This window comes from Pseudomonas mercuritolerans (assembly GCF_025706525.1).
Taxonomy (GTDB): Bacteria; Pseudomonadota; Gammaproteobacteria; order Pseudomonadales; family Pseudomonadaceae; genus Aquipseudomonas; species Aquipseudomonas mercuritolerans.
In genome coordinates, this window is the sequence record NZ_JAMSHA010000007.1 from 230686 (window position 1) to 288356 (window position 57671).

General features: G+C 63.0%; 47 protein-coding genes (2 of these 47 only partly in view). 42 read left to right on the forward strand and 5 right to left on the reverse strand.

Features of this window, described 5'->3' with window-relative positions; translation table 11 throughout:
• The 5 genes from ND528_RS20725 to ND528_RS20745 all read left to right on the forward strand — a co-directional run.
• On the forward strand, positions 1-278 hold the end of the coding sequence (locus ND528_RS20725; protein WP_263471106.1) for an STY4528 family pathogenicity island replication protein. Its footprint begins 910 nt before the window's first position; only the last 278 of its 1188 coding nucleotides appear in the window; its start codon lies off the left edge, out of view; the stop codon is at positions 276-278.
• Positions 279-500: 222 nt separating this feature from the next.
• Complete coding sequence (locus ND528_RS20730) at positions 501-1256, forward strand: PFL_4669 family integrating conjugative element protein (protein ID WP_263471107.1); 756 nt, start codon at positions 501-503, stop codon at positions 1254-1256.
• Positions 1253-1771, forward strand: a complete 519-nt coding sequence (locus ND528_RS20735) for a DUF3158 family protein (protein WP_263471108.1) — start codon at positions 1253-1255, stop codon at positions 1769-1771. Before ND528_RS20730 ends, ND528_RS20735 begins: the two co-directional genes overlap by 4 nt.
• Positions 1768-2238 (forward strand): single-stranded DNA-binding protein, encoded by a 471-nt coding sequence (locus tag ND528_RS20740; RefSeq protein ID WP_263471109.1) that lies wholly within the window; start codon positions 1768-1770, stop codon positions 2236-2238. The genes ND528_RS20735 and ND528_RS20740 overlap by 4 nt, the downstream gene beginning before the upstream one ends.
• Before the next feature lie 218 nt (positions 2239-2456).
• Complete coding sequence (locus tag ND528_RS20745; RefSeq protein WP_263471110.1) at positions 2457-4424, forward strand: DNA topoisomerase III; 1968 nt, start codon at positions 2457-2459, stop codon at positions 4422-4424.
• Between the two features lie 42 nt (positions 4425-4466).
• On the opposite strand, the gene ND528_RS20750 is transcribed toward ND528_RS20745, so the two are convergent.
• On the reverse strand, positions 4467-4724 hold the full coding sequence (locus tag ND528_RS20750; protein WP_263471111.1) for a hypothetical protein: 258 nt from the start codon (positions 4722-4724) through the stop codon (positions 4467-4469).
• A 209-nt stretch (positions 4725-4933) separates the two neighbouring features.
• On the opposite strand from ND528_RS20750, the gene ND528_RS20755 reads away from it, so the two are divergent.
• From ND528_RS20755 to ND528_RS20810, 12 genes are all read left to right on the forward strand, one after another.
• Positions 4934-5275: a helix-turn-helix domain-containing protein gene (locus ND528_RS20755; RefSeq protein WP_039011292.1), complete on the forward strand. Its 342-nt coding sequence runs from the start codon at positions 4934-4936 to the stop codon at positions 5273-5275.
• Positions 5276-6144: 869 nt separating this feature from the next.
• Positions 6145-6726, forward strand: a complete 582-nt coding sequence (locus ND528_RS20760) for an STY4534 family ICE replication protein (protein WP_263471112.1) — start codon at positions 6145-6147, stop codon at positions 6724-6726.
• Positions 6727-6795: 69 nt separating this feature from the next.
• Complete coding sequence (locus ND528_RS20765; protein ID WP_263471113.1) at positions 6796-7053, forward strand: hypothetical protein; 258 nt, start codon at positions 6796-6798, stop codon at positions 7051-7053.
• A gap of 101 nt (positions 7054-7154) precedes the next feature.
• A complete protein-coding gene (gene radC, locus ND528_RS20770) occupies positions 7155-7649 on the forward strand; it encodes a RadC family protein (RefSeq protein ID WP_263471114.1) in 495 nt (164 codons plus the stop codon).
• A gap of 52 nt (positions 7650-7701) precedes the next feature.
• Positions 7702-8448 (forward strand): DUF5983 family protein, encoded by a 747-nt coding sequence (locus ND528_RS20775; RefSeq protein WP_099587611.1) that lies wholly within the window; start codon positions 7702-7704, stop codon positions 8446-8448.
• 106 nt (positions 8449-8554) lie between these two features.
• A complete protein-coding gene (gene pilL2 / locus ND528_RS20780; protein WP_263471115.1) occupies positions 8555-9094 on the forward strand; it encodes a PFGI-1 class ICE element type IV pilus protein PilL2 in 540 nt (179 codons plus the stop codon).
• Positions 9091-9762, forward strand: a complete 672-nt coding sequence (locus ND528_RS20785) for a chemotaxis protein (RefSeq protein WP_263471116.1) — start codon at positions 9091-9093, stop codon at positions 9760-9762. The genes pilL2 and ND528_RS20785 overlap by 4 nt, the downstream gene beginning before the upstream one ends.
• A gap of 9 nt (positions 9763-9771) precedes the next feature.
• Positions 9772-10491, forward strand: coding sequence for a TIGR03759 family integrating conjugative element protein (locus ND528_RS20790; RefSeq protein ID WP_099587614.1), 720 nt, complete (start codon positions 9772-9774; stop codon positions 10489-10491).
• Positions 10473-11021, forward strand: a complete 549-nt coding sequence (locus ND528_RS20795; RefSeq protein WP_263471117.1) for a lysozyme family protein — start codon at positions 10473-10475, stop codon at positions 11019-11021. Before ND528_RS20790 ends, ND528_RS20795 begins: the two co-directional genes overlap by 19 nt.
• Positions 11018-11533, forward strand: coding sequence for an integrating conjugative element protein (locus ND528_RS20800; RefSeq protein WP_263471118.1), 516 nt, complete (start codon positions 11018-11020; stop codon positions 11531-11533). Before ND528_RS20795 ends, ND528_RS20800 begins: the two co-directional genes overlap by 4 nt.
• Before the next feature lie 9 nt (positions 11534-11542).
• Positions 11543-13648 (forward strand): type IV conjugative transfer system coupling protein TraD, encoded by a 2106-nt coding sequence (traD, locus tag ND528_RS20805; protein ID WP_263471119.1) that lies wholly within the window; start codon positions 11543-11545, stop codon positions 13646-13648.
• A gap of 89 nt (positions 13649-13737) precedes the next feature.
• On the forward strand, positions 13738-14469 hold the full coding sequence (locus tag ND528_RS20810) for a TIGR03747 family integrating conjugative element membrane protein (protein ID WP_263471120.1): 732 nt from the start codon (positions 13738-13740) through the stop codon (positions 14467-14469).
• Between the two features lie 244 nt (positions 14470-14713).
• Here ND528_RS20810 and ND528_RS20815 read toward each other — a convergent pair whose 3' ends face one another.
• Positions 14714-15700, reverse strand: a complete 987-nt coding sequence (locus ND528_RS20815; protein WP_263471121.1) for a helix-turn-helix domain-containing protein — start codon at positions 15698-15700, stop codon at positions 14714-14716.
• Positions 15701-16040: 340 nt separating this feature from the next.
• Here ND528_RS20815 and ND528_RS20820 point away from each other — a divergent pair, with 340 nt between their 5' ends.
• Entirely contained in the window at positions 16041-17213 is a 1173-nt protein-coding gene (locus ND528_RS20820) for a TonB-dependent receptor (RefSeq protein WP_263471122.1), read from the forward strand.
• 155 nt (positions 17214-17368) lie between these two features.
• Positions 17369-17983 (forward strand): TonB-dependent receptor domain-containing protein, encoded by a 615-nt coding sequence (locus tag ND528_RS20825; protein WP_263471187.1) that lies wholly within the window; start codon positions 17369-17371, stop codon positions 17981-17983.
• Between the two features lie 84 nt (positions 17984-18067).
• Here ND528_RS20825 and ND528_RS20830 read toward each other — a convergent pair whose 3' ends face one another.
• Genes ND528_RS20830 through ND528_RS20840 form a run of 3 tightly spaced genes read right to left on the reverse strand, consistent with a single transcriptional unit; the run spans position 18068 to position 24183 of the window.
• Positions 18068-20215 (reverse strand): TonB-dependent receptor, encoded by a 2148-nt coding sequence (locus ND528_RS20830; RefSeq protein WP_263471123.1) that lies wholly within the window; start codon positions 20213-20215, stop codon positions 18068-18070.
• 33 nt (positions 20216-20248) lie between these two features.
• The gene (locus tag ND528_RS20835; RefSeq protein ID WP_263471124.1) at positions 20249-23302 is read right to left on the reverse strand and encodes a hypothetical protein; all 3054 of its coding nucleotides are present in this window, start codon (positions 23300-23302) and stop codon (positions 20249-20251) included.
• The gene (locus ND528_RS20840; RefSeq protein ID WP_028616083.1) at positions 23299-24183 is read right to left on the reverse strand and encodes an ABC transporter ATP-binding protein; all 885 of its coding nucleotides are present in this window, start codon (positions 24181-24183) and stop codon (positions 23299-23301) included. The genes ND528_RS20835 and ND528_RS20840 overlap by 4 nt, the downstream gene beginning before the upstream one ends.
• Before the next feature lie 295 nt (positions 24184-24478).
• Between ND528_RS20840 and ND528_RS20845 the strand changes: the two genes are divergently transcribed.
• From ND528_RS20845 to ND528_RS20955, 23 genes are all read left to right on the forward strand, one after another.
• On the forward strand, positions 24479-30898 hold the full coding sequence (locus tag ND528_RS20845; RefSeq protein WP_263471125.1) for a non-ribosomal peptide synthetase: 6420 nt from the start codon (positions 24479-24481) through the stop codon (positions 30896-30898).
• 38 nt (positions 30899-30936) lie between these two features.
• Positions 30937-36393: a non-ribosomal peptide synthetase gene (locus tag ND528_RS20850; RefSeq protein WP_263471126.1), complete on the forward strand. Its 5457-nt coding sequence runs from the start codon at positions 30937-30939 to the stop codon at positions 36391-36393.
• Positions 36390-38123, forward strand: coding sequence for an ABC transporter ATP-binding protein (locus ND528_RS20855; RefSeq protein WP_263471127.1), 1734 nt, complete (start codon positions 36390-36392; stop codon positions 38121-38123). The genes ND528_RS20850 and ND528_RS20855 overlap by 4 nt, the downstream gene beginning before the upstream one ends.
• Positions 38120-39865 carry an ABC transporter ATP-binding protein gene (locus tag ND528_RS20860; RefSeq protein ID WP_263471128.1) on the forward strand — a complete coding sequence of 582 codons (1746 nt, stop codon included), beginning with the start codon at positions 38120-38122 and terminating at the stop codon, positions 39863-39865. The genes ND528_RS20855 and ND528_RS20860 overlap by 4 nt, the downstream gene beginning before the upstream one ends.
• Positions 39859-40962: a saccharopine dehydrogenase NADP-binding domain-containing protein gene (locus tag ND528_RS20865; protein ID WP_263471129.1), complete on the forward strand. Its 1104-nt coding sequence runs from the start codon at positions 39859-39861 to the stop codon at positions 40960-40962. The genes ND528_RS20860 and ND528_RS20865 overlap by 7 nt, the downstream gene beginning before the upstream one ends.
• Positions 40959-41993, forward strand: coding sequence for a class I SAM-dependent methyltransferase (locus ND528_RS20870; protein WP_263471130.1), 1035 nt, complete (start codon positions 40959-40961; stop codon positions 41991-41993). Before ND528_RS20865 ends, ND528_RS20870 begins: the two co-directional genes overlap by 4 nt.
• On the forward strand, positions 41990-43660 hold the full coding sequence (locus ND528_RS20875; RefSeq protein WP_263471131.1) for a class I SAM-dependent methyltransferase: 1671 nt from the start codon (positions 41990-41992) through the stop codon (positions 43658-43660). The genes ND528_RS20870 and ND528_RS20875 overlap by 4 nt, the downstream gene beginning before the upstream one ends.
• Positions 43657-44835, forward strand: a complete 1179-nt coding sequence (locus tag ND528_RS20880) for a cytochrome P450 (RefSeq protein ID WP_263471132.1) — start codon at positions 43657-43659, stop codon at positions 44833-44835. Before ND528_RS20875 ends, ND528_RS20880 begins: the two co-directional genes overlap by 4 nt.
• Positions 44832-45977, forward strand: a complete 1146-nt coding sequence (locus tag ND528_RS20885) for a Gfo/Idh/MocA family oxidoreductase (RefSeq protein ID WP_263471133.1) — start codon at positions 44832-44834, stop codon at positions 45975-45977. Before ND528_RS20880 ends, ND528_RS20885 begins: the two co-directional genes overlap by 4 nt.
• Positions 45974-46693 (forward strand): VOC family protein, encoded by a 720-nt coding sequence (locus ND528_RS20890; RefSeq protein ID WP_263471134.1) that lies wholly within the window; start codon positions 45974-45976, stop codon positions 46691-46693. The genes ND528_RS20885 and ND528_RS20890 overlap by 4 nt, the downstream gene beginning before the upstream one ends.
• Positions 46686-48284 (forward strand): (2,3-dihydroxybenzoyl)adenylate synthase, encoded by a 1599-nt coding sequence (locus tag ND528_RS20895; RefSeq protein ID WP_263471135.1) that lies wholly within the window; start codon positions 46686-46688, stop codon positions 48282-48284. Before ND528_RS20890 ends, ND528_RS20895 begins: the two co-directional genes overlap by 8 nt.
• Positions 48281-49039, forward strand: coding sequence for a thioesterase II family protein (locus tag ND528_RS20900; RefSeq protein ID WP_263471136.1), 759 nt, complete (start codon positions 48281-48283; stop codon positions 49037-49039). Before ND528_RS20895 ends, ND528_RS20900 begins: the two co-directional genes overlap by 4 nt.
• Positions 49036-49344: an isochorismate lyase gene (locus ND528_RS20905; protein WP_076953687.1), complete on the forward strand. Its 309-nt coding sequence runs from the start codon at positions 49036-49038 to the stop codon at positions 49342-49344. The genes ND528_RS20900 and ND528_RS20905 overlap by 4 nt, the downstream gene beginning before the upstream one ends.
• Positions 49341-50726 (forward strand): isochorismate synthase, encoded by a 1386-nt coding sequence (locus tag ND528_RS20910; protein WP_263471137.1) that lies wholly within the window; start codon positions 49341-49343, stop codon positions 50724-50726. The genes ND528_RS20905 and ND528_RS20910 overlap by 4 nt, the downstream gene beginning before the upstream one ends.
• A 173-nt stretch (positions 50727-50899) precedes the next feature.
• On the forward strand, positions 50900-51235 hold the full coding sequence (locus tag ND528_RS20915) for an integrative conjugative element protein, RAQPRD family (protein WP_099587637.1): 336 nt from the start codon (positions 50900-50902) through the stop codon (positions 51233-51235).
• Positions 51232-51471, forward strand: a complete 240-nt coding sequence (locus tag ND528_RS20920) for a TIGR03758 family integrating conjugative element protein (RefSeq protein WP_099587638.1) — start codon at positions 51232-51234, stop codon at positions 51469-51471. Before ND528_RS20915 ends, ND528_RS20920 begins: the two co-directional genes overlap by 4 nt.
• A gap of 17 nt (positions 51472-51488) precedes the next feature.
• A complete protein-coding gene (locus ND528_RS20925) occupies positions 51489-51860 on the forward strand; it encodes a TIGR03745 family integrating conjugative element membrane protein (RefSeq protein ID WP_046509162.1) in 372 nt (123 codons plus the stop codon).
• A gap of 7 nt (positions 51861-51867) precedes the next feature.
• Complete coding sequence (locus ND528_RS20930) at positions 51868-52281, forward strand: TIGR03750 family conjugal transfer protein (RefSeq protein WP_263471138.1); 414 nt, start codon at positions 51868-51870, stop codon at positions 52279-52281.
• Positions 52278-52919, forward strand: coding sequence for a PFL_4703 family integrating conjugative element protein (locus tag ND528_RS20935; RefSeq protein WP_099587640.1), 642 nt, complete (start codon positions 52278-52280; stop codon positions 52917-52919). Before ND528_RS20930 ends, ND528_RS20935 begins: the two co-directional genes overlap by 4 nt.
• Entirely contained in the window at positions 52916-53728 is an 813-nt protein-coding gene (locus ND528_RS20940) for a TIGR03749 family integrating conjugative element protein (protein ID WP_263471139.1), read from the forward strand. Before ND528_RS20935 ends, ND528_RS20940 begins: the two co-directional genes overlap by 4 nt.
• Positions 53718-55235: a TIGR03752 family integrating conjugative element protein gene (locus ND528_RS20945; protein WP_263471140.1), complete on the forward strand. Its 1518-nt coding sequence runs from the start codon at positions 53718-53720 to the stop codon at positions 55233-55235. The genes ND528_RS20940 and ND528_RS20945 overlap by 11 nt, the downstream gene beginning before the upstream one ends.
• Complete coding sequence (locus ND528_RS20950; RefSeq protein ID WP_099587643.1) at positions 55198-55614, forward strand: TIGR03751 family conjugal transfer lipoprotein; 417 nt, start codon at positions 55198-55200, stop codon at positions 55612-55614. Before ND528_RS20945 ends, ND528_RS20950 begins: the two co-directional genes overlap by 38 nt.
• Positions 55614-57671, forward strand: the 5' portion of a protein-coding gene (locus ND528_RS20955; RefSeq protein ID WP_263471141.1) for a conjugative transfer ATPase. 690 nt of this gene lie beyond the right edge of the window; only the first 2058 of its 2748 coding nucleotides appear in the window; it begins with the start codon at positions 55614-55616; its stop codon lies beyond the right edge, outside the window. The genes ND528_RS20950 and ND528_RS20955 overlap by 1 nt, the downstream gene beginning before the upstream one ends.

A 57671-nucleotide genomic window follows, 5' to 3' on the forward strand; every position in this document is an offset into this window, starting at 1 on the left:
ACCCAGCGGATCAGCAGGCGGTGCTTAACGAAGCGGGGGCACGCTGTGCGGCCGGTGGTATACGCAAGCCGGCGGCATATCTGATGGGCCTGATCCAGCGTGCGCTGAAAGGCGACTTTCGTCCTTGGGCAAGTCAGGTCGAACCGTCCCCCGTCGCAGAGCCGCACCCAACCGACCCCTCGCGGCCTTCTCGAAAAAAGGGCGAACCTGCATCAGCCCTCGCCCAAGCGTGCCTAAATGAGCTGCGCCAACTGCGTGGAGGCAGTGGACGTCAGTAGATTTGATGCCAGTGGCATCAAATCCATAGAGATTCCAATCTACGAAAATATCGGACCGAACCATGGAGCGTTTAGGGAAACGCCTGGGCGTATTTCCAATAAACGTAGACGTCAGGCATTTGCCCTCTCTCACCAAACCGAACAGACCGCATTCAGCTTTTTGGCTGTCCTTGACCCTGATCTGTCGCAACGTCCCGTCCAAGCCTATGCGAGGACAACACCATGGCCGATCACTATCAACTCAATCTGGGTTCATTGCGCAGCAGCATCACCCTGACCCTGCATACCCACCATGCAGCCCGTATCTGGCAAGGTCGAGCCGCACGCGAAGGCGTCCACTCGATCATGGGTATGGCCGGTTACATCAGTGTCACCAACCTGATCAAACAAACTGCGGCCCAGGACGATCCCTATGCAGATTGGGCCATCGTGCAGCTCGAAGAAAAACTGATGCAAGCAAAGGCCGGGATGCTGGAACTGACTCAACAGTTAGACCGAATAAGACAGGATCTGCCGACACAGATTGATATGGGGGACAACCTCAACATCCACCCCGTCACCTTGCCATTGTACATCGGCAGCCAGCTGGGCTTCCTCGCAGTCTACCTGCTGACTGACTACGACACCTTGGTGCGCCATACCTTGTTGGCCCATCACACCGCCTTGATCGGCCGCCGAGACATGGAAGCCTGGATCGACGACGGCGCCCATCTGCTGCGCAGCCTGTTCGGCCAGGCCCAGCGCTATCGGCATGCTGGCGTCACCCGTGATGACATGGCGGCGAACAACGCTCGTGCTCTGGCGGCAATCGAGAGAATGGGTTTGCCCCCTACGGACATCCTTGAGGGGCATCGCCGCTCCCAGTTCGCGCCGCCCATCGTTCGTCGTGGTGCTGTGGCAGTGGATGAGGCTGACGCGTTGGCGGAGAACGCGGCAGCGCCATCTGCGACAGTAGATGAGTCGGAGGACGAAGCATGAAGTCCATTATCTCGACTCAGCCAACCCCCCTCGAAACACTCACGCCGGATGCCTATCGACACCTCGAACACGCTACTTCCCTAAAAGGCCTTTTAAAACCTTTTAAGGGTAAGGGGGAGCTGGAATACCTGGCGCAGGTGGCGAGGGAAACCGAGGCGCAGTTATGTCGCCTCATGGAGGCGGTGGCGCTGCGGGCCGGACAACCGCCTTTCTCGCTGCTGGATATTCGATTGGTGCTGCAGAACACCAGTGCGGGCAGCACCTTTTTGCGATGGCGCACCCGTGACTTCGCGCGTATGGGCGTTGCGGTCTGGGAGCGCCAAGCCTCCAACAAGGCCTTGCCGCAAACCGTACGCGAGGCATTGCACCGTTTCGAATGCGAGCGCATTGCACTGAACTTGCAGATGAGTGTGATGCATTCGCTCTACCGTCAGGCTTCAACCTGCGCAATCAAAATGGCCAGTGCCGAACGGCTGCTGCGCCAGTCCACACCAGCAGCGGAGATATCACGATGAGTACTTTTTTCGTCGGCGAAGGCAACATCGGCAGTGCGCCAGAGTTCCAGGAGTTCCCATCAGGCAATGACGAGCCACGGCGTTTGCTGCGGCTGAATGTGTACTTCGACAACCCCGTGCCACGCGATGGCAGCTACGAAGATCGAGGCGGCTATTGGGCGCCGGTCGAGCTCTGGCACCGCGAAGCTGAACATTGGAGCACGCTGTACCAGAAAGGCATGCGCATATTGGTAGAGGGCCGCACGGTGCGCGATGAGTGGGAGGACAGTGAAGACAATGCGCGGGTCACCTTCAAGATCGAGGCGCGTCGTATCGGCATCCTGCCTCATCGCGTGCAGAAAGTGGTCATGCGGGAGCGCTCAAGTGAATCAGCCTCGTCTGCGGATCCCGTCGGGCAGGCTACAGACCAGGCCAGCTCGCCAGCGTCGAAGTCCAAAAAGCGCAGAGGGCAGCTACCATCGGCATGACTAACTTGGAGGCATAAAAGTTGCGCCTTTGCGCGAAGTTCCTGGCCTGTCATTACTCGCTGCTCGTGAAGCACTGTCGTCCACGTGATGGTAGTAGCCTCACCCCCAATCAAAACTGCCCTCACCGACTAATATGAGGAACCTGCCATTCAGGTTTCTCATAGCTTGCCACTGCTGTTTCCAACAACGCTGCTCCGAACTCAACCCGGAGCAGTTCTATGCGTCTCTTTCTCTGCGAGAAACCCTCCCAAGGACGTGACATCGCCAAGGTTCTCGGAGCCAGCCGACGTGGCGATGGTTGCTTGATCGGACGCGAGACAACCGTCACCTGGTGTATCGGTCACCTGCTGGAAACGGCCCCACCTGAAGCCTATGGCGATCAGTACAAAACCTGGTCGTTGGATCATCTACCGATCATTCCCGCGCAGTGGAAGGTTGAGGTCAAACCCAAGACTGTCGCGCAGTTCAAAATCATCAAACACCTGCTCAGCGAAGCTACCATCGTCGTCATCGCCACCGACGCCGATCGCGAAGGTGAAATGATTGCCCGCGAATTATTAGAGCTCTGCAACTATCGTGGTTTTGTTGAGCGCCTCTGGTTATCAGCCCTCAACGAGGCATCGATTCGCAAAGCACTGTCCTCGCTGAAGTCTAGTCAGGAGACCTTCCCGCTCTATCACTCAGCCCTCGCCCGCAGCCGCGCCGATTGGCTGATTGGTATGAATCTCAGTCGTTTGTTTACCCTCCTAGGACGGCGGGCGGGCTATGACGGCGTCCTGTCGATTGGACGCGTCCAAACGCCCACTTTGCGCTTGGTGGTTGAACGAGACCGCGCGATTGCAAGCTTCGTCTCTGTGCCGTATTGGATGGTGGATGTGCACCTTTCTTCAATGGGGCAACCCTTCATCGCGTCGTGGATACCGCCCGGTTCAGGACGTGACGAAGCCGGTCGCTGCCTGCAGCAGGCGCTTGCCAGTCAAGCCGTCCAAGCGCTTTCTGGCAGCAAGACCGCCACCGTAGTCTCGCTGCAGACTGAGCATTGGCGCGAAGCGCCACCCCTGCCCTTCGACCTGAGCACACTGCAAGAAGTCTGTTCACGCAAGCTGGGACTCGGCGCTCAGGAAACCCTGAACATCGCCCAAGCCTTGTATGAAACCCACAAAGCCACCAGCTATCCGCGCAGCGATTGCCGCTATTTGCCAGAGAGCATGTTCAACGAGGTCGCCGCGGTATTCGATGCCCTGCTCAGAATGGATCCCGCGTTACGCCCAGCGCTCGGAAGCATCGATCGATCATTGCGCTCACGAGCATGGAACAATGCCAAGATCACCGCGCACCACGCCATCATCCCCACCACCGAGCCGGCGAACCTTGGGCGGATGTCCGAACAAGAGCGCCAAGTCTACGAACTGATTCGTAGCCACTACCTCGTGCAATTCCTGCCGCATCACGAGTTTGATCGAACCGAGGTCGAACTGGAGTGCGGCGAAGAACGGTTAACCGCTGTTGGCAAACAGATCCTGGTTTTGGGCTGGAAAGGCTTACTCTCCGACAACCCCGAAGACGATGAACCCGGTCAAAAGACCCAGGTGTTGCCCGCCCTACAACAGGGTAGCCAGTGCGCAGTGGACGACGTCGAACTAAAGTCCATGCGCACCGCCGCTCCCAAACCGCTCACCGAGGGTGATCTGATCAGGGCGATGAAAAATGTGGCCAAGCTGGTCAACGACCCGCGTCTGAAACAGAAACTTCGGGACACCACCGGTATCGGCACTGAAGCCACGCGAGCCGGCATCATCAAGGGGTTGATTGATCGCGGTTATTTGTTGAAGAAAAAACGTGCCTTAACGGCCTCCGCAGCGGCCCATACCCTGATCGAAGCGGTACCCGCAGCAGTCGCAGATCCGGGTATGACAGCGATCTGGGAGCAAGCGCTGGATGAAATCGAAGCGGGACGTCTGACCTTGGATGCATTCGTTGCCAAGCAGGCGCACTGGATTACGCAGCTGATCGCAAACTGCGGAGCGCTTACCTTGTCGGTACCGGTCGAAGCCGGGCCTGTCTGCCCCATTTGCAACGCAGCAATGCTAAGGAGGAAGGGAAAATCAGGGCCGTTCTGGTCATGCTCCCACTACCCAGACTGCAAAAGCACGGTGCCGATCAACAAAGGTATACGTCGTCCATGAGCACCATTGGCGTTCATATGAGATTTGGGGGTGATGTCCGGGTCAGTGCATCGTCAACGGCAGTTGATCCTTCTCCAAGTCGCTTAGCGGTTGTCCGATTTCACGGGCCAACGCGATGCCTGTCGCGATCCATATCTGCCCCAGTTCGTTGAACGCTTTCAGGTGAGCAGGATCTTCGTTGAGCCAATGAACAAGGCTGTCGAGGTGTGCGGGGTTATCAGGGCAATCATGGATCTTAATGAACAGCTCTAGTGTTCGAGCCCAGATCAAGTCCATGTCGTTCTCGCGTTGCTCATCCATGCTCAACCATTCCTCCATTTGGTCCTATCAGACCGCTCAGTCTCACTGGTCACTACGGGCTCTGATTCCTGAAGGAACACATGTCACGTCGCGACAAACAGGTATTTCAGTCAATATAACAACCCTATAAGTCGATACTCAACCGTTAAGGATGTTCATGTCAACGGGTCTTTGCTCAACCATTCGGGTTGAATTGGAGAACTCATCACTTGGCACATAAACATCCAACCCAAGCCCAAATCGGACGCATGATCGCGAAGCACCGCACCCAGCGTAATCTGACCCAGGAAGAGGTGGCTGAACGACTGGGGATCGGTAGCGAAGCCATTTCGCGCCTTGAGCGGGGTGTGGTGGAGCTTTCCGTGGTCAAGCTGATGCAACTGGCAGACATCTTCGACTGCCGGATGGATGAACTGCTGACGGAGTCGAGCACTCGCCCCAACGACCAGGGCCAGATGATCGCGGGCCTGCTGAGCGGCCTTCAAGAACGCGACCGTGCCTTTATCCTGACGACCGTCGAACAGCTGGCCGCTCATCTCAGTAGCAAATAACCTCTCAGCACACTGGCTTGACGTCGTCACACCCGCTCTGCTGTAGTGCCTCAGCATCATCGCTACGGCGACCCAAGACCGATTCGCTCCGGGTAGCTCGGTCGGACTCCCTGAGTTCGGAGCCTTCTCTTCTGCGGAATTTCATTCCCGCTTTGTGCTCGACCGGATCAATGTGGCGGATGACCACTGTTGCTTCTGCCAGGCAGCAGCGGTCATCCGCTACCGCGATCGCATTCAGTCCCGGAGCCCGCCGGGAAACACTGGGCACCCTTTGTGCGCGGATGCGTGCCAGCGTATTCCGACCCAGGCCACGATAAGGGTCGGTTGGCGAATCATGGCCCAGTTAAATCAAGTTTTGCGAGGAGCTTGTCGACTGCGTCAGACCGCCTAAGGTGGCTTTTCTGTTCCTCGCCTGGCACCCCGCCAGGCCCGCTCTTCATTTTTTTCAGTCCAATAATTTCCACTGTATTCCGGCTATAAAAAATCAGCTTACGGCGTCTTGACGCTCCCCTGTGACATGCTTATACAAAGGGCGTGGTTCGCTGTCGTTGACAGCCCAGCCCAGGTAGCTTGAACCTTCAAGGCTACGCCACGCTCGTGGTGGTTTACCCAAGTGCGATCAGCATTCGGAGGCTCGCACGATCACCGCGTCAGCGGTGATGAATGCCCACTATCCCCAGTCCGCAGACCACTACTGCAGATTCTCTTCTGCTGCACCGCTACTCCCCAGGCGCATCGTTCTGATTGTCATCGGCTTGCCGGTGACGAGTCGTTCATCGCTCGCCTTCACCTAACCCACCCTGACGGGGGCTCACTTCCCCCTCAGGGGGCTGTGCGTCGCCGTTTTCCCGTGAAACAGGAGAACCACCATGGCCCACGCCAACCAATCCCATGAAGCGACCACTTACTTCAATCTGCACACCGTCGGTATCGGCTACCTCAACCGTGTTCGTGAAGTACAAGTCCGTCGCGGCCAGCCGTTCATGGCCTGCGATATCGCGGCTCTGCACGGTGCCGCCGATGCGGTCGAGTACACCCGCTTCGACTGCAAAGTCGCTGGAGGCGAAGCTGAACGCTTGACTCGTCTCTATATGGACGCCGTCAGAGCCGAGAAAAAGGTCTTGCTGTCGTTCCGTATCGGCGATCTGTGGATTGACCCATTTCTCTATGAGAAAGGCGATAAACAAGGCCAGCCGGGTGCCAGCCTGAAAGGTCGTCTGCTGTACATCGACTGGATCAAGGTCAACGGCACGTTCGAATACAAAGCGCCGGCCAGGCAGGAGGCAACAGCACCTGTTGAGCCAGCGCCAAACAGTGAGCCATCCCCAACGTCGGCTGATGCCGAAGCTGAGGATACCGACAACCCAACAGAGACCAGGATCAAACCTGAATCTGCACCCACTCCCCGCACGGCCCGCCGTGTCGCCACACGTACTGTTCAGTCCGCCTGAACAATTCACGTTGTTTACATCAAGGCGCTCAATCGAGCGCCTTTCTTCAATCCGCACAGGAGAACCCACATGGAATCCTTCTGGCTTTGCGACGATTGCCTGTTCGCTGCGGCTTACGAGGACTACAGCAGGTTATCGCTCTACTACACGACGGATGAAATCGAGAAACGCATCGCCGGTCTCCATCGCGGGCTGGTTCGGCTAATGCCCATCAGTGCCGACTTCGACCCCGAAACTGGCCGTGGCATAAGAACCTTCTCCCCATTGCCCTGCGCCGGTTGCGATTCACACCTGCACGGACAACGCCACCGATTCACTCGGTTGTGAACAGCGCGTCATCGCGCAACGCCCGTCATTCTATATCCACCTAGGGGGCACCACTCCCCTCGGGTGTGTACCCCCCGGATTGTTCCCTTCGGAGGTACGCCATGAGCACCCCACTCACCCTGATTGAAACCTCGGATTTCGAGGCTGATCGTATCGCCCAGGAAAACCAGCTGATCGACGAAGCGCTGCACATTCTGGATCGTCGGCTGTTCACCCGCGGCCCCAACCTGACGTCACCTGACGCCGTGGCCTCATATCTGAAACTTCATCTTGCGCAACAAGAGCATGAAGTTTTCGGTGTGATTTTTCTCGATGCCCGCCATCGCGTTCTAGCGTTCGAGATCCTCTTTCACGGCAGCATCGATGGCGCCAGCGTTTACCCCCGACAAGTCGTCAAGCGCTCCCTAGCGCATAACGCAGCAGCCGCCATTTTTGTTCATAATCACCCCTCAGGATGTACGGAACCCAGCCAGGCAGATCGCGTCTTGACCGCACGGTTGAAGGAGGCCTTGGCGTTGATCGAGGTTCACGTACTGGATCACTTCATCGTGGGTGAAGGTCGCCCACTTTCTCTTGCCGAGTACGGTTGGCTTTAACCCTTACAGGCGCCTTCGGGCGCCTTGTTCATTTTCATCCTGGAGAATACTCATGAACGCCACTACCCAAACCCCAGCCATGCTAGGGGCCTCAAACCCATTCGTTCGCGGCTATGACAATCTATCTATCGAACGGCTGCTGCTGATCACCTATGCAAACGACTGCCCTCCCTGCTTTCGCTCCGTACACGACTCACAAGCTCATCTGCCCGACGATGCGCTAGAACTGTTCCCCTGCCTGTTCAACGACGACTCCGCTCTGATCAGCGAGGGTCAGTCCATTCCGGATGAATTGGATGAACGCTTCCAATCCACCGGACTGGTGCGGCAAGTGACTTATGCCGTGACTGGCGAAATGCTCAACGAGCGACATCACGTCGGTGACCTGTACTCCCTGGAAGAAGCCCAAGCCATGATCCATCGCTTGAATTTCGACACAGGACACTACAGTCGAGCCTGGGAAATCAGTACCGCACACCTCACTGACGAAGCACTACGCCACTTGGAAATCCGGGTTGGCAATTTCGACTCCAAGCCAACCGGACTGCTGTTTGAACCCTTTGCCCTGCCAGACTGCAATGGCGTCGGATGTAAGCTGATCGGGACGCCCTGGACCGACGATAACTTGGTGAAGATCGAGGGCAATCCTTACTCTTCGCTGAGGCAAGAGCAGCTCGACGCAGGTACGCCGGAGGCCTTGATCAACGTGCTGTATCTGGCGGCATTGGCGGATGTGAGGTTGTTGATTTTCGACCCCGACGCTGCCGTCTTGGATGGGCTCGCCATTTTTGATCAGTAGTAATGCCTTCAGCGTTAACGCGACTCGCCTTGAATCGACTTTCTCACTGCTTGGCTCCTTCACCTCATGTCAGGTTCTGCACTGAATCTGACATGAGGTTTTTTCCATGGAGCGTTTTTTCACGCCTGTCTGCCTGCTGGGCTTGTTGAGTGCTTGCACCGCGCAAATCCCAACCCCATTGCCGACTCATCCAGAGATTGACGGTGGCTCCAATCGGCCTCAGTTATCGAGGAGCGCAGCCGACGAAAACCATCCGTCAGAGCTCCGCTATGGCCGCTATACGCTGGTCAGCACCGACCCCACCACGGAACAACGTGATCTTCTCGCTCAAATCGTTGACGTGAGCATTCCGTCCCACCTGAATTCTTCGGTACAGGAAGCGATGCACTACGTGCTGCTGCGCTCGGGTTATTCGCTCTGTCCTGCCGAAGAGCCAGTGAAAATACTGTTTACCCGGCCTCTGCCCGCCGCCCATTACCGGCTCGGCCCAATCTCATTACGCAGCGCGCTCCAAGTGCTGGCTGGCCCCGCCTGGCAACTCACGACCGATGAAGTTAGCCGTTCGGTCTGCTACGAACCGCAGAAAAATAGCGGCACGGTGCGGGTCACGCCAACCTCGTCCCATCAGTCGGAGGCTCGTCCATGAAAGCCTCGACATTTCAAACTCTCATTGTCGGCTCACTTTGTCTGGCGGTCTCCGGGCTAAGTGGTGGCTTGTATAACCAGTATCAACGCGTGACCGAGCTGGAAAATGCGAACGCCCAACGCTTACAGACCCTGGATACCCTGCAACGTGATTCAAGCACCCTCATGGATGCACAGGAGAAGCTGCAGTACGCACTGAAAGACCTGAAGCAGATGGTCGATACCGGTGAGCGACAGGCCAATACCCTCGATCCGATGTTGGATCAATGGGCGCAAGAGATTCAGGAGCTACGCGACGGTCTGGCAGACCGTGCCACCGCAGCCGATATGATCGCGCTACGCGCACGACTTGAGCACGTTGAGCAGCGACTCCTGGACCTCAAGCCCCAGTCATCACTCCCATCACCGACACCCTCCTCAGCCAAGCCGAAAAAAGCCGCTCGCGCCAAGCCTGCCCCGCTCTCGCCGCCATTCTCAGTGCTGGGTGTTGAATCCCGCGGTGGCGAGCGCTTTCTGGCCGTAGCGCCTCCTGATAGTCGCTCACTCAAGGATATCCAGTTGCTGCACAACGGCGAGCAGCTCGGCGCATGGCAGCTGAAGGCGCTGGAGCCGAACGCGGCCATCTTCGCCGTGACCGCTCAGCCAGACCAGACCGTGCAACTCCCTTGAGAAACGATTATGAACCGAGCGCTACTGTCCCCCGTCGTCTGTCTCGTTTCATTGCTTAGCACGGGCGCTGCGATGGGCAACCCTGTCACGACACCGTCACAGGTCCAGGACACACAGTCCACTCCGCTGGGGCGCTCGCACTCTGAACAGGCGGCAAGCTGGGGTCTGACGGAGCAGGAGTGGACACGCTTCGAACAGATCCAAGCCGGCCCGCGTGGTTTCTGGAGCCCGAATCTGGATCCGCTGACCGCGCTCGGCGTCGAAGCAGAGACCGACCAAGAGCGCCAGCGCTATGCCGAATTGCAGGTAGCGCTGGAAGCCAAACGAGCCGAGCGCGAGTTGGCTTACCAAAATGCTTACACCGCGGCTTGGGCCAAGCTGTTTCCGGGGCTGTTGCCGATTCAGGGTATGGCATCCCCGCCCACCGCTAGCTCACCGGTCGAGCCGCGCCGAGCTTTGTTTGTCGAGGACCATTGCCCTGCGTGCACCGCTGAAGCACAGCGTCTGCAAAGCAGTGATACGGGGTTTGATATTTACCTGGTGGGCAGCCAAGGCGAGGATGAACGCGTCCGTCGCTGGGCTAGGCAAGCGGACATCGATCAGGCCAAGGTCCAACACCGGCAAATCACCCTGAACCATGATCGCGGGCGCTGGTTCAGCCTGGGAGCCCCGAGACCGTTACCCGTCACATTTCAGCAGGTGAACGGACAATGGCAACGCCTCGATTGATTGCTATTGCGCTCCTGCTGACGGTGCACGCCGTCCGGGCAGACGAACTTCCGCCTCCGGCTTATCAACTGGCAGCGCATGACGCCAACGTCCCTTCTACGGTGTTGTTCGCGATTGCCCTGCAGGAGAGTGGCGCCCGCCTCCGTGGTCGACTGCTGCCCTGGCCCTGGACGCTGAATATTGCCGGTAGCCCTTACCGTTTCGCCAATCGTCAGACCGCCTGTCACGCCTTGCTTCAGGCACTTGCTCGGTATGACGCCAAGCGCGTCGATGCCGGGCTTGGGCAAATCAACCTGGGTTATCACGGACAGCATTTTTCCAGTCCCTGCGAAGCCCTCGAACCCTACCGCAATCTGGCCGTGACTGCCGCGCTGCTGCAAGAGCATCACGCCGTCACCGGTGATTGGGTGTCAGCTGCTGGCCGATATCACCGCCCGGCAGGAGGAACGCCGGCCGCGCGTTACCGCGCCGACTTCTCCCGACAACTCGAACAATTGCAGGTTTCCTTCAAACAGGGCACACCACAATGAAGCGAATACCCCTTATCTGCTATTTCATCCTGATCTTGGCTCCTTTCGCCCAGCCGGAACGGACCGTAGCCGGGGATCAGCCTAGCGACTTCACCCGCCTCCATTTTCAGGTCCCCTGGCCGCCAATAAACAACAAGATCCAGCCTAGTCGGGCCATGCATGCGGACCTGTCCACGTTTGTCGATGAAGCCTGGATACTACCCGTCCACAGCTCTCACTTGAGCCCCGGCCACATCACGTCTCGCGCCCTAAAGATGCCGGGCTTACGCCCATTTTTCCTAGTAGGTGAGGATCCCCAGTCACTGGCTTGGCTGCATCAGCGTGCGACTGAACTGCAAGAAATAGGGGCGGCCGGCCTCGCCGTCGAAGTGACCGATACTCAAGCCCTGGCCCGAATTCGAGCAGCCGCGCCGGGCATCACCATCCTGCCGGTCAACGGCAACGACATCGCCTCTCGCCTGAAAATTGAGCACTACCCTATCTTAATCACAGCCACCTCACTGGAACAGTGAGTCTGGATCATGGCCGAGCATGCGATGGAGTCCAAACTCCGGCCCGCAGTCGAGCTGTATACCGTGGCGATCTGCGTCGCCGCGGCGGTGCTGTGCGTGTATTCGCCCTGGGCCGTCGCCCTATCACCCGAGATCGGTCTGATTACGGCTCTGGCCTATGCCCTGTTCGGTTTGATCCGCCTCCGACAAGCCTGGGAGGTGTTGCGCTATCGGCGCAATATCCGCCGGCTGCCTCGCTACGAGCTGACCAGCCGGCAGATTCCGGTGAGCCGCAAACGTCTGTTCATGGGCCGAGGCTTTCGCTGGACCCGCCTGCACACCCAGCGCTTAGTCGAGGCCCAGGATCCGGCCGTCGCTCACTACGTCGACCAACCGACCCGTTACCGCCTGGCACGTGGACTCGAACGTCGCCTGGAACATGCACCGTTTCCGCTCTCGATACTGGCCCGGGTCACGGCCTGGGACAGCGCCTTTAATCCGTTGCGCCCTTTACCCCCAGTCGGTGGCTCACCGTTGTTGCATGGGGTTGAGCCGGACGAAACGGAAGTCAGTCTGCCGCTGGGTGAACGAGTCGGACATACCCTCGTGCTGGGCACGACCCGTGTCGGCAAGACGCGGCTCGCCGAGGTGTACATCACCCAAGACATCCATCGCGTCGAACACGAGGTGGTCATTGTCTTCGATCCGAAGGGCGATGCCGACCTGCTCAAGCGCATGTACGTCGAAGCCAAACGCGCCGGTCGGGAGAAAGAGTTTTATGTGTTCCATCTGGGTTGGCCGGAGATCTCCGCCCGCTACAACGCCGTGGGACGTTTCGGGCGCATCTCGGAAGTGGCGTCGCGCATCGCCGGGCAGCTCAGTGGTGAAGGCAACTCGGCGGCATTTCGCGAGTTCGCCTGGCGTTTCGTCAACATCATCGCCCGCGCCCTGATCGAGTTGGGCCGACGCCCAGACTACCTACAAATCCAACGGCATGTGGTCAACATCGACGCATTGTTCATTGAGTATGCCCAGCAATTTTTCGCCAGAACCGATCCGAAAGCATGGGAAGTGATCGTCCAGCTTGAAGGCAAGCTCACCGAAAAAAACATTCCCCGGCATATGGTGGGACGCGAAAAACGCGTGGTGGCCATCGAGCAGTACCTGGCGGTGAAGCGGGTATTTGATCCCGTAATGGACGGGCTGCGTTCGGCGGTGCGCTACGACCGTACTTACTTTGACAAAATCGTTGCCTCGCTACTGCCGCTGCTGGAGAAACTCACCACCGGCAAGACCGCCCAGTTACTGGCCCCCAACTACGCCGACCTGGATGACCCGCGGCCGATCTTCGACTGGATGCAGATCATCCGAAAACGCGGCATCGTCTACGTTGGTCTGGATGCACTGACCGACGCCGAGGTGGCCGCCGCGGTGGGCAATTCCATGTTCGCAGACTTGGTCTCGGTCGCCGGACACATCTACAAACACGGCATCGACCATGGCCTGCCCGCATCGAGCGGTAGCAGTGACAAGCTGCCGATCAACCTCCACGCCGATGAGTTCAACGAGTTGATGGGTGATGAATTCATCCCGCTGATCAACAAGGGCGGTGGCGCTGGCATCCAGGTGACGGCTTACACCCAGACCCTCAGTGATATCGAAGCGCGCATTGGTAATCGCGCCAAGGCCGGCCAGGTTATTGGTAACTTCAATACGTTGCAGATGCTCCGCGTACGCGAGACCGCCACCGCGGAGCTGCTCACACAGCAGTTGCCCAAGGTTAACGTGCTGACCAAGACCCTGGTGTCGGGTGCCACCGATACCTCCGATCCTGAAGCCAACACGGACTTCACCTCGTCCTCACAGGACCGTGTCAGCAGCACCAGTGTGCCGCTGATCGAGCCCGCACACATCGTCGGTTTGCCCAAAGGGCAAATGTTCTCTTTCCAGGCCGGTGGGCAGCTCTGGAAAGTACGCATGCCATTGCCAAAACCCTCTAACGACGATGCCATGCCCAAGGACCTACAGGAGCTCACCCAGCGAATGCGGGCCACCTACAACGAGCAGGCAGGGCAATGGTGGAGCGCAAGCGGTGGCGGCCCAACAACCAACTTCGATCTGGATCAGGTGGGATAGCCCGCCCCTGCCTCAGGTTTCGATCAGCAGAAAACTGTCCAGAAGGCGTCGTGACGACATCAATACTGCAGCGCGCAATGGAGTGAACGATGGCGAGTTCCGTCCGGCACACGCCTCCACAACCGGTCCAGCGCTCGGGGTTAATCATCTCGGCAATCGCCTTAATCCTTCGCATCATCGGATTGCTGATCGCCTCGTTGCTGTTCTCGATCTTCATAGAGTTCGCCGGCCTGCTGCTCTTCTGGGGCGATCAGGGCTGGCGACATAGCCAGGCCATGTTGAATAGCGAAGTGGGATGGCTCAGCGAGCACTTCCAAGCTTCACTCATCATCCAACAGCCTGGACAGAGGATTGTCCAGTGGCTGGATTTTCTCAATCAGTGGCTGTTGGTCAAGACTGGCTTTGCGGATTTTGCCCGGCAGGCGCGGGTGTCGAGCCAGGGTATCGGCTTCTGGAGTTGGACCAATCAGCTGTACGTGAGCATTGAAGATTTCGTGCTGGCCGCAGTGTATGTGACATTTACCTTCATGGTGCGCCTAGCCATTCTGATCCTGGCCACCCCCTTATTTTTGCTAGCCATGTTCACTGGTTTTATCGATGGCTTGATACGCCGAGACCTGCGTAAATTTGGCGCGGGCCGAGAAAGCAGTTTTGTTTATCACCGCGCTAAGCGTACGGTAATGCCACTGCTGTTGATGCCATGGGTCATTTATTTATCCCTGCCTTTTTCGCTCAACCCCATGGTTCTTTTTTTGCCTAGCGCGACCATGCTGGGTTTAGCCATGACAATCACCGCAGCAACCTTCAAAAAGCACCTCTGAAAAATCAAATTTATCCTCCAACGTCCATGGAAAGCAGTGCCGGCTGCGCATATTCGCCAGTTACACACTTTCGTTGCAAACTCGTATTGAACAACGGCGAGCATGTAAAAAGTACCAACCTTCCCAACCATCCATGTTCAAGCAACTTTGGCAAAAGTGGTCTATTTCACTGCGCATCCGTCAGAACCGCTGCACATCTGCCTGCGTCAAACGTATCTGGATCACTTAGGCTCTACTTCGTTTATTATGCACTGACACCAAATGATTTACTTCTGCCACCGTTCTTCAGAGTCGACGGGTTGATTCCGAACTGCTTGCGAAACGCCGTGGCGAAATGGCTGGCGTTGGCATAGCCGAGGTCCGAGGCGATGCGCATCACGGATTCATCGCCGCTCATCAAGCGGCTGCGCGCCTGGATCATCCGGGCTTGCTGGAATACACCGTAGACGCTGTTGAAGAACAGTTGGCGGAACCCGCGGGTCAGCTTGGGCTGGCTCAACCCGGACTCACGCGCAAGCTCCGACAGGCTCGGCGCCTTGCCCAGGTCCTCGAGCAGGCGATCACGGGCACGCACCAGCCGTTGGCGGTCGGTGTTACTGACGCGACAGGTGTATTCGGCGTCCTGGCGCGCCTCAAGAAACAGACTCACCAGGGTGACGCTTTGCCCGTACAGCCACAGGCTGCTGCGCGGCTGAGCCGACGGCAGGCTGGCGCCCTGGTCCATCGCGGTGCCGAGCATATGCGCGGTGGCGCTCATTTCGCCGCTGCGATGACCATCGAGAAAACAATGATCACAGGCCAGCGCCTTGTTCAGCAACGGGTCGAGTTTGAGTTCCCACTGCGCGAGCACTGCGGGGCGGATCATCACGGTGATGTTATCGATCTCGCCATGCTGGTGATAAACGCCATGGCGGCACCGCCCGAAACTGATGCTGCCGGCGCCCTCGTCAATCGCATAGCGCCGTTGCCGACGCCCTTCCTTGAAGCTGCACGCGGCCTTGCCCTTGAGCAGGTTGGTGAAACTGAAATGGATGAACCCGCTGTCGTCCTGCAAGGGCAACTCGATCGGCTGCTCGAACGTGCTTTGCCAGCGCACGATGTCCAGCCCGTCCTGCAATGCCACGCGGGTGACGCGACAGTGCGCCCCTGGTCCGAGGTCGCTTCCATACCCTCCCGTAATGATTCGCGAGACCGGCATCGGCTCCCCTGCGCCTCCTTGAACGGCTGACATCGTAAATCTCCTGCCTGACCGGATACGGCTCGAATCAGATCACATCGGGGTGGAAGTGTGCAATTGATAATTATTAGCATCTGGCACGCTGCAAAGGCTCCGCCAAATCGCCGCTGCCACCCCGCAACGCGCGCCGATCAAAATCCTCAGTCAAGGTCCCATCATGTCTGCACAATGCAACACGACGGCTACCAGCCAATCTTGCTACAAGCGTAATACTATAACAATAGTCATGAGTTTGACACTGGCCAATTCGGCGCTCGCCGCCACCACCAGTGAGCCCGTGCAACTGCCGGCCTCGACGGTAACTGCGCGCCTGGAGCAGTAAGACCCGAAGGAAGTGCCCATCAGTCTCAGCGTGATCAGCGGCGAGCAACTGCGCACCCAGCGCCTTGACACGTTGGAAAGCTCACTGCGCAACACTTCCGGAGTGAGCGTCAACTCCTCAGGCGGGCCGAATGACTTCAACGTGCTGATCCGCGGCGTCGGTTCGCTGTACCAGATGTCGATGGATGACAGCTCGGTAGCGTTCAATATCGACGGCGTGCCGGTGTCGTCGCGCAGCCTTGGTACCGGCACCCTCGACGTCGATCGCATCGAGGTGCTCAAGGGCCCGCAGGGCACGTTATCTGGCGCAATTGGCCAGGCGGGCGCGGTGAACATCACCACGCGCCAACCCACCCGCGAACTCGAAGGTTATGTGCGTGGCGAAGTCGGCCAGGAAGGCCAGTTCCTCACTGAAGGCGCCATCGGCGGGCCGATCAGCGACAGCCTCAGCGGGCGCCTGGCCGTGCGTCGTGCCGGCTACGACAGCTGGATCGACAGCGACCAGACCAACCACCCCATCACCAAGCCGCGTAACGAAACCTATCGCGGCAGCCTGCTCTGGGACCTCAACGATGACACCCATGTATTGCTCAGCGCCGAACGCCAGAAAACCGAGCGTGCCACTAACTCTCTGGTGCTGCGTCCCTACGGCAGCGACCCCAGCCTGGACCTGACCCCCGGCCTATTCGACGACAACTACAAGACCACCGAGCGTTATACGCTCAAGGTCGATCACGACTTCGCCAACAGCCGCCTGACCTCCACCACAGCCACATCCACCGCCGACTTCGAAGGCCTGATCGCCTACGACAGCAAGCTCATGGGCGCCCTGTACGGCACGCCGAGCGAGTTCTGGGTGGTGGACAAATCCTTCGAGCGCAGTTGGAGCCAGGACCTGCACCTGAGCTCGCTGCCTGACTCCGACGTGTTCTGGGTGGCGGGCCTCGCCGCCAGCCGCAACGAGCGCAGCTACGACACTCCACGCAACACCTACGGCACCTCCGGCGCCAAATACCGTGACTTCACCACCACCTACGCCGGCTACGGCGAAGTCACCTTCCCCCTCACCGAGCGCCTGAAACTCACCACCGGCTACCGCCACTCCTGGGACCGCAAGACCTACGACGGTCAGTACTTCTCTGGCAGCAGTGCGGTGCAAGACTCCCGCAAGCTGACTGACGACTAGGGCACCGGCCGCGTCGCCCTGAGCTACGCCCTGACGCCGCAAACCAACGTCTACGTGCAACTCGCGCGGGGCTATAAATCCGGTGGTTTCAATGACTATGCCTCGCAGGTCACCGACAGCGAACCCTACAAGCCGCCGTCAGCAAAGCCGCTGAACTGGGCTTCAAGAGTGAAACCGAAGAACGTCGCGGCAGCCTCAACGGTGCGCTGTTCTTCACCCGGGTACACGACGATCACCTGCTCGGCTACGACGCAGCAACCTTCGCCACTAATGCCTTCAACGCCGACACCCGCACCCGTGGTGCCGAATTGGAAGGCAACTGGCGCTTCGATTACGGCTTGACCCTGGCCGCCAGCGCCACCTACCTCGATGCCAAGATCACCAGCGGCGTGCAAGGCATCCAGGCCGGTGACGTCGCTGCCGGCAACCGCACCCCGGATGTTCCGCGCTGGAGCGCCAACTTCAACGCCAGCTGGAAACATCCACTAGGCACCTTCGCCAGCCTCGGTAAAACCACCCTCAACACCAGCCTGAACTATCACTTGGTGGGCGAGCGCGCAGCCGACCCGCAAAACCACTTCAACCTGGACAACTACGAGAAACTCGACCTGCGCGCGGGCCTCGAAAGCAAATACGGCGAAGTCTATGCCTTCGCCGACAACCTGCTGAACCAGACTTACGACACCTACGGTTTCTACAGTGACCCGGGGGCCTACGGTGCACCGGCACGCCGCCGCACCTTGGGCGTAGGCTATACCTATCAGTTCTGACCCGCCCCTGTCGCCGGCAAGCCGGCTCCTACACCAATGGCAACCTGCAGGAGCCAGCTTGCCGGCGATAGCCACAACTGGGGTTCAGAACTGGTAGCTATACCCCACGCCCGCCGAACGCCCGCGTCCCGGCATGCCGGTCAGTACCTGGTCGGTGGAGTACGAGCCGTACAGGTCGTAGCGTGCATCCAGCAGGTTGTCGCCCCACAGGTAGATCTCTGAGCCGCCACTCTCCAGGCCCAGGTGAAGGTCCAGCTTGGCGTAGCCCTTGAGGTCGTAGTGGTTCTGCGGGTCGGCCGGACGGTTTTTCTGTACGCGGTAATTGAGCAAGGTGTTCAGGCGCGGCGCCGGCAACCCGAGCAAGGCCCCCAGGTTCTTTTGCCAGGCGACGCTGAAGTTGCCGCTCCACAGCGGCACATCCGGCACGCGACTGCCCGCCGCCACGTCACCGCCGGACACACCCGGCGCATCCGACGTCACCACCGCATTGGTGTAGCTCACGGCACTGCCCAAGGTCAGTTCATCGGTGACATGCCAGGTGGTCGACAACTCGGCGCCCTTGCTGCGGGTGTCGGCGTTCACTGCGCTGACCGCCAGGGTGTTGAAGTCGTAGCCCAGCAGGTGGTCGTCCTGCACGCGCGTGATGAACAACGCCCCTTCCAGGCTCAGGTCGCCCCCGGCACTTTCATGTTTGAAGCCCAGTTCGGCGGAATTCACCTTGGCGGCCTTGTAGGGCTCGCTGTCCTTGATCGACGTGGCGTAGTCGTTGAACCCCGCCGACTTATAGCCCCGTGACAGCACCGCGTACACGTTGGTCTGCGGCGTCAGCGCGTAGCTCAGCGCCACGCGTCCGGTGCTGTAGTTGTCCTGCAAGCGCCGGCTGTCGCTGATCTGCGCGCCGCCACTGGAATAATCGGCACCATAGGTCTTGCGGTCCCAGGTGTGGCGCAGGCCGGTGGTGAGTTTCCAGTCTTCGGCAATCGGGTACGTCACCTCGCCATAGGCCGCGTAGCTGTTGGTGCTGAAGTCGCGCAACTGTTGCGCGCCATTGGTGAAGTTGTTGGAATCGAAACTGCGTTCGGAGCGCGACAGGTTGAGACCCGTCACCCAAAACACATCGGCATCCGCCAGTGATCCCAGGCGCAGGTCCTGGCTCCATACCCTCTCATGGGCCGAGTCTTCGATCAGGTATTCGAACGGGGAACCGTACAACGCCCGCGTGATGTTGCGATCGTAGCCTTTGACGGCATTGAAGTCGGTGCTGGTGTAGGCGCTGATCGAGGTGATGCGCGACTGCGCCAGGTCGTGGTTGAGTTCGAAAGAGTAACGCTCGTTGGTCTTCTGGTTGCCATCAAAGGTACCTGGCGTGTAGTCCAGGCTCGGGCGATTGCCAAACGGACGCAGCAGTTCCAGGCCCGCATAGTGCTCGGCGCGCTGGCGCTCGGCGGTCAAAAGGCCGGTGGTGCCCTGGTCGTTGTCCCACAGCAGGCTGCCGCGCAGGGCCAAGTCACGGGGTTTGGTCAGCGGGTCGCCGTCCTGTTGGTCATCGACCCAGTTATCAAAGCCGCTGCGGCGCACCGCGATACGCCCGGCCAGCGAGTCGGTCAACGGCCCGCCCACGGCGCCTTCCGTCATGAACTGGCCTTGGTTGCCCACTTCGCCGCGCACATACCCCTCCAGCTCGCGCGTCGGTTTGCGGGTGGTGACGTTGATCGCGCCCGCCTCGCTGTTGCGCCCCAGCAAGGTGCCCTGCGGGCCCTTGAGCACCTCCACCTGCTGCACGTCGAGCGTCGCCAGCGCGGCATTGCGCACTGACATCGGCACGCCGTCCACATTCAACACCACCGAACCGTCATCCATGCTCATCTGGTTCAGTGAGCCGACACCACGGATACGCACATTGGCGTCATTGGCGCCGCCCCAGGAGTTCACGTCCACCCCCGGCGTGGTGCGCAGCGCATCTTCCAGGGTGCGCAGGCGCCGGGTCTCGAGGGTTTTCCCATCGATTACCGAAAGGCCAAAGGGGATGTCCTTGGCACTCTCCTGACTCAAGCGCGCGCTGACCGTCAGCGGTGCCAGTTCGATGGCCTCCGCGGAGGCCTGCGGCTGATAGTCAGCGGCATAGGCCGTGCACATCTGGCTGGACAAGCCCAGCGCCATGGCCTGGGTCAAGACGTTGGCCCGCCAGCCGAGGGGACGGCGCAGCGGCTGGATAAACAGTGCAGATGACATGACAAAGCTCCAAAAGGCAGGGATGGTTCGAATTCATTGCGCAGGGCCCCAGCGCTCAAGCGCAGCGGCAATCGCATGAGGATCAGGCGCGCCCAACAAGGGCTGGATCGCAGCCGGCCATCCCTGGCCGTTTCGGATGGCGGCGGTCATTGCCGTCAGTTGTTCGGGTTTTTGTTCGGTGGTCCATGCCAGGCTCGCCAGCGCTGCATAAGTGGCGGCCCAACCCTGCTCGCGGGCATCAGCCAGGGTGCCGACGGGTTCGCCGTCATTGCCCAGCGCGCGAGTCAGCTCATCGGCCATGAGTTTCACCAGTGCCGCGCGCGCCTCAGGACCGTCTACATCCGCCACACACAGCAAGCCGATCGCGCCCGCCACGCCCTGGCTCAACCACAGGTAACCCGGCACCTGCCGCAGGTCGCTGGCGTCAATCAACACCCGGCGGGCAAGCAACTCGGCAATATGCGCACGGCGTGCCGAACGCCCGACGCCGGTCGCGGCCACGTCCCAATCCGGCGATTGGGCGAGCAACAGCTGACCTTGGCTCAAGCGGCTGTCGCCCATGCCGGTCGGCCACTGGCTCACGCCCTCCACCACCGGGCGACTGCCCAGGCGTCGCGCCACACAGGCGCTCATCAGGTCCAGGTCTTCGCGCACCTCAACAGCCGTTTGCTGGCGACTGGCATCCGCCTTTGCCTGCAAGCTGTAGGCAAAATCCAAGGGCGCCGCGCTGTGGCCGTTGAAGTCCTGTCCATCAATCTCAACGTGCCATTGCCAGTCGCCCGCCGGCGCGATGGCCTCCACGGCGACGGCGTAACCTGCCGCCAAGGAGGGCACGTCGGCTGCCAAACCGACCTCGCTGCGTTGCACCGGCGCACGCAGCAGCCGCTCGCTGTCCAGCCCCAGGCGCGGCATAACGCGGCGCGCTTGCAGCCACACACCCTGCGGCCCCAACCAGAACGCTTCGCCTTCCGACGGCCAGCCGTTGGCGCTGACCGTCCAGTTCAACTCCACAGTGCAGGCGTTCGTCGCACAAGGTACCAAGGGAACGCGCAGGTGTTCGGTGGCCTGTTCGAACGTGACCGGTTGCCCCATCACGCTGACTGCCGTCACCTGCAAGCCTGGCGGCAACTCGGCGTCCAATTGGTTGGCCACCACGGCGTCAAGCGTCCACTGGCCCTCAACCTGACGCGCAGCGGAATCCACGCGCAGTTGCACGCGCCCGCCCGCCACCTGCCAGGCCGTTGCGCCGGGCAGCCAGCGCTGTTCCCAGGCGGCGCGTTCAACACGCTCCTCGGCCACCGATTGGTAGTCGCCCTGCTCCACCAGGTGATGGTGCAAAGCCACGCCACTGCCCAGCAGACCCAAGGCGCCCAGGGCCAACACGGCGAGCGGCAAAGGCTGGCCCATGTCAGCGAAACGGCGTCGCTCGGGACCGCGAGGCAATACCAGTGCGGCCACGCCAACCATCACCGCGCAACCTGCGAGTTTCCAGCCTGCCAGGGTGCCGAGATACGGTAACCCGGGCGCCCAGCCGGCGAGTTGCGACAACGCCACATGCGCCGGTATCCCCATCGCATAGGCGGGGTAGCTGACCAGCCCCAATTCGTGGTTGAGCACCAGGAAAAACGTCAGCAGCATCGACGTGGCGTACGCGAGCCCCGAGCGGCGAATCAACGCGTGCAGCAGCACCGTCAGCGCGGCCAGTTCCAGCAGCGGCGGCGCGAACACCAGCGCTTGGTAGACCAGTACAAAGCCCGGCGCCAGGCTATCGGGCGCAGCGATGGCGCTGATCAGCAGGCTGGCAATGCCTGGCACCAGCGCCAAGGTCAGGGTCGCCAACAACACACAGGCCGTACGGCCGAACAATCGCAGCCAGGTCGGTGCGGGGGTCGCCTGCAACATCGTCCCAAGGCCTTCGACGTCATCACGCCGACACACCAGGCCCACCAGCGCCGCGATAATAAAGGCGATCACCAGGAACAACGCGCTCGACAACAGCGGCAGGGTCAGATCCGCCCGTGGCACCATCGGCCCGCGCGCATGCCACACGCCGTGGACAAAACCACTGAGCACGCCCATCACCAGCAGCAAGCCGAGCGCCACCCACCAGATCCGCCGTGCAAACAACTGGCGTACCTGCCAGCGCGCTTCATGCCACAACGCGTGCGTCCAACGACTGGCCGTCAACGGACCCGGCAGTTGCACGTCACGGCTGCGCAGCATCGGCGGTTCCGCCAGCACCGCACCGCTGCGCCGGCCCATCAGGCCCTGGCGCGTGGTGCGCGCCAACACCACGGCCAGCACCAGCAGCGGCAACACACACCACAACGCGCGGTTGAGCCAGAACCCTGGCGTCAGCGCCAGCAGCGACTGCGACTTCTGCGCGGCGCTCCAGGTTTCGACCTGGGCCTGGGCAAAGGTAAATAGCGACGGGTCCAGGCTGGCCGCCAACAGCGGGTTGATATGCCCGCCCTTGAGTACGACCACTGCAAACATCCACAGCAGCATCAATACCGTCGCCAGGGCAAAGGGCGCAGCCAGGCCACGGCTGCGCAACGCCAGCAGGTAATACAACGCACCGATCCCCGTACTCACCGGCAACAACAAGGCGACCCAAGCAAAGGCCAACGCCGACCACACCGGCGCACCGATACTCGCCGCTGGTACCCAACCGAGCCAGCCCAATACTGGGCTGACCAGAAAGCCAACAATCAACGCACTGGCGAGCAACCCACCCACCAGCGCCGCGCCGATAAAACGCCCCCACAGTAGCGCCGGCAGCGACAGCGGCAAGGCCAGTAGCACCTCTTCCAACTGCGCCTTGCGGTCGCGCAGGGCCGGCTGCGCAAACACCCAGGCCCAGGCAAAAAACAGGAAGAACATGCAACCGCACGACATCAAGTAAATCAGGCTGGGTGCATTGCGGGCAATGTCGCTGGCGCCCATTTTCTGCACATAGTCGGCATTCGTCAGGGACATCAGCAGGTAGCCGGTGAGGCCAAGAAACACCAACAAGGGAATGCCACTGCGCAGCCCGGCGCGGACTTCCACCCAGGCTTCACGCACCAGCAAGGCGAAGGTATTCATGCGTCCACCGCCTCGCCGGCCTGGGCCAGCGCCAGGTAATAGATATCCTCCAGGCGCGGCGCGTGGGGGCTGAAACGCGAGTCTGCCGGACGCTCGCCGTGCACGATCACGCGACTGCCTTGCGGGCTGGCGGCCACATGCAATGCTTCGGGCAACGATTCACCACGGCTGAACGGCGCCTCCCACAAGCGGCCCTGTTCGGCAGCGAGCAAGTCGGCCGGGCGACCTTCGACAATAATCTGCCCGCCGGCCAACACCGCCAGGCGGCTGCACAGGTTCTCGACGTCTTCGACGATATGGGTCGAGAGCAGCACGATGGATTCGGCGGCGACATCCGCCAGCACTCGATGAAAACGGTTGCGTTCGGCCGGGTCGAGGCCCGCCGTTGGCTCATCGACGATCACTAAGCGCGGCGAGCCCACCAGTGCCATGGCGATACCGAACCGGCGCAACATGCCGCCCGAATAGGTCGCCAACGCACGGTGGGCCGCCTGCTGCAAGTTGACCTTATCCAGCAGGGCCTCGATTTCCTCGCGGCGCTGGCGGTTATCGGTACGGCCCTTGAGCCAGGCGAACCGGTCGAGCAAATCCCGCGCACTCACGCCGGGGTACGCGCCCAGTTGCTGCGGCAGGTAACCCAGCCGGCGACGCAGATGGTCGGGGCCGCGTAGAACGTCCACGCCGTCCAGGTGAATGCTGCCGGCGTCCGGCAGCTGCAGGGTCGCCAGGGTGCGCATCAGGCTGCTCTTGCCGGCGCCGTTGGGACCGAGCAAGCCATACATCCCGGGGCCAACACTCAGGTCCACGCCGCGCAGCGCTTCGACGCCATTGTTGTAGCGCTTGCGCAGGCCGCGCACTTGTAAACCCGAATCGACAGACATCCGCAACTCCATGAAGAGGCCCTGCAAGAGGGCGGCGAGCGACGGTAGTCAAGGCCGTGGGCCGGGCTCTACCCGATTCAAGTCATTTTCCAACCGCATCGCGCGGCGTATCGGCGCCATGTCCCGCAACTGCGCCCGTGCAATCGGCACTGGGCAAACGGATACGGGGCAAAAACGATTCGATCCGGGTAGTCGCCAAAATGAGAATGACTAGCATCTCCCCCCATGCATTTGCCTGCCCCCAGCGCCTGGGCCAACCCCGGCCCGGGCCCTAGCGATGAGAAGACGTTGAGCCATGGCCACTCCCAGCACCTCAACCGCAACACTGCTGCGCCAATCCCTGTCCGACGCCCTTGGACTGCCCGCCGACCAGGTGCCCCTGGAGGCCAACCTGATCGAATGGGGCCTGGACTCCGTCACCCTGATCCGTCTTGCCGGCCAATGGCGGCGCCAGGGCCTGGCCGCGCGTTTCGCCGACTTGGTGGCGGACCCACGCCTATGTAGCTGGATGGCCCTGCTTGACACCGCCCCCACGGCCCCCGCGCCGGTCAGCGCTGCTACCGATGACGGGCTGCCGTTCGAACTGGCGCCGATGCAGCACGCTTACTGGATCGGTCGCGCCCCTGGCCAAGCGCTGGGTGGCGTGGCCGCGCACTTCTATAACGAGTTCGATGGCCACGACGTTGACCCGATACGGTTGGAAGCCGCGGTGCGTGCCCTGCTCGCGCGGCACCCGATGTTGCGGGCGCAGTTTCTCGATGACGGCCGCCAGTTGGTCCTCGCGCACAGCCCGTGGCCGGGGCTCACGGTGCATGACCTGCGCCAGGCCGGCGCCGAACAGGTGCAACAGCGGCTGGCAGCCTTGCGCGCCGAGCTGTCCCATCGCAAGTTGGCCGTGGAGCAAGGCCAGGTGCTGGATATCCAGCTGTCGTTGTTGCCCGACGGCACCCGCCTGCACCTGAACCTCGACATGCTCGCCGCCGATGCCTTGAGCCTGCGCACCCTGCTCGGCGACCTGGTGCTGTTGTACCGCCAACATCCCCTACCCGCGCTGGACTACACCTTCGCCCGCTACCTGACTGACCTGCGCCAGGAACAGGCCAGCACCGAGCAGCGGGATCGTCACCAACAGGCGCGCGACCACTGGTTGCAGCGCCTCGATCAATTGCCCGGTGCGCCGAGCCTGCCGATCAAGCCCCAGGGCGATGACCGCCAGGTCTGCCGCCGTCACCATTGGCTGCCGCCGTCAGAACGCCAGGCATTCGAACGCCAGGCGCGGGAGCATGGGCTCACGCCGGCCATGGCGTTGGCGGCGGTGTTCAGTGAAGCTCTTGGTGCTTGGTGCGATACCCCCGAGTTGCTGCTCAACCTACCGCTATTCAACCGCACGCCGCTGCATGCCGACGTTGATCGCCTGGTCGGGGATTTCACTTCGTCGATCGTACTGGCCTGGGACGGCCGGGTCGCCGGCACGTTTGCCGCACGCGCCACCACCCTGCAACGCCGCTTCCACAGCGATGTGGCACACAGCGCGTTTTCCGGCCTGGAGGTGTTGCGTGAACTGTCCCGCCAACGCGGTGAACAAGTGCTGGCTCCCGTTGTATACACCAGCGCACTGGGCCTGGGTGAGCTGTTCGCCGAGGGCGTACAGGCCAGCTTCGGCCAGCCGGCCTGGATCATTTCCCAAGGCCCGCAGGTGTGGCTCGATGCGCAAGTCACCGAGCTGGACGGCGGCATCCTGGTCAACCTCGATGCGCGTGAAGGGCTGTTCGCCGACGGTGTGCTGGATGGCGTGTTCAAGGCCTATACCGACCTGCTGCAACGCCTGTGTTTTGACCCGGACGCCTGGCATCAGGCACCGCCTGCGCTGATCCCCGCCGAGCAACTGGCCCTGCGCCAAACCATGCAAGGCCAGCCTGCTGCCCTGCCCGTCAAGCGCCTGCATGAGGCTTTTTTTGCCCAGGCACGCCTGACGCCCACCTTGCCCGCGCTGCTGCAGGGCCACTCTACCGTCATCGGCTATGGCGAGCTGGCCGAGCGGGCCCTGCAAGTTGCAGCGTACCTGGAAGACCAAGGCATCCAGCGCGGCGATGTCGTGGCGCTGCAACTGCCCAAGGGCCCCGAGCAAGTCATCGCGGTACTGGGCATCCTCGCCTGCAGCGCCACGTACCTGCCGATCGGCATCGACCAGCCCGACGCACGCTGCCAGAAAATCTTCGAAAGCTCAGGTGCGCGGTTGCTGCTCAAGGCCCTGCCACCTGCGGGCCCCCCGCTGGACGCGCCCCGGCCCGGTGCGGTCAGCGACCTGGCCTACATCCTCTATACCTCCGGTTCCACTGGCGAACCCAAGGGCGTGGAAATCAGCCACCTGGCCGCCGCCAACACGGTGGAAGACCTGCAACGACGCCTCCAACTGACCGCCGATGACCGCATCCTCGCGCTCTCTGCGCTGGAGTTCGACCTGTCGGTGTTCGACCTGTTTGCTGCGCTGTCCACCGGCGCGGCGGTGATTGGCATCGAGCCCGAAGCGCAGCGCGATGCCCCGCGCTGGCGTGAACTGGCCTTGCAGCACCGCGCCAGCGTGCTCAACTGCGTGCCGGCGTTGCTGGACATGTTGCTCGGTTGCGCCCCGGCCGACGCGCGCCTGCCGCTGCGTGCGGTGTTGCTCGGCGGTGACAAAGTCGCCCCGGACCTGGCGCCACGGTTGTGGGCCCAGGCGCCGGGCTGTCGCTTCATGGCCTTGGGCGGCGCCACCGAAGCGGCGATCCACTCGACGCTGTTCGAAGCCCTACCCGGCCAGCCATTGGCTTGGCACTGCCTGCCTTACGGCAAACCGCTGGACAACGTCAGCCTGCGCATCGTCGACCACCAGGGCCATGACTGCCCGGACTGGGTGGCCGGGGAGCTGTGGATCGGCGGCGCCGGGGTGGCCCAGGGTTATCGCGGCGACCGCGTACGCAGCGCCGCACGTTTTGTCGATTATCAAGGCCTGCGCTGGTACCGCACAGGCGACCGGGCGCGCTACCACCCCGACGGCACTGTGGAGTTCCTCGGGCGTAGCGACTTTCAGCTCAAGCTACATGGCTACCGCATCGAGGCCGGCGAAGTCGAGCAGGGGCTGCTGGCCTGCCCAGGCGTGGAGCACGCGGTCGTGTTGCTGACCGGCCAGCAATTGGCGGCGGTGGTCCGTCTGGCGCACAGCGCCATGCAGCCTGTGCAGATCGACCTGCCGGGCCTGGCCGAGCGCCTGCCGGCGTATATGATTCCCTCGCTGATCCTTGGCTGCGCGCAGCTGCCCTTGACCGGCAACGGCAAGGTCGACCGCAAGGCCTTGCACGCGTGGCTTGCCGAGCATCGCCCGGTGCAGCAGGCCAACCTGACGGCGCCCTGCGGCGTTATCGAACAACAGGTGGCCCGCGCCTGGCAGCAGTTGCTTGGCTGTGGTGAGGTGTGCCGCGAACACAGCTTCTTTGCCCTGGGCGGCGACTCCCTGAGCGCCACCCGCCTGGTGCGCCTGCTCGCCGAACAAGGGCTGGGCGGTGCACGTATCGCCCAGGTGTTTGCCAAGCCGGTACTGGCGCAGTTTTGTGTCGACCTGCATCAACAGGCACAGGCCGAACCCGCACACACCGTTGTTGCAGATCTGGCGCAACGCCACGCTCCCTTCCCTATGACTGAGGTGCAGCAGGCCTATTGGCTGGGCCGCGACCCCAGCCTGGTGCTGGGGGGCGTGAGTTGCCACTTCTACCGTGAATACGACGTCGAGGACCTTGACCTGCCACGCCTGCAACACGCCTTGCAGTGCTTGATCGAACGCCACGAAATGCTGCGCGCTGTGTTCGATCACAGTGGCCAGGCGCGCATCCTGCAACAAGTGCCGGCCTTCGTGATCGGCCAGGGCCACGCCAGCCTGGAAGAGCTGCGTGAACACTGTGCCCATCGCGTGTTCGCCCCTCACCAATGGCCGCTGTTCGATGTGCAAACGGTGCCCCACGGCCGGCACACACGCCTGGCGATCAGCCTGGACAATTTGATCCTCGACGCCCTGAGCATCCTGCGTTTCTACACCGAACTCGATGCGTTGTACCGCGAGCCCGACATAGCGCTGGCCCCGTTGGATCTGTCGTTTCGCGATTACCAACTGCAGTGCGCTGCAGCACCTGAAGAGCTGCACGCCGCGCAGCGCTTCTGGCAGGAACGCCTGCCCGAATTGCCGCCCCATCCGCAGTTGCCGCTGGCCGCCGATCCCGCCAGCCTGGGCCGACCACGCTTTGAACGCCTGCAAGGGCAGATCGATGCCAGCGCCTGGCAGGCGATCCTGTCCAAGGCCCAGCAACAGGGGCTCACCGCCTCGGCGGTACTGCTCTGCGCTTTTGCCGAAACCCTCGGCCGCTGGAGTGCACGCCCGGACCTGAGCCTCAACCTCACACTGTTCGATCGCCGCCCCGTGCACCCTCAGATCGACCAGGTAATGGGCGACTTCACATCGCTGACCCTGCTGGGGTATGTGCCCGTGGCGGGTGAGCGTTGGGTTGACCGTGCACGGCGTACGCAACAATCCCTGGGCGAGGCGTTGGAGCATCGCTGCCTGGGTTCCGTCAGCCTGCTGCGCCAGTTGGCCCGGGGCAATGGCGAGCAACAGGTGAGCATGCCGGTGGTGTTCACCAGCGCCCTGGGCGTCCCGGATGGCACGGCGGCGCCGGTGGACGGCCCGTTTACCCACCAAGTGTTCGGCCTGACACAAACCCCGCAAGTGTGGCTCGACCACCAGGTCGTCGAAGCCAACGGTGGTATTGCCCTTAACTGGGACCGTGTGGTCGGCCTGTTCCCCGAAGGCCTGGTTGAAGCGATGTTCGACGCTTACCTGCAGAGCCTCAACTGGTTGGCCGAGCACGCCTGGGACAGCGCGCCACCCGACCTGCTGCCCCAGGCCCAAGCGCAACGGCGTGCCCAACTCAACGCCCCGGTCGACTGCGTGCCGGGCGACCCGACGCTGCACCAAGGTTTCTTTGAACAGGCGCGCCACGCTCCGCAGCGCCCCGCCTTGTTATGGGGTGAACACGGCGCGCTGAAGTACGGCGAACTGGCCGACCGCGCGCTGCGTATCGCCCACAGTCTGATGGACGCAGGTGTCGCACCCGGCGACCTGGTGGCCGTGTCCCTGGCCAAAGGGCCGCAGCAGGTAGCCTGTGTGCTGGGCATTCTGACGGCCGGCGCCGCCTATCTGCCGGTGGGTGTCGATCAGCCGTTGCAGCGTTGCCAGCGCATCCTGCAACAGGCCGGCGTGACCCTGATACTCGCCGAGCACGACCCGCAACTGCCCGGCGTCAAGCACGTCAAGCCCTCCACCGCGTTGAAGGCCGAACCGCTGGCGGCTCCACGGCCTCTCGCAGCGGGTGAACTGGCCTATGTAATCTACACCTCCGGCTCCACCGGCCAGCCCAAGGGCGTGGAAATCACCCACCGCGCGGCGATGAATACCGTGGCCGAAATCAACCGCTGTTATGGCGTCCAAGCCGCCGACCGGGGCCTGGCACTGTCGGCGCTGGACTTCGACTTGTCGGTGTATGACCTGTTCGGCCTGCTCTCGGTGGGCGCCGCGGTGGTGCTGATCGACGAAGACCAGCGCCGCGATGCCCGCGCCTGGCTCAAGGCATTGCAACAGCACCGCGTGACCCTGTGGAACAGCGTGCCGGCGCTGCTCGACATGCTGCTGGAAGCCAACGCTCAAGACCGCCAGCCCCTGGACCTGAGGGTCGCTCTGCTGTCCGGCGACTGGATAGGCCTTGATCTGCCGCAACGCCTGCAAGAGCAGGCCCACGGTTGCCGCTTTATCGCCCTCGGCGGTGCGACCGAAGCGGCGATCTGGTCGAACCACTTTGAAGTACGCCAGGCAATGCCGGGCTGGCGTTCGATCCCCTACGGCGTGCCGCTGGCCAACCAGGCCTACCGGGTAGTCGATGCCCTGGGCCGTGACTGCCCGGACTGGGTCACGGGGGAACTGTGGATCGGCGGTGCCGGCGTCGCGCGTGGTTATCGCCACGCGCCGCAGCTGAATGCCGAGCGTTTTGTCGATGGCTGGTACCGCACCGGTGACCTCGGCCGCTACCACCCCGATGGCCTGTTGGAGTTTCTCGGGCGCGCCGACAGCCAGGTGAAGGTCCGTGGCCATCGCATCGAACTGGGCGAAATCGAAGCCGCCCTGGCGCGTCACCCCTGTGTGAACAGCGCCGTGGCGCTGGTCGCCGACCACCGACTGATGGCCGCCGTTACGGCCAGCACCTGCGCCGAGGTGCTCGCACAGCATCTGGAGCAGTGCCTGCCGGCCTACATGCGCCCGGAACAGATCCTTGTGCTGGAACGCCTGCCGTTGAGCAGCAATGGCAAGGTCGACCGTCGTGCGCTGCTCGCCCCCTTGAGCGCCGCTGCCCAGCCACGGGACGCGATGGATGAGCAACCACTGAGCGCCGGCGAACAGGTGATCGCCGAGCTCTGGCAGCACTTGCTCAAGGTGCCGAGCGTCTCGCGCCACGACAACTTTTTCCGCCTGGGCGGCGACAGCCTGCTGGCCACGCGCTTTCTCGAAATGCTGCGCAGCCGTCTGGGCGTGGAACTGCCCATGGGCCAGTTATTCGGTGCCGCCAGTCTGCTGGAAGTGGCGCAGACCCTCGAACGCCTACCCACCCCGCACACCGTTGAAGAAGGCGTTATCTGATGCCCGCGCAACCACCCTTTTTTCCAGGAGCTGTCCCCATGCCCGCCGCCAAACTGCTAAGCGAACTCAAGTCCCTGGGCGTCGAACTCTGGCCCCAGGATGGCCAACTGAAATTCCGCGCGCCCCAGGGCCTGCTCGACACCGAACGCCTGGCGCAACTGCGCGAACACAAGCAACAGATCCTGCATCTGCTGGAGACACAGGAACGCCCGCTCGTGCAAGCCGATCCGGCGCAGCACCACACGCCCTTCCCCCTCACCGATGTGCAGAATGCCTACCTGCTGGGCCGCCAATCGTCCTTCGGCTACGGCAATGTCGCCTGCCATGGCTACCTGGAACTGAGCTGGCCAACCCTGGACCCGCAGCAGGTGGAACAGGCCTGGAACCGCCTGATCGCCCGCCACGACATGCTGCGAGCGGTGATCGCCAGCGAAGGTTCGCAGCGTGTGCTGCCCGACGTCGACCACTATCCTCTGGCCATCGCCGATCTGCGTGGCGCCACCCGCGAGCAGCACCAGCACGCGGTGCAACAGATTCGCCAGGCCATGGAGCAGAAGCTCTACCCCACCGAGGTCTGGCCGCTGTTCGAACTGCGTATGAGCCGCAGCGACAACGGCGACACACTGCACTTCTCCATGGACTCCCTGATTGCCGACTGGGCCAGCGCGCAGCTGCTGTTCAATGAGCTGGAGCTGTTGCTACAGGATCCACTGGCAACGTTGCCAGCCCTGGACATCACCTTCCGCGACTATCTACTGGCCGAGCGCAGTTTGCTCGAAGGCACCCGCCACCAACGTGACCGTGACTACTGGCTGGCCCGCATCGACGCATTGCCCGCCGCCCCACAACTGCCGACGCCCCTGAGCGGCGAAGACACCCGCGTGCCGCGTTTCCAACGGCACTCGGCGCAGCTTGAGTCGCAGCCATGGGCCGCCCTGAAAAGCGCTGCCAGCGAACGCGGTCTTACCCCATCCATCGTGGTGCTGGCGGCCTACGTCGCCACGTTGCAACGCTGGAGCCAGCAGCCTGCCTTCAGCCTCAACCTGACATTGCTCAACCGCCTGCCACTGCACCCGCAGGTGGATCGCCTGGTGGGCGACTTCACCTCGGTCAGCCTGTTGCAGGTCAACGATCCAGAAGGGCTGGACTTCACCGCCCAGGCACGCCAGTTGGGCAGCCACTTGTTTGCCGACCTGGAGCACCGGCTATTTTCCGGCATCCAGGTCATGCGCGAAATCGGTCGCCGTCGTGGGCGTGAAGCGGCGGCCATGCCGGTGGTCTTCACCAGCGCCATCGGCCTGGGGATCGAGGCACCGCCGGCCAGTCAACGCCGGGTGGGCCACGGCATCACCCAGACGCCCCAAGTCAGCCTCGATTGCCAAGTGATGGATGACGCCAACGGCCTGCACATCCATTGGGACGTGCGCCAAGGCGTATTCCCCGACGGCCTGGTGGACGATATGCAACAGGCCTTTGTCGCCGAACTGCAGTTGCTCGCCCTTGATCCGGCCGCCTGGGAACATCCAGTGCAAGTGCCGCTGCCGGCCTGGCAACAGCGTGAACGCCTGGCGGCGAATGCCACCGCCGCCCCGTTGCCCACCGGTCGCCTGCATGACGGCCTGCTGGCCATGGCTTGGGAACATCCTCACGCCCTGGCGGTGATCGATGCCAGTGGCAGCCTGACCTACGCCGCCCTTGCCGAACGCGCACTGGCCGTGGCCGCCACCCTGCGTGAGGCCGGGTGCGACGCGCAGGAACCGGTGGCGATCCTGATGCCCAAAGGTCTCGACCAGGTGGTGGCGGCTTACGGCGTGTTGCTCGCCGGCGCGGCCTATCTGCCCCTGGACAGCAACGCCCCGGCCGCACGCCGCGACCGCGTACTGCTAAGCGCCAAGGTGCGGCATGTGCTGGGGCATTCCCTGGCGCAGCCGAACACGCCGTTGCCCGAGACATTGCAATGGCACGCCGTAGACCGGTTGCCCTCGGCGGGCGCGGATTTCGAGCTGATCGAGGGCGGCCCCGAGGACCTCGCCTACGTGATCTACACCTCCGGTTCCACCGGCGAACCCAAGGGCGTGATGATCAGCCATCGCGCCGCGCTCAATACCGTGCAAGACATCAACCGACGCTTCGACGTCAACGCCGATGACCGCGTACTGGGCCTGGCGCAGTTGAGTTTCGACCTGTCGGTGTATGACCTGTTCGGGCCCCTCGCCATGGGCGCAACCCTGGTGCTGCCCGACCCGGCACGTGGCGCCGACCCGTCGCACTGGGCCGAACTGGTGCAGCGTCATCAGGTCACGCTGTGGAACTCAGTGCCGGCACAACTGCACATGCTCGCCGACTACCTGCACGCCGAACCCCGCCCACTGGACAGTCTGCGCCTGGCCTTGCTGTCCGGTGACTGGATCCCGCTGAACCTGCCACCGCAACTCCAGGCGTTGCTGCCCAACCTGAAACTGGTAGGCCTGGGCGGCGCCACCGAAGCCTCGATCTGGTCGAACCTGCACCCCATCGGCGCCATCGACCCGGCGTGGCGCAGCATTCCCTACGGCCTGCCGCTGGCCAACCAGGGCTTTCGGGTACTCGACAGCCATTGGCGTGATGCGCCGACCTGGGTGCCGGGCGACCTGTATATCACCGGTGTCGGCCTGGCTCAGGGCTACCTGGGCGATCCGGCATTGAGCGACGCACGTTTCTTTGCTCACCCGCTCGACGGTCAGCGCCTGTACCGCACCGGTGACCGTGGCCGCTATTTGCCGGGGGGTGAACTGGAATTCCTGGGCCGTGAAGACGGCCAGGTGAAAATCCGCGGCCATCGGGTGGAACTTGGTGAGGTCGAGGCCGCACTGCTCGCCACCCCTGGCGTGGACAGTGCGGTGAGCCTGGTCAGTGGCGACCTCTTGGCGTTCGTCACCGCCGCACGCGCCGAACCCGAGCCGCTGCCAGGCGCGCCGTTGCTCACGGCGGTCAAACGTTATGCCGACAGCCAGGTGGGCAGTTTCGATGCGCAACAGGTGCGCGAGTACCAGGCTGACCTGAGTGCCGCCGCCTTGAGTTCGATGCTGGAGGTGTTGCTCAAGGCCGGACTTTTCAGCGGCGAACGGGCCGAACCGGACGCTGCCACAATCCTGCACACCTTGCAGGCCGAGCCGCGCCACCATTGGCTGGTTCGCCGCTGGTTGGGGGCGCTGTGCGAGGCTGGTCTGTTGCACTACACCCACTCGCACTACCGCCTCGCGCAACCCGCGCCCAACCCGGCGCTGGCGTGGGGCCGGGTGGAACAGGCGGTCGCCTCGGGGCTGTGCAGCCAGGCGCTGCTCGACTACCAGCTCAACCATGTGTGGCAACTGCCGCAACTGCTCAAGGGCGAGGTCAACCCGTTCGACTTGCTGTTCCCCCAAGGCCAACTGGACCTGGCCTTGCAGCTATACGGCGGGGATGCCGTGTCGCGTTACAACATCCACAGCATCGCTGCGCTGATCAACCGCCTGGCCACCCACCATCAAGGCGACGGCCCGCTGCGCATCCTCGAAATTGGCGCCGGTACCGGCGCCACCAGCGCGCCGGTCATCGGCTTGCTCGATGGGCTGGAAGTCGACTACCTGTTTACCGACATGACCGCGTTTTTCCTGCCGGCGGCCAAGCAACGCTTTGCTGAACAGGCCTGGGTACGCTATGGCGTGTTGGACATCGACCAGGACATCCGCCCTCAGGGTTTGGCCAGCAACAGCGTGGATATCGTGCTGTGTGCGGGCATGCTCAACAGCGTCAAGGACATCGACAATGCCCTCGGCCAGATCACCGAGTTGCTCAGCCCTGGCGGCTGGCTGGTGTTCAGCGAACCGACCGGCGAATGGCCGCCGATCCTGCTGACACAGGGCTTCATGATGACACCGGCCAATGGCGACCACGACCAGGGCCACAGTGGCCTGCGCGACGCCGATATCTGGCAGGCGCGGATCAAGGCCTTCGGTGGCGAATGCCTGCCTGCCCTGCCCCAGGCCGATCATCCGCTGGCCGCCCTCGGCATGCAGGTATTCGCCGCGCGCTTCAAGGCCGGCGTGCAGCGCCTGAGCGTCGATAGCCTGCGCCGCGCCCTGGCCGAGCGCCTGCCGGACTACATGTTGCCAGCGCACCTGCAGGTACTCGACCGCTTGCCGCTGACCGCCAACGGCAAGGTCGACCGCAAGACCTTGGCCGGCTGGCGCCCTGCCGCCGATGCCCAGGCCTCCAGCAGCCAGGAAGCGCCGAGCGATCCACTCACCGCTGAGTTGTGCCGCCTGTGGGCCGACGCCCTGGGGCTGGCGCAGATCGGCGTCGAGGACAGCTTCTATGAAAAAGGCGCCGACTCGCTGATCCTCGCCCGCGTCGCTGGCCAACTGCGTGAGCAACTGCCCCAGGCCCAGAGCCTGAGCTACGACACCTTGCTGCGCCAGATGCTCAACGAGCCGAATGTCGCCGCCCTCGCGCGCCTGCTCAATCAGGGCGAAGCAACGCCGGGCGCGATTGCCGCCAGCGGTGAAGCGCAACGCTCGTCCAGCAGCAACGCGCTGGTGGTGCCATTTGGCGGGGGTGACGTCGGCCCGGTCCGGGTGATGTTCCACGCCGCCCTCGGCACCCTGGATTATTTCCAGCACCTGGGCCACGCCCTCGCCGACCAGCAGGCCGGCCCGGTGATTGGCTTTGCCGTGGCTGACACCGAACAGTACCTGGCACTGGAGCCCAAAAGCCTGATCGAGCGCGTGGCCGAGGACTACGCCGAGCGCTTGATTGCCGACGGCCATCAACGTTTTCAGCTGATCGGCTACTGCCTCGGCGGGCTGCTGGCCACTGAGGTTGCCCGGCGCTTGCTCGAACGCGGTATGGAAGTGGTCGACCTGAGCCTGATCGATAGCATCCCGATGTTCATCGACACCGACGAGGAGCTGGCCTACGAGGCGATCTTCGTGCCCAACCTGAACCTGGACCCCGTGAAAACCGTGTTTGGCGCGCACATCGAAGACTACGACGTATACCGCGCCATCGACTTGTTGATGGCTCGCGACAACCACCGGGTGCCGGCCGGGGCCATGGCGGCATTGAGCGGCGATCCGGCGCTGGACGCGCTGGCGCTGGCGGTCCAACAGCAATCGGCGCGCAGCCAGGAGGAGCGCCTGACCGAATACGCACGCCTGGCCTCGGGCCAGGTCGGGGTGCCGATCGGCCCCGAACTGGTACCGACGCTGTTTCGTGTGTGCCGCCACAGCATGCGGGCGGCGCGGTTCGACCCGCCGCCGTTCCTCGGCAACATGACCTACCTGCGCTGCCTGGAGCAGCAATCGTTCGGCATCACCGGCGGCGTCGGGCATTTGGCCGCACCGTTCTGGGAAGACGCCTGCCTGGGCCGTTTCGAGCTGATCGACGTGCCTGGCAACCACTTCAGCGTGATCGAACCGCCCCACGTCCACACCGTTACTGCGCACCTGCTTGAGGCCCTCCGGAAAAACTCATGACCACTGCCTTGGATACCCTGAAACGCCCGGTCAATCGCCTTATCTGTCTTGGTGTGGCGTTCGCCGCCCTCGGCGCATTGGTCAACCTGGTGCCCTTTATCGGCCTCACCGAACTGGGCCGCTTGCTGTTGGCCGGCAGCGCCGACAGCAAGACCCTGTGGCTGTGGGCCGCGCTGGTGGTGATCGCCCTGAGTTTGGGGTGGATGGCCAGTGGCGTGGCGCTGTGGTTGACCCATGTGGCTGACCACCGGCTGCAATCAAGTTTGCGCGAAGCCATGGTACGCAAGCTCGGGCGCGTGCCGTTGGGCTGGTACACCGACACCACCTCCGGCGCCGTGCGCAAGGTGGTGCAGGACGACCTCGAAGACCTGCACCACCTGGTCGCCCACCACGCGGTGGAACTCACCGCGGCCATCGTCACGCCGCTGGCGGGCCTGCTGTGGCTGGCGATGCTGAACTGGCGGCTGGCGCTGCTGGCGGTGCTGACACTGCCCATCTACGCGGTGGCATACACCCTGATGATGCGCGGTTTTGGCGCCAAGATGCAGTTGCTGGACAAGAGCATGACCCGGGTCAGCGCGGCAATTGTCGAGTTCGTGCACGGCATTGCCGTGGTCAAGGCGTTCGGCCAGGTCGGCCAGGCGCACCGTAGCTATCAGCAGGCGGTCAACCAGTTCAGCGAGCAGTATGCCGGCTGGGTCAAGCCTCTGCTGCGCCTGGAAGCCTTTTCCTCGATGGCCTTGAGTGTGCCAGTGATCCTGCTGGTAAGCCTGGGGGTGGGTAGCCTGTTGCTGGCGCACGGTTGGATCACACCGCTGGAGCTGTTCGCCGAAACCCTGGTGGCGGTGGTCATTCCGCAGTCGCTGCTGGTGATCAACCAGAGCCTCACGGCCCAGCGTACGGCCCTGGCGGCAGCGGATCGCATCGAAGCGCTGCTGGACGTTGAGGAATTGCCTTCGCCCAAGGCCTGCGTCCAACCCCAGGGCAGCGACATCCGCTTTGAACAGGTGCAGTTCGGCTACGACGCCGAGCACCTGATCCTCAAGGGCGTTGACCTGCACTGCCCGGCCGGCAGCGTGACCGCATTGGTCGGCGCGTCCGGTGCCGGCAAGTCGACCCTGGCCAAGCTGGTGCCGCGCTTTCATGACGTCAACGCCGGCCGCATCTGCGTGGGCGGCGCCGATGTGCGCGAGATCGACCCGCGCCAGTTGTATCAACACGTGGGCTTCGTGTTGCAGGACGCCCAACTGGTGCACGGCACGGTCGCCGACAACCTGCGCCTGGGCCGCCCGGATGCCAGCGATGCAGAGGTCGAGGCGGCAGCGCGCTCCGCGCAGATCCATGCCCGTATCCAGGCCTTGCCCCGGGGTTATCAATCGGTGATCGGCGAAGATGCGATCTTCTCCGGTGGCGAGGCGCAGCGCGTGTCGATCGCCCGCACGCTGCTGGCCGACACGCCAGTGCTGATCCTCGATGAAGCCACCTCCCACGCCGATCCAGAGTCCGAAGCACTGATCCAGGATGCACTGTCTGCCTTGGCGCGTGGCCGCACGGTGCTGGTGATTGCCCATCGCCTCCCGAGCATTAGCGGGGTCGACCAGATAGTCGTCCTCGACCAGGGCCGCGTGCTGGAAAGCGGCCGCCATGAACACCTGCTGAACGCCAATGGCGCCTATGCCCGACTGTGGCGAGCCGGCACCGAAACCCCTGCCGTGGAGATGTCCCTGTGATCCGCAGCCTTGTGACCTTACTGGGCCCGGCCCATGCCCCGTGCCTCTACCGTTACCTGGCGTGGCTGGTGACCAGCGCCGTGTTGCAAGGCCTGGCCGTGGCGCTGCTGGTGCCGATCCTGCAAGCGTTGTTCGCCGGCGACCTGCCCACGGCCACCGCCTGGCTGGCGGGCCTGGCGGCCATGGTGGTGCTGACCTGCATCGCCCACTACCAGCAGGCCATGAAGGGCTTCGCCCTGGCCTTGTTGGTGCTGACGACCTTGCATGATCGTCTCGGCCAGCATCTGGTCAGCCTGCCGTTGGGCTGGTTCAACTCGGAAAAGGTCGGGCGCCTGTCACGCAGCGCTACCAGCGGTACGTTGATGGTCACCGGTTTGTTTGCCCATTACCTGGGGCCGGTGGTGTCCGGGGTGGTGGTGCCGGCCACCGTGGCGCTGACGCTGTTCGTGTTCGACTGGCGCTTGGGCCTGACGGCTGTGTTGTGTGCGCCGCTGATCTACTTCACCCATCACTGGTCGGCCGCCGCCATCGGCAGCAACGATGCGCGAGTGGAAGCCGCCGCGACACTGGCCGGCAACCGGGTGGTGGAGTTCGCCCGCTATCAGCAAGTGCTGCGCGCGTTTGGCCGCACCCAGGACGGCTACGCGCCGTTACAGGCGGCCAATCAGGCGCAAAAGCTGGCGGGTGGTTCGATGCTGTCGCAGACCTTTCCCAAGCTGCTCGCGGGTGGTTTGACCGTGCAGCTGGCCTTTGCGCTACTAGTCGGAGTGGGCATTGCACTGGCGGCTCATGGTGAAATCGATGCGATCCAGTTGGTGGCCCTGCTCGCCCTGGCAGCACGATTCGTGGGGCCATTGGCCGAAGCCGCAGCACGCAGCGGCCTGTTGCGCATGGCCGGCAACGACCTGGATCAATTGGTGAGTATCCTGCGTGAGCCGCCGTTGCCCGAACCCGCCGTCAGCCTGCCCCTGTCAGCACCCGGCAGCCTGGCCTTGGAACACGTGAGCTTCGCCTACCCGAGTGGCCCGACGGTGTTGCGCGACCTGACCTTCAGCGCCCCGGCGCATTCGATGACAGCGATTGTCGGCGCGTCGGGCTCGGGTAAGACCACCGTCACCCGCCTGTTGATGCGTTTTTTCGACACCACAGCGGGTAGCGTCAAGGTCGGCGGCGTGGACGTGCGCGAGCTGTCCAACGCGGCGCTGATGGCACAACTGTCGCTGGTGATGCAGGACGTGTACCTGTTCGACGACAGCCTGGAAGCAAATATCCGCGTGGGCAGCCCGGACGCCAGTGCCCGCGAAGTCGCCGAAGCGGCACGGCTGGCCGGCGTCGATGAAATCGTCGCCCGCCTGCCGCAAGGCTGGAACACGCCGGTGGGCGAAGGTGGCGCATCATTGTCCGGCGGTGAGCGCCAGCGCGTGTCCCTGGCGCGCGCCTTGCTCAAGCGTGCGCCCATCGTGCTGCTGGACGAAGCCACCGCCGCGCTCGACCCGCACAACGAAGCCTTCGTACAGGCCGCGATTCAACGCCTGATGCAACACTCGACCGTGCTGGTGATCGCCCATCGTTTGCCGACCATCATGGCCGCCGACCAGATCCTGGTGCTGGATGAGGGGCGTCTGGTGGAGTCGGGCACCCACGCGCAACTGCTCAGCCTCAACGGTCGTTACGCAGGGTTCTGGCATGACCGTCAGCGCGCCGGTGGCTGGCGCCTGAATGCGCAGGCACAGCCATGCTGATCGGGGTGCTGGGCGCCAGTGGCGACGTTGGCCTGGCCAGCGCACAGGCCTTGTTAAGCCTGGGCCTGCAGGACATGCGCCTGGGCGGGCGTGACGCGCACAACGGCGCGCGCTGCCTGGCGCTGCTCCAGCAACAATGGCCCGACGCACGCCTGCAATGGGCGGCCGTGGACTTCAACGACACGCCGGCCCTGGCCAGGTTCGCCCGTGGCTGCGACCTGCTGCTCAACTGCGCCGGCCCCTCCTGGCGCGTGGCGGACCGTGTCGCGCAGGCCGCCTTGAACGCCGATGCGCATTACGTCGACGCCGCGGGCGATATCCAACTCGACCCGGCTTTATGGCGCGGGCGCAGCGCGGTGCTTGGTGCGGGCCTGCAGCCGGGCCTCACCGGCCTGCTGCCACGCTGGCTGGCGCTGCAGGGGTTTACACGGGTGCTGGGGCTGAACAGCTATTTCGGTCTGCGTGATCGCTTCACGGCGATCGCCGCCGACGACTTCCTGCAAGGGGCGGTAGACGGCTCTAGCGAGCCCTTGGCGGCCTGGCACAACGGCCGTTGCAGCCGCGCACTGCGACGCAGGCGCGATGTGCTGCTGCCGTGTTTCCCCGGGCCGGTGCATGTGCTGCCCTATCTGAACCGGGAAGGCGAACGCTTGGCCAGGGACCTGCGCCTGGAAACAGGCCAGTGGTTCAACGTGATGACCGACGGCCATGTACTCAAGGCCCTCGACCAGACGCACAGTCTGCCGCGTGCCGAAGCGGTGCAACGCTTATGTAGGGCCAGCCAGCTGGACCTCAGTGGCCAGCCATCCTTTGTCACGTTGTTGCTGCAACTCGATGGCCTCTGCGACGACCAGGCGTACACCCGCAGCCTGGTCGTCAGCGGCGCGGGCAATGCGCCTCTGACCGGCGCCATGGCGGCAGTCACGGTGGTGAGTGTGCTCGAAGGCGAAATTCGCCCAGGCTGCCATGACGCCGCGTACGCGTTGCCGCCCGCCGCCAGCCTTGAGCGCCTGCAACGCACTCAGGCGATCCGCGCACTGACCGTGCAGGACCACCCACTCGCACACCTGCAACACGCCGAAGAAGGTTGCCTATGAACACCGCCCTTAACGCACTGGAACAACTGAGCCTGGGTGTCATGGCCGACGTGCTCCTGCGTACCCAGGCCTTGCCGATGCAGGTCTGGCGAACCGCCGCACAGCTTAACCAAGCGATCGGCACCGCACCGCGTCACGCCTGGATCGTGCGGCGCTGGCTCGCGGCGTTGTCGCGAGCCGAAGCCGTGCATGTAGACGGCGAGCGGTTGGCCTGGAATGGCACGCCGCCTCAAGCCGCCATCGGCGATTTGCCAGGGTTGTATGCCGAGCTGGGTTTCCCGTCGAACATGGCGCAACTCCATGCCCAGGTCATCGAGTGCCTGCCCGAGTTGCTGCGCGACCGCGTCGCCCTGGCGCCGCTGCTGGTGCTCGCCGGGGATCCGGTAGCGGTACTCGGTGCGTACCAGCACAACCACTTCACCGCCGCGATCAACCAGGCACTCGCGGCCCGTGCGCGGGAAGCCAGCGCCGCCGACGACGTGTTGCAGGTGCTGGAGCTCGGCGGCGGTGCCGGCTGTACCACGCGTGCCGTGCTGGCAGCCCTGGAGAACCGTGAAAAAGCTTATCGCTTCACTGATATCAGCTCACTGTTCACCGGCGCGGCTCAGCGCGCATTCCGCCTGGAGCCCGGTATGCAATTAGGCCTGCTCGACCTGGACCGCGACTTTAGCGAGCAAGGCATCGCGCCCCGTAGCCAGGACCTGGTGATCGCCGGCAACGTGCTGCACAACGCCTGCGACCTGCCGCGCAGCCTGGCGCGAATCCGCGCTTGCCTGCGCGACGGCGGCACCTTGCTGTTCAGCGAATCCATCGCCGACAACCCGGCGATGCTGACCTTCATGCACCTGTTGCTGTCTCCGCCGGCCGGCGCGCCGCTTCGGGCCACCGACGAGGTGTTCATGCCACCCGAAGTCTGGCGCCAGGCCTTGCACGTCGCGGGCTTTGAGTTGCTCGACCTGTGGCCCGCGGCGACCGACCCGCTGGCCGCCGCCGGACAACGTCTGTTCCATGCCACCGGAGTTTCCCGATGAACGTCGACACCCTGCTGATCAACCTGCCCACTGCGCCCTGGCAACTGCCTGGGTTTACCGACCTGGGCGTTCATCGGTTGGCGCCCGCCCGGCTGCTGGCCTTGCTTGAGCGCCAACGCCCGGCTGTGGTGATGATGAGCGCCGAACAGCTAGAGCGCCTGCTGGATTTCCCCGCACTGGCGTTGAGTGATTTGAGCCACCTGCAACAGGTGCTGTTCGTCAGCCACCGCACGGGTGACTGGCAGCTTGCGGAGCGTGCGGCGGCGCAACTCGATTGCCGCGTGCAAGGTTTCACGGAGCAATGGCACGACTTGGCCAGCGTAAAGCTGGCGCATCAACGCTGGCTTGAGCGCGCTTTGGGCCATCCTCAAGTCCATGCCGTTGCCCTGCACGGCCAGACGCTGTTCGTGGTGCCGCATCCTTGCCCGAGCAGGCCGGTGGACGATCACCTGGCCGCGACCGAGGCCGCCCTCGACCAAGCCTTTGAACCTGCACAACTGGTGGAGTCGGTGCGACTCAATGATCGACTGGGTCACGCCGCGCTCCTCTCCATGCTCAATGGGCTTGAGCAGTGTGGGTTGCTGCCGGCACCGCTTAATGACGTGGCCCACAGCCTGGCACTGGCGGGCATTGCCCCTGGTCACCGGCCGTTGATTGCGCGCTGGCTGGATGTGCTGCAGTCCCAAGGCCTGTTGCAACGCGTCGCCGATCGGTTGCAGCCCACCTTCGACGCGAATGCCTGGAGCGATATCGCCCTGGAAGGTATCTGGGCCCAGTTGAGCGTGGAGTGGGCACGCAACACAGGCGGCAGCGGCACCCTCGACTATGCGCGGGAAAATGCGCGGCAGTTGCCGTTGTTGATGCGCGGTGAGTGTGCGGCGGTGCACCTGTTGTTTCCCGAAGGCCGCACCGAGCGCGCGGCGGCGCTGTACCGCGAGAGCCTCGCAGCGCAATACCAGCACCGCGCCGTCGCGCACTGGATCGGCGCCTGGGCCGCACGCCAGCCGGCCGGTGTGCCGCTGCGCGTGCTGGAAGTCGGCGCCGGCACCGGGTCCACCACCCAAGCGGTGTTGCCCGCCTTGGCGAATGCCAGCGTGGATTATCTGTGCACCGACGTGTCGCGCTACTTCAGCGAGCAAGCCGCCGAGCGGCTCAAGGACTGGCCATGGGTATGTCATGGCGTGTTCGATATCGACCGCCCGGCCCTGGCCCAGGGTTATCCCAGCCAGAGCTGGGACCTGATCGTTGCCGGGGGCGTGCTGAATGCCGCCCGCGACACCGAGCGGTCCCTGGCCACCCTGCTTGCCTTGCTCAAGCCGGGCGGCTGGCTGGTGTTCAGCGAACCGACCCAGGAGGAATTCTGGGTGATGGCCTCCCAGGCTTTCATGCTCAACCAGGCCAGCGACGAACGCCAGCTCAGCAGCGCCACCTTCCTCGACCTGTCGCAGTGGCAAAGCGCATTGGCGCGGGCCGGATTCCACGGCAACCGCAGCCTGCCCGCCGCCACACACCCGCTGGCGCGCCTGGGCCATCGCGTATTCGTGGCCCAGGTCCCGGCCCAACGCCTGAGCCGCGCCGTACTGGCGGCCCATCTGGAAGACTCCGAACTGCAGCTTGAGCTGCTCGACCATTTGCCCGACCTCAGCACCGCCAAGGACTTGCCATGACCCCGCTGGCCTACCCATTCAACCGCTTCACCGACCTCAAGCTGGCGCAACCCTATCGCCATGCCCAACAGGCACCGGGGCTGTTGCGCATCCAGATGCCCATCGGCGCCCCCGCCTGGCTTGCCACTCGCTATGACGACGTACGCCTGGTGCTCGGCGACCGGCGCTTCAGCCGCAGCGAAGCGTTTCGCCGCGACGATAGCCCTCGTGCCTTCCCACGCATCGCCGGTGGCATCGTGATGATGGATCCGCCGCAACTCACACGAATCCGCTCGCGCGCCGCCCAGGCTTTCACTCGCCGCCGCGTCGAAGCCCTGCGTCCCCACGCCCGCGACTACGCCCATCAGTTGATCGACCGCATGCTCGCCGCCGGCCCGCCGGCCGATCTGGTCAACGACTACGCCTTGCCGTTGCCCCTGGCGATGATCTGCGAGCTGCTGGGTGTGCCGGTGCAGGACCGTGACCGTTTCAAGGTGTGGAACGACTCCCTGCTGTCGACCCGCCATGAAGACGCGGATCAGACCCAACTTCACCTGGGCGAACTGGCCGCGTACATCAAAGACCTGGTGGCCGAACGTCGACGCGCGCCACGCGATGACTTCATGACCGCCCTGACCCAGGCCGACGAAAAAGGCGAGTCCCTCAACGAGGAGCAATTGCTGCTGCTGTGCATTGCGATCCTGGTCGCCGGTTACGAAGGCAGTGCCTCGCAGATACCCAACTTTATCCAGGTGCTGCTGGACAATCCCGCGCAGTGGCAACAGCTCAAGGCCGATCCCGAGCAGATACCGCAGGCGGTCGAAGAGCTGCTGCGCTACATCCCGCTGGCCTCGGCGGCGATGTTTGTGCACTACGCGCTGGAAGACATTCAGGTCGGTGAAACCCTGGTGCGCCAGGGCGACGCGGTGTTCGCCTCGATCGGCGCCGCCAACCATGACCCGGCCCGCTTTGAAAACCCAGAGGCGCTGGACCTGCAACGGGATGCCAGAGGCCATTTCGGCTTCGGCCACGGCCTGCATCACTGCATCGGCTCAGCCCTGGCGCGGGTCGAATTGCAGGAGGCGCTGCACGTCCTGATGGTGCGCCTGCCCAGCCTGCAGCGCTGTGGCGACGTGCAATGGAAAACCGCGACGTTCTTTCGCGGCGCCCACTGCCTGCCGGTGACCTGGTCATGAGCCGCCCGACTGCACGCAAACGCGTGATCGTCGCCGGCACTGCGTTTGGCCGTATCTACCTGCAAGCGCTGGCACGCGCCCAGGCCGACTATGAACTGATGGGCATCCTGTCACGCGGCAATGCCTACTCGCGCGCCTGCGCCGCGCACTATGGCGTACCGTTGTACGAGGCGGTGGAGCACGTGCCGGATGACGTCGACATCGCCTGCGTTGTGGTGCGCTCCGGCGCCACAGGCGGCGCCGGCAGTGAGCTGGCCCAACAGCTGCTGCGACGCGGTATCCACGTGCTGCAGGAACACCCGGTGCACCACCGCGAAATCACGGCGTGCATGCAGGCCGCTCGTCAAGGCCAGGCAGCCTACGCGGTAAACACGCTATACCCGAACATCCTCGCGATCCGGCGCTTTCTCGCCGTGGCCGAGTACCTGCGCGAACAGCAAGGGCTGGCGTACATAGACGCGGCTTGCAACAGCCAGGTGGCCTACCCGCTGCTGGACATTCTCGGGCGCCTGGCCGGTGGCCTACGGCCCTGGGTGTTCGCGGCACCAGCCGCCGGGGTCGGGGCGCAACCCTTCATGCGGCTCAACGCGAGTTTCAACGGTGTGCCGATCAGCCTGCGCATTCAGAACCAGGTGCACCCACAGGACCCGGACAACCATTCCTTCCTGTTGCATCGCCTCGAAGTGGGCTGCGAAGCCGGCGTGCTGAGCCTGGGCGACACCCATGGCCCGGTACTGTGGAACCCGCGCCTGCATGCCCTACGGGACAACACCGACCGCCTGATCATGGCCGGCCCCGGCAGCGAACGCCTGGCCGGGCCGACGATGGTGGTGCTCGACCCGCAGATTCCAGCGAGCTATCACCAGGTGTTCAACCAGCTCTGGCCCGACGCGGTCAGCCTTGCGCTGGGTGAACTGTGTCGCGACATCGCCGACCCCACACGCCGCCTGCGCAGCGGCGTGTGGGCCACCGAGGTGTCCATGGCCTGGCGCGAAATTAACGGCCTGATCGGCATGCCCGAACTGATCGAGCCCAGGGTGCCGCGTGCGCTGTCACTGGCCGAACTCCATGCCCGTGCCGACGCCGTACAACCCCCTTGCGGTGACGACACCGCCCAACTGCTGGGAGCCCTGCCGTTTTGAACACTGCCCAATCCTCTTCCGCCTGCAGCCATGTGCTGCTGTGGGTGCGCGACTTGCATCAGGCCGTGGCGAATTTTCGCGCCGCCGGCTTCGAGGTCACTTACGCCACTGCCGAAGCCAGCGCACAACACGCGCACATCTGGTTCAGCCAGGGGCCGATCATCGAACTGTTGACCACGCCGCGCCATGCCTGGCTGTTCAAGTGGCCCATTGACTGCCTGGTCGGCCGGGGTGCCGGACGGCGCATGTTGCGCTGGGCCGCCCAGGGCGAAGGCTTCTGCGATCTGGCCCTGCTCTGCGAAGATCCGGCCCTGGCGCCTCGCCTCAAGGGTCTGGCGGCTTGCGGGGTCAGCATGGGACGTACGGTGAATTGGCGGCGCACCTGCGCCGATGGCAGTCAGACGCGCTTTCGTTTCGTGTACCCGCGCCATGATCGCTTGCCCTTCCTGGTCACGCCCTACTCACCGTCCCAGCACCCGGCGCACAGGGTCCACCCCAATGGCGCTACCGGGTTGGCCGCGGTTCATTTGGGCGTACACCCCGACGACAGAACCGCCCTCGACCTGCTGGCTGGCGATGATCCGCTGCTGCGCCTGCAACCGGCCACGCACACCGGCGTACAGGCGGTGCAAGTCACCGGCCTTACGCACCCGCTGAATCTGCACGGTGCCCAGTTGCTGGGCTGCCCGACTGCCCAAGGAGATTGCCATGCTTGATGGATGCACAGACTGGCCCGACGACTTTATTCGCCGCTACCGCGAGCAAGGCTACTGGCGCGGCGTGCCCTTGGGCGAACTGCTGCGCGGGCAGGCCCGGCGCACGCCAAACAAGGAGGCGCTGGTAGACGGCTCGCGGCGCTGGAGCTACGCCGAGCTCGACCATCAGGCCGACCGCCTGGCCGCCGGCCTTGCCGAGCGCGGGCTGGTGGCTGGCCAGCGGGTGCTCGTGCAGTTGCCGAATATCGCCGAGTTCTTCAGCCTGACCTTCGCCCTGCTGCGTGTGGGCGTGATCCCGGTGTTTGCGCTGCCGGCCCATCGCGAACATGAACTGGCGCACCTGGCGCACCTCAGCCAGGCAGTCGCCTATGTGATTGTCGATCAGCATCTGGGCTTCGACTATCGCCCGTTGGCGCGCACACTGCGCGAGCAAGTGCCGAGCCTGCAACAGGTGTGGGTGGTCGGTGCCGCCGAGGAATTCGTGCCGCTGGCGCAGTGCGTAGCCAGCCCGCGCGAACTGCCTGCGCCGGATTCACGGGAGGTGGCGGTGCTGCTGTTGTCAGGCGGCACCACCGGCCTGCCCAAACTAATCCCGCGCACCCATGACGACTACGCGTGCAATGCGCGCCTGGCCGCCCAGGCGTGTGGGTTCGATGCCAATACCCGATACCTCGCCGCACTGCCGGTGGCGCACAACTTCCCCCTCGCCTCTCCTGGTGCTTTGGGCGTGTTCAGTGTCGGCGCTACCCTGGTGCTGGCGCCGGAACCGAGCCCGGACACCGCCTTTGAGCTGATCGAACGCGAACGCATCACCCACACCGCCCTGATCCCACCGCTGGTGTTGCTGTGGCTGGAAGTCGCGCAGTGGTCCGATAACGACCTGGGCAGCCTGCAATGGCTGCAGGTCGGCGGCGCCCGGCTCAAGGCCGAGATCGCCGCACGCATCCACCCGGTCCTGGGCTGCGGCCTGCAACAGGTGTACGGCATGGCCGAGGGCTTGCTGTGCTTCACGCCACTGGATGATCCGCAGGCGCGGGTGTTCGACACCCAGGGGCTGCCGCTGACCGCCGACGACGAGATCCGCATTGTCGACGCCGACGACCAGTCGGTGGCCCCTGGTGCCGTCGGTGAATTGCTGGTGCGTGGGCCCTACACCATTCGCGGCTATTACAACGCCGCCGAGCAGAACCAGCGCGCGTTTACCGCCGACGGTTTTTACCGCAGCGGCGACTTGGTGCGACGCCTGCCCGAGGGGCATCTGATCGTCGAGGGACGCAGCAAGGATGTGATCAATCGCGGTGGCGAGAAAATCCCCGTGGAAGAGATCGAAAACCTGCTGCTCGGGCATCCGCTGATTCGCGATGTGGCGCTGGTGGCCCTGGTCGACGAGTTGCTCGGGGAGCGCAGTTGCGCCTGCGTGCTGGCCCACGGCGAGCGGGTCGACCTGGCCTCGATCAACGCCTGGTTGCGGGAACGCGGGCTGGCCGCCTACAAATTGCCGGATCGCTTGCAGGTGCTGCGCGAGTTCCCGCTGACACGCCTCGGCAAGGTTAACCGCAAGGCCCTGGCGGAGCAGGTGCTGGCGCTATGAGCGGCGTTGCATCGCCCTGGCTGCGCGTGCTGCGAGAAAGCGAACAGGCGCGGGCGCGTCTGGTGTGCCTGGCCCATGCCGGGGGCAGCGCGAGTTTCTTTCGCCCGTGGCTGGCACACCTGCCGGGAGATATCGACCTGTTGGCCGTGCAGTATCCGGGGCGTGAAGAGCGTTTCAACGAAGCCCATATCCCGTGCCTGGACAGCCTCGCCGGGCACATTACCGAAGCGCTGCAAACGCTTCCCGCCCGGCCCTTGCTGCTGTTCGGCCACAGCATGGGCGCGGCGCTCGCTTACGCCGTGGGGGTGCGCCTGCAAGCAGCAGGTTCTGGAGCCGCCCATGTGTTTGTCTCGGGTCACGCGCCTCCACATCGACAACCGCCCAGTGACCTGCACCGCCAGGACGACGATGCGCTGGTCGCCGACATCCTGCGCCAGGACGCCGACGCCGCCGGCCTGTGGGCCAACCTGCAACTGCGTGCGTTGTTCTTGCCGACCCTGCGCAGCGACTACCAGGCCATCGAAACCTGGCGGCCTGCGCGCCTCGCACCACTGGCGGCACCACTCGACGTACTGCTGGCCCGAGATGACACGCAAGTCAGCCTCGAACAGGCCCGCGCCTGGGCCGACCTTAGCGACCACACCCCGGATATCCGCCTGTTCGACGGCGACCACTTTTACCTCAGGCATCAGCCGCGACCGGTGATCCGTCACCTGTTGCGTCGCACCGCCGACCATCAGGGAGACTCGGTATGAAAACCCCAGAACACTGCACTGGCCTTTCGGACATTCGTCATGCCATCGACAGCCTCGACCAGCAAATCATCGACGCCCTCGGCCTGCGCATGCAGTACGTCAAGGCCGCCTCCGCGTTCAAGCCTGACCAGGCCAGCATCGCCGCTCCGGAGCGCGTCGCGACGATGTTGCCGCAGCGCCGGCAATGGGCGCAGGCCGCCGGGTTGGACGGTGAATTTATCGAAGGGCTGTTCAACCAGATTATCCACTGGTACATCGCCGAGCAGACCGCCTTCTGGCTACAGAAAAAGAGCAAGGTCGTATGAACGCGGCCGCATTGCTCAAGGTGTTCCAGACCGCGCACCAGCGTGCGGTGGCGTATCAACGGCCAGTCATCGCGGTTTCTTCGCACGCCGCACCGACGCTGGAGGCCGTGGCCCTTTACGAAGCCCACCGGCAGGGTTTTTTCTGGTGCGCGCACTCGCCGGACCTGACGCTGTTCGGTCTTGGCTGCGCCTGGCAGATCGAGGCCAGCGGCGCCCAGCGCATGCTAGAAGTAAACCGCCAATGGTTCGCACTGTGCGCCGACGCGGTGATCGATGGGCCCAAGGCGCCTTTGCTGCTGGGCGGCATGCGCTTCGATGAACAGCGGCCATGCGCGCCACATTGGGCCGCCTTCGCTGACGCCAGTTTTCATCTGGCCCATTGGCTGCTCAGCGAAGACGCCGACGGCCGCTGGCTGCGCTGCCAGCGGGTAGTCGAACCTGGCAGCGACCCGGCGGCATTGATCCGCGACAGCCTCGCGGCCTACGCACAACTGCTCAACCCTCCCGCCTTGGCCGCCACCTCATCCAAAGTACTCGAATGCACCGCGCTGCCTTCACCGCAGTGGCAAGCCAAGGTGGACCAGGCGTTGCAAGCCATCGCCGCTGGCGAGCTGAGCAAGGTGGTGCTGGCGCGGCATGTCGACTATCAACTGGACGCGCCCCTCGACAGCGGTGCGGTGATGCGTCGGCTACACGCCCGTCGCAACGCTGCCCACTTGTTCGCCCTGCATCGTGGCGGGCACTGCTTCATGGGCGCCACCCCCGAGCGGCTGCTCAGTTGCCATGACGCCCGCCTGACCACCCACGCCCTGGCGGGCAGTGCGCGACGCGGCATCAATGCCGACCAGGATCACGCCATAGGCGAACGCTTGCTCGCCGACCCCAAGGAGCAGCACGAACACCAGTTAGTGGTGCAGACCATCACCCAGGCCCTGACCGGCAAGGTCAGCGAACTGCAGGCCGCGCCGCGCCCCGGCTTGCTGAAACTGGCCACGGTGCAGCACTTGAGCACGCCCATCGCTGCGCGGCTCAACACCGGCAAACACCTGCTGGACGGCGTGCAGGCGCTGCATCCCACGCCGGCGGTCGGTGGTTTGCCAAGAACCACAGCCATGAGCTTCATCCGTCGCCACGAAGGCTTTGACCGAGGTTGGTATGCGGGGCCCGTGGGCTGGCTGGACTCAAAAGGTAATGGAGATTTCGCGGTAGCCCTGCGTTCTGCGCTAATCACGCATCAACACTGTCATTTGTTCGCAGGGTGCGGGATCGTTCATGGTTCATGGCCTGCCGATGAGTATGAAGAGACTCAGATCAAACTTGCCAGCATGGAGGAAGCATTACTGCTGTTTCCATGCCGATCAATATCTAGCAGAGAAGTATAGCTACAACTGGATAACGTTCCACTTGAAGACTATGAAAATCTTCTTGGAGCACGTGTCGAACTTAAGTGAATTTTCTACCACCACCTAAATGCGACTGAACGTACTTCAGATTTTCTACTGAATGAATTATCTGCTCACTTGATGCTGCCTCCAAACTCATTCGGAACAGCATCATGTTGACTAAAAACATCCGCAGTTTTTTGCTACTTCCAATAGCATTGACCTATAACAGTAGCTATGCCGTTTCCGCCCCAGAGCAGGTCCAGCTCTGTCTTATCCAGCAGCAACTCGACACCATCGAACGCCTTGTGACACGAGCTAAGACAGCCAACACGGCTGAACCCGATGTCCGTTACCGTTTCGACTATCCCCGCCTGTCTCAGGACATCCAACGTATTCGCCAGGGTGTGCAGGGCTATCTCTCCCCCGCCCGTGCTCAACCTCGCGATCCTGGTGAACTGATCGGCGACTACCGCCTCGACACTCCGCCCGTGGAGTTATCGCCATGAGCTTGACTGACGCTCAGACCGCAGCCTTTCAAAACGCCTCCGGTTTTTCGACACAAAGCAGTTCGGCGCTTTGGATCTCCATGGTTCTGGTTCTGGCTTTGCTTTGGTGCGCCTGGGTGATGTGGACGGCTTACCGGGGTTGGGCCACCGGCAGTGTGCGCTTCGGCGCGCTTGGCGGAAGTACCGCACGCGTGCTGCTCACCTTGTTGGTCCTGATGTTCTTCACCCTGTCCTAACCCAGGAGATCGCCACCATGCTCAAGTGCTTTGCCCCTCTGAAAAACAATCTGCGAGATCGTGCCAGCCAACGCTTGATCGGTCTGCTGCTGGTACTCGGCCCAAGCCTAGCTTTCGCCGAGCTCCCCACCATGGAAGCCCCTTCGCGCGGTGAAGGATCCGGGTTGATCGAAACGATCAAAAACTACGCCTACGACGGCGGTATCCTGCTTGGTCTGCTGATCGCCCTGCTCGCGTTTCTCGGTGTGGCCTGGCATTCACTGACGGTTTATGCCGACGTGCAGAATCAGCGCAAGACCTGGAAGGACCTCGGTGCCGTAGTCGGCATCGGAGCACTGTTGGTGGTGATCATCATCTGGTTTCTGACCAAGGCTGCAGCAATTCTGTGAGGTGGGCATGAACGACACTATCGAACGTCTTGCCGACGGCACCTTGGTCTTTCTGCCGGAGCGACTCAATCGTGATCCCGCCGTATTGCGGGGTTTGACCAATGATGAGATGTGGGTGGCGCTCGGTATCGGCGTTCTCGTCGGCCTGGTGTTGGGTGTTCCTCTGGCGATCGCCACCGCCTCCATTGCCGTGGCGCCTACCAGTATGATCGCAAGCATGGCGGTGGTGTTATTTGCCGGTGGCACACTGCTGCGTCGGGCCAAACGGGCTCGCCCCGAAACCTGGTTGTACCGCAAGCTCGAATGGGTATTGGCTAGCCGTTGGCGGCTGGGTCGCGGACGTTTGATTCTGCACTCCGGTGCCTGGACGGTTCGCCGTTCGCGTCAATTGCACCCTGCCCTATCTCGGTGGCAACCATGAGCCGATTTCGAAACAAGGTCGATGCCCAGCAGGCTCATATCCTCAGCCTGCGTCTGGCGGTAACGATCCTCGCCATGCTCTGCGCCGGACTCTGGTATGGCTGGCGCTCGGCACCGACCGATTTGACCGTGCATGTCCCCCCGGATCTGCGCTCGGGCAGCACGCGCAAGTGGTGGGATATCCCCTCAGAGAATGTGTATGCCTTTGCCCTGTACATCTTTGGTCAGCTCAACCGCTGGCCCTCGGATGGCGAGCAGGATTATCGTCGCGCCATCTATGGCTTGCAGTCTTATCTGACACCCTCCTGCAAGACCTTCCTCGATGGCGACTACGAATACCGCAAGGCCGCCGGCGAACTGCGCCAGCGGGTGCGTGGCGTCTACGAAATTCTGGGCCGCGGTTACAGCGAAGATCCGGAACTCAGGGTCAAGCAACTCGATCGCGACAGCTGGCTGGTCACCCTCGACCTCAACGCCGACGAATATTATGCCGCCGAACCGGTGAAACGGGTGTTGGTGCGTTATCCATTGCGCGTGGTGCGTTTTGATCTGGATCCCGAGCGCAATAAGTGGGGGCTGGCACTGGACTGTTATCAGGGCACGCCGCAAAAAATTGCTCCGCCTGGAGGTGAGCCATGACGCGGATTTCTACCCTGGGGCTCACCATCGCACTGATGCTATGGGGAGTTGCAGCGCAGGCCGTCGAGCTGATGCACTGGGAACGCCTTCCCCTTGCGGTCCCGCTGGTTATCAATCAGGAGCGAGTGGTCTTTGTCGATGAGGCTGTTCGCGTCGGTGTGCCCTCAACCCTGACGGGCAAGTTGCGCGTGCAATCAACCGGCGGCACGCTGTACCTGCGAGCGTCGGAAGCCATTGCTCCGACCCGCCTGCAACTGCAATCGGTCTCGACGGGCGAGATTATCCTGCTAGATATCGCAGCCACCCCCGGCGATCAGCCTCTGGAGCCCGTGCGTATTCTCAAGAATGCCCAGGTGCAAGCTACCGAGGCTAAATCCAGCACCGCCCCTGTTCCAGAACGTACGCCGATCCCGGTCGCTTTGACGCGCTACGCCGCGCAAAGCCTGTACGCGCCGCTGCGCACCGTAGAATCCCTGCCCGGCGTACGCCGCGTCCCGCTCAAGCTGCGCACCGCACTGCCGACCCTGCTGCCGACTGAAAACGTGTCCAGCACACCCATCGCCGCCTGGCGACTTGGTGACTACTGGGTGACGGCGGTGAGGTTGCGTAATCGTGGTTCAGACACGGTGCAACTCGATTCTCGTCGACTGCAGGCGAAGCTGTTCGCCGCGACCTTCCAGCATGCTTTCCTCGGGCCTGTCGGCAGTGCTGAAGACACCACGATTGCCTACCTCGTCACTCACGGTGCCGGCCTCGAGCAAGCCGTGCTGCTCCCGTCCGTTGCGCGAGGTACTGACGATGAAAGCTAACGCCTTGCTCAGATGGCTAGTACCGGCTGTGCTGCTAGGCGTGGTGTTTATCATTCTGAAAACCTGGGTCGCGGGTGGCAGCACACCTTCTCCAGAGCACCCAATTGATCAGGGCAATATTCAATTATCCGCCGAGCAAGCAAAGTCGCTCGGTATTGCGGGGGATACCCCACGCGACACGGTTGCCACCCTGGTCGGCCAGGTGAAGGCCATGCGCAGCGACATGCTCGGCCTGAAAAAACATAACGATTCACTGCAGGCGGAGAACAACCGTCTGCGCGAGCGGGAAAACAGCGTTGATTCGCGCATACAGACCGCGCTTGGCAGCGTGACCCAGCAGGTCGACGAAGGCCGTCGCCAAGCCAACGAGGCCCGGCTCAAAGCGGAACAAGACAGTCGCCAGGCCCGTGGTCTGCTGACGCAATTGCAGGAACAGCTGTCGGGGCTGACCGGCAAGGGCAAGGACATTCCGATCGGATTGGGGCTTGAGCCGGGCGACGGGGCGCAGTTCGAAGGACAGCATTCTGCCAACGATGCGCTGCAGTGGATTGAGCCCTCGGATGCTCCGTCCACCGACGCCCGGGGCATAACCAAAACCGCGTCCGCCCTGAGTCTGCCGACTGCCTTCAACTCACTGGAGGGTTTGAAGGAAAATGCCATCGACCGCAGCCAGAAGCAGCTAGGCGCGGTCACCAACAATAAGCGCGACCTGGCGCGATCCGTCGATCGTGCCGAAGGCGCGAAACCGGTTTACACCATTCCTGAAAACGCAACATTGATGGGTTCGGTCGCCATGACTGCGCTGATCGGTCGAGTCCCGGTGGACGGCACCGTGAATGATCCTTACCCCTTCAAGGTGTTGGTCGGTCCCGAGAATCTGACGGCCAACGGCATCGACCTGCCAGACGTCGCGGGCGCCGTGATGAGTGGCACAGCGTCCGGTGACTGGACGCTATCCTGCGTTCGCGGGCAAGTCGAGTCGATCACTTTCGTATTCACAGACGGCACCATCCGCACGGTGCCTCAGCCGAAGACGGTAGCCAGCCGCAATGCCTCCACCCCCCAGAGCTCGAACACAGACAAGATTCGTGGCGGACTCGGTTATCTGTCCGATCCGTATGGCATTCCTTGCATTGCCGGTGAGCGCCGCTCAAACGCTCAGCAGTACCTCGGCAGCCAAAGTCTGATCACGGCAGCTGGCGCCGGTGTCGCCTCCTTGCTCGGGGATGGGCAGAACAACAGCAGCGTGATCAGTTCGGGCGGCAGTACGCTCGGAATCACCAGCAGCAGTGGTAATAGCGCGCTGAATTCAATTCTCAGTGGCGGGGTCAGCGACATCCGTGAGTGGATCAACAAACTCTACGGCGAAGCCTTTGCTGCCGTATACGTGCCGCCGGCCGCCCAAGTCGCGCTGCACCTCGACCATGAGATCACCATCGACTACGAGCCCAAGGGCCGGAGCGTTCGCCATGAAAAAGACCACGTCTCTCTGCCTGACCTGGATTAGCGTGTTTTCCTTGGTCCTGACGGGGTGTTCCACCGATAAGGAGACGCTGCTGCCCCATGGCGAGCAAACCATGCTGGACATCTGGACCAACGCCGGTTCGCAAGGCACTCAGCAGCAACTGCTGGATGCTCGGCAGCAGTTACGCCGCCCGTTAGCCCCAGCAGATTTCTCGGTCTCCCTCCAAGAGCCGTATACGCGTACAGCGGCGAACGAGATTCACAATCTGTTCCCTCGCCTGCCCAATCCCGATCTGGTGCTGTACGTGTACCCGCACCTGAGTGGTACCGAGCAGGCACCGATCCCAGGTTACTCGACAGTCTTTCCGTTCTACCAACGGGTGCAGTACGCATTGCCCGGTGAACGTCAGGAAGACTTGTAGTGCATACCGGCGATTCGGGCAGCCGCACTTCTGCGTGGAAAGCCTGGCGGCACCCATTGCGCCCTCGTGCCACCTTGGCCGATGAAGCTGCACTGTATGCACACAACCCCAGCTTCACCGATCATCTGCCTTGGGTCGAATACCTCGACACCGAGCAGTGTTTTCTACTGGATGACAATCGCTCGGTGGGGGCGGTGTTCGAGTTGCTGCCTATCGGCACTGAAGGGCGCGAACCCGATTGGCTTGTGACAGCCCGCGATGCCCTCGAAGACGCCCTGCAGGATAGCTTTGACGAACTGGACCAAGCGCCTTGGGTGGCGCAGTTTTTCTGCCAGGACGATAACGACTTCACCCCCTACCTGACGCGTCTCACCGATTATATTCAAGACAGCGCGCGAGGCACGGTCTTCACCGAAACGTTTTTGGAACTCAGTCGTCGTCATCTGAAGGCCATCGCCAAGCCGGGAGGTCTGTTCGAGGACAAGGCCGTCACGCGCCTACCCTGGCGCGGCAATAATCGACGGGTGCGCCTGGTGATCTATCGCTGGCTTGAGGATGGCATTGAGGAGATGGGACTTACCCCGGTGCAATCCCTACAGCAGGCTTGCGAACGTATCGTGGCTTCGTTGCAGGCATGCGGGGTGCAATCGGTGCGAGTCGATGCCCACGGTCTGTATGCTTGGTTGTTGCCCTGGTTCAATCCGGCGCCCAGACTCACGGATGAAGCGCCCGAGGATTTCTACCAATGCGTGGCCTATCCGGAGTCAAGTGATGGCGTGTCACTGGAGTTACCCTTCGATCACGACTTCGCCGAGCGGCTGTTTTTCAACGAACCGCGTTCGGATGTGCAACAGGGACTTTGGTACTTCGATGGACAACCCCATCGGGTCATGGTGGTGGACAAACTGCGGCGGCCTCCCTTGATTGGTCAACTCACTGGTGAAACTCGCAAGGGCGACGCAGTGAATGCGCTGTTCGACCAGTTACCCGAAGGCACGGTGATGAGTCTGACCCTGGTGGTCAAACCCCAAGATGTGCTCGAGGAGCAGCTGAACCGTCTGGCGCGCAAAGCCATCGGTGAAAACCTGGCATCGACCCAGACCCGCCAGGATGTTGAAGAGGCTCGCGCGATCATCGGCCGTCAGCACAAGCTATACCGGGGCACCCTGGCATTTTACGTGCGCGGTCACGATGAACAGCAATTGCACCAGCGATCGGTCAGCCTGGCCAACGCGCTGTTGGGTGCGGGGCTGCAACCGGTACGTGAGGGTGATGAAGTCGCCGCGTGCAACAGTTACCTGCGTTGGCTGCCGATGACTTACAACCCGGCCCGCGACACACGCAACTGGTACACACGCCTGATGTTCGCTCAACACTTGGCAAATCTCGTTCCCATCTGGGGTCGCAGCACCGGCACCGGCCACCCGGGCATCACACTGTTCAATCGTGGTGGCTCGCCGTTGAGCTTTGATCCGTTGTCACGCCTAGACCGAGCCATGAACGGCCATCTGCTGTTATTCGGCCCGACCGGCGCCGGTAAATCGGCCACCCTGGTCACCCTGCTGATGCAGGTCATGGCGGTGTACCGCCCTCGCCTGTTCATCGTTGAGGCCGGTAACTCATTCGGTTTACAGGGCGACTACTTCGCAACGCAAGGCCTATCGGTCAACAAGGTCCAATTGAAACTTGGTACCGCGGTCAGCCTCGCCCCGTTCGCCGATGCCTGGCGCCTGGTCGAGCAGCCGGATCAGGTGGCGAGTCTATCGATCGATGAGTGGGACGATGAGATGGTAACCAGTCGCGAAGACCAGCGCGATGTTCTCGGCGAATTGGAAATCACCGCCCGCCTGATGATCACCGGTGGCGAAGCCAAGGAAGAAGCGCGCCTGAGTCGAGCCGATCGCAGCTTGATCCGCGAGTGCATCCTAGATGCGGCACAGACCTGTGTCGCAGCGGAGCGCCAGGTACTGACTCGCGACGTGCGCGACGCGTTGCTGCGCGTCGCCACCGACCCGCACTTGCCAGAGAAACGTCGCGAGCGTGCCCAGGAAATGGGC

Bases quoted from the DNA above. Each gene is read 5' to 3' on its own strand.
- ND528_RS20865 (WP_263471129.1), top strand. From the start codon at position 39,859: ATGCTGATCGGGGTGCTGGGCGCCAGTGGCGACGTTGGCCTGGCCAGC.
- ND528_RS20950 (WP_099587643.1), top strand. From the start codon at position 55,198: ATGAAAAAGACCACGTCTCTCTGCCTGACCTGGATTAGCGTGTTTTCC.
- ND528_RS20895 (WP_263471135.1), top strand. From the start codon at position 46,686: ATGCTTGATGGATGCACAGACTGGCCCGACGACTTTATTCGCCGCTAC.
- ND528_RS20835 (WP_263471124.1), bottom strand. From the start codon at position 23,302: ATGAATACCTTCGCCTTGCTGGTGCGTGAAGCCTGGGTGGAAGTCCGC.
- ND528_RS20730 (WP_263471107.1), top strand. From the start codon at position 501: ATGGCCGATCACTATCAACTCAATCTGGGTTCATTGCGCAGCAGCATC.
- ND528_RS20910 (WP_263471137.1), top strand. From the start codon at position 49,341: ATGAACGCGGCCGCATTGCTCAAGGTGTTCCAGACCGCGCACCAGCGT.
- ND528_RS20855 (WP_263471127.1), top strand. From the start codon at position 36,390: ATGACCACTGCCTTGGATACCCTGAAACGCCCGGTCAATCGCCTTATC.
- ND528_RS20775 (WP_099587611.1), top strand. From the start codon at position 7,702: ATGAACGCCACTACCCAAACCCCAGCCATGCTAGGGGCCTCAAACCCA.
- ND528_RS20750 (WP_263471111.1), bottom strand. From the start codon at position 4,724: ATGGATGAGCAACGCGAGAACGACATGGACTTGATCTGGGCTCGAACA.
- ND528_RS20870 (WP_263471130.1), top strand. From the start codon at position 40,959: ATGAACACCGCCCTTAACGCACTGGAACAACTGAGCCTGGGTGTCATG.
- pilL2 (WP_263471115.1), top strand. From the start codon at position 8,555: ATGGAGCGTTTTTTCACGCCTGTCTGCCTGCTGGGCTTGTTGAGTGCT.
- radC (WP_263471114.1), top strand. From the start codon at position 7,155: ATGAGCACCCCACTCACCCTGATTGAAACCTCGGATTTCGAGGCTGAT.
- ND528_RS20905 (WP_076953687.1), top strand. From the start codon at position 49,036: ATGAAAACCCCAGAACACTGCACTGGCCTTTCGGACATTCGTCATGCC.
- ND528_RS20945 (WP_263471140.1), top strand. From the start codon at position 53,718: ATGAAAGCTAACGCCTTGCTCAGATGGCTAGTACCGGCTGTGCTGCTA.
- ND528_RS20915 (WP_099587637.1), top strand. From the start codon at position 50,900: ATGTTGACTAAAAACATCCGCAGTTTTTTGCTACTTCCAATAGCATTG.
- ND528_RS20845 (WP_263471125.1), top strand. From the start codon at position 24,479: ATGGCCACTCCCAGCACCTCAACCGCAACACTGCTGCGCCAATCCCTG.
- ND528_RS20830 (WP_263471123.1), bottom strand. From the start codon at position 20,215: ATGTCATCTGCACTGTTTATCCAGCCGCTGCGCCGTCCCCTCGGCTGG.
- ND528_RS20940 (WP_263471139.1), top strand. From the start codon at position 52,916: ATGACGCGGATTTCTACCCTGGGGCTCACCATCGCACTGATGCTATGG.
- ND528_RS20810 (WP_263471120.1), top strand. From the start codon at position 13,738: ATGGCGAGTTCCGTCCGGCACACGCCTCCACAACCGGTCCAGCGCTCG.
- ND528_RS20925 (WP_046509162.1), top strand. From the start codon at position 51,489: ATGCTCAAGTGCTTTGCCCCTCTGAAAAACAATCTGCGAGATCGTGCC.
- ND528_RS20745 (WP_263471110.1), top strand. From the start codon at position 2,457: ATGCGTCTCTTTCTCTGCGAGAAACCCTCCCAAGGACGTGACATCGCC.
- ND528_RS20900 (WP_263471136.1), top strand. From the start codon at position 48,281: ATGAGCGGCGTTGCATCGCCCTGGCTGCGCGTGCTGCGAGAAAGCGAA.
- ND528_RS20785 (WP_263471116.1), top strand. From the start codon at position 9,091: ATGAAAGCCTCGACATTTCAAACTCTCATTGTCGGCTCACTTTGTCTG.
- ND528_RS20850 (WP_263471126.1), top strand. From the start codon at position 30,937: ATGCCCGCCGCCAAACTGCTAAGCGAACTCAAGTCCCTGGGCGTCGAA.
- ND528_RS20935 (WP_099587640.1), top strand. From the start codon at position 52,278: ATGAGCCGATTTCGAAACAAGGTCGATGCCCAGCAGGCTCATATCCTC.
- ND528_RS20885 (WP_263471133.1), top strand. From the start codon at position 44,832: ATGAGCCGCCCGACTGCACGCAAACGCGTGATCGTCGCCGGCACTGCG.
- ND528_RS20880 (WP_263471132.1), top strand. From the start codon at position 43,657: ATGACCCCGCTGGCCTACCCATTCAACCGCTTCACCGACCTCAAGCTG.
- ND528_RS20765 (WP_263471113.1), top strand. From the start codon at position 6,796: ATGGAATCCTTCTGGCTTTGCGACGATTGCCTGTTCGCTGCGGCTTAC.
- ND528_RS20840 (WP_028616083.1), bottom strand. From the start codon at position 24,183: ATGTCTGTCGATTCGGGTTTACAAGTGCGCGGCCTGCGCAAGCGCTAC.
- ND528_RS20875 (WP_263471131.1), top strand. From the start codon at position 41,990: ATGAACGTCGACACCCTGCTGATCAACCTGCCCACTGCGCCCTGGCAA.
- ND528_RS20735 (WP_263471108.1), top strand. From the start codon at position 1,253: ATGAAGTCCATTATCTCGACTCAGCCAACCCCCCTCGAAACACTCACG.
- ND528_RS20930 (WP_263471138.1), top strand. From the start codon at position 51,868: ATGAACGACACTATCGAACGTCTTGCCGACGGCACCTTGGTCTTTCTG.
- traD (WP_263471119.1), top strand. From the start codon at position 11,543: ATGGCCGAGCATGCGATGGAGTCCAAACTCCGGCCCGCAGTCGAGCTG.
- ND528_RS20795 (WP_263471117.1), top strand. From the start codon at position 10,473: ATGGCAACGCCTCGATTGATTGCTATTGCGCTCCTGCTGACGGTGCAC.
- ND528_RS20800 (WP_263471118.1), top strand. From the start codon at position 11,018: ATGAAGCGAATACCCCTTATCTGCTATTTCATCCTGATCTTGGCTCCT.
- ND528_RS20790 (WP_099587614.1), top strand. From the start codon at position 9,772: ATGAACCGAGCGCTACTGTCCCCCGTCGTCTGTCTCGTTTCATTGCTT.
- ND528_RS20920 (WP_099587638.1), top strand. From the start codon at position 51,232: ATGAGCTTGACTGACGCTCAGACCGCAGCCTTTCAAAACGCCTCCGGT.
- ND528_RS20815 (WP_263471121.1), bottom strand. From the start codon at position 15,700: ATGTCAGCCGTTCAAGGAGGCGCAGGGGAGCCGATGCCGGTCTCGCGA.
- ND528_RS20740 (WP_263471109.1), top strand. From the start codon at position 1,768: ATGAGTACTTTTTTCGTCGGCGAAGGCAACATCGGCAGTGCGCCAGAG.
- ND528_RS20760 (WP_263471112.1), top strand. From the start codon at position 6,145: ATGGCCCACGCCAACCAATCCCATGAAGCGACCACTTACTTCAATCTG.